The organism is Phenylobacterium sp., assembly GCF_030646615.1.
Taxonomy (GTDB): Bacteria; Pseudomonadota; Alphaproteobacteria; order Caulobacterales; family Caulobacteraceae; genus Phenylobacterium.
Window position 1 is genome coordinate 1 of sequence record NZ_JAUSLG010000037.1, and the last position, 56,875, is coordinate 56,875.

A 56,875-nucleotide genomic window follows, 5' to 3' on the forward strand; every position below is an offset into this window, starting at 1 on the left:
CTGTTGATCGTGACCCTCACCCCGGCGTCGTAGAGCGTGCGGATCGGGTGATCTTCAAGGCGCGCCACCCGTCCGAGCAGAAGGTTCGATGTCGGGCAGATGTTAAGCGTGACGGCATGGTCGGCCAGAAATCGCATCACCCGCGGTGAATCGGCTGCAGCTATGCCGTGCTGGACCTCATCAAGCTCCAGAATTTCGACTGCCCGCCAGACATCGTCGGACGCGCCCCACTCACCTACATGGGCCTTGAGCCGCATGCCTCGCTCCTTGCAGGCGCGATAGAGCGGCTGAAAGATATCGATCGGCTGGGCGAACTCGTCCCCCGAAAGGTCCACGGCCTGCCAACCGCCAGCGTCCAGAAACGGCGTGAGCCAATGCCACAGCCACGACCGTTTGCAATGGCGTGAGAAGCCCAGTTGAGGCGTCCACTCGATGCCAGGACTGATCGCCAAGCGCGCCGCTTCGATATCCGCAAATAGCTCCGCAGCATCCCCGACGCCTTGGGTGATCATCCACACGTCGTCGCCAAACTCGACGCGCGTGAGACCATCCTGACGCGCTCGCACGAACGCCCCTTCCCAGCCCAGCCGCCGGCCAGCCTTGCCCTTGAAAAGGTCGCCGACATGGCTGGCAGTCCAGGCGTGCATCTCGTCCATGGACCCGAGCGGCTTGGTGACTGGAGCGATGTCTCGCCCTGTCTGGTCCCGCAGCCAGACCCGGTCGCCGCCAAACGGGCCATGGGTGTGGGACTCAGCCTTGGGCGCCCGTCTGACCCCTTCGAGGTCGCCGCTTTCCAGAGCGGCGATGAAGGCTTCAGAACTCGCCTGCTCGTTCGCGATCATCCGCCCCCCCGAGAATGCCACCCTGGCAATCTATCAACGTCCTGCGGCGACCGGAATGGACCGGCGTCCCATCTTCAGTGCGTCAGGAGGGGGCGTCGGCATAGGCGCCTAGGGCAGGCTTTGCGGCCTCGGACCAGCCCGATCCAGGACCCAGACCGGCAGGTCGGCGACCAGCTCAAAGCCGAGGCTCGTATAGAGCGGCCGGCCGGCGTCGGTGGCGCCCAGATGGAAGCGAGCCACGCCCCGGCGTCGGTAGTCATTGATCACATGAGTGAGCAGGGCGCGGCCCATGCCCTTGCCCTGGTGCTCAGGCGGCGTGGCCATGAGCGTGACGCCGGCCGTATCCCCCGTCAGGGTTAGCGAGACGGTGCAGACGGGCCTGTCCTCGTCCCAGGCGACATAGGTCTCTACGCCTGAGGTCGGGGTGATGCTGACCTGGATACACCTGGCGATGACATCTCGGGGCTCATCGAATGCGGCGGCGATCAGGTCGCCTGCGACGCCGACCAGCTCCGGGCCGAGCGCGCGAACAACCTTGATCGGCTGGGTCGGTTGAACCGGGACGTTAGGGCGAAGCACCATAAGTGGGGCTGCGCCGACGGCGCTGAGGCCAAGCTGCGTCGCGAGCGGTGTCAGGGCTTCCCCAACCGTCGGCGCCATGAGCGCCACGAGCGGCCGATCTCGTTCCCTTGCCCGCGTGACGGACCGAACGAGGAAGCCTTCGACATCGGTGTCGGCCCCCAGGATCAGGCGATTATGATCGGCAGAGATTTCATCCGTCAGGGCCAGAATGCAGCGCCGGGTCATGTGGAGCTCTGCGCCGGGCGCTGCGCTAATCTGCATGGCGAGCGCGCGCACGCAGAGTTCAAGCAGCTCGTCGGTCTCGTTCATCCGCGTGGTCCCCGCGTATCCTCCCCTGAGCAAGGGCGGTCCAGGCTAGCGGCCGCTGCTGATGCTTTCCACTTCCTGTGGTCCTCGCCGCAGCCGGCAGGTGGCGGCTCGTTCTCTCTCGTGTAGCGTCGCGCCAAGAGGACCGCCGCCGGGGAGCCGCCGTGCCTGATCAGCGAGACACGTTCAACGCGGTGGCCGCAGAGTACGACGCGGTGCGGCCGCCCTATCCGAGGGCGCTCTACGACGATCTGGCGAGCGTCGTCGGCGGGGATGGCGCGCGGGTTCTCGAAATCGGTTGTGGCAGCGGCCAAGCCACCCAGGGGTTCCTCGATCTCGGGTGGAAGGTCGTCGCCGTGGATCCTGGTGATGAGCTCGTCGCCCTGGCGAAAGCGAACCTGACTGGAGAGGTGACCTTCCACGTTTCCCCGTTTGAAACCTTCGATGCCGAACCCGGCGCCTTCGGCCTCGTGGCGTCAGCCCAGGCGTGGCACTGGATTGACCCGACCCTCAGCTTCCCACGCGCCGCCCGGGCGTTGCAGGCCGGCGGCGTTTTGGCCGTCTTCGGTCACGTACCTATGTCGCCGCCTGCAGATATTCTGCAGCGACTGGAGCCGATCTATCAGGATATCGCGCCGGACCTCTGGCGACCGCCGCCCCAGGCCTGGTACCTGCCGAGTGGACCTGTTCGCGAGCTCTTTAGCGCCTCGGGCTTGTTTGGCCCCGTCACGCACCGGGCCTTCACCTGGACCGAGCAGGTGACGCCGGCCGCCTTCGTTCGCCAACTCCGGACGCGCTCGGACTACAACATGGTTGACCCGGATCTCTCCGCTCTGCTAGGCTGTGGCGCGTTGCGATGCTACCGCCATTCACAGGTTTTGCCCTATGCAGCCGAATTCACCCCTTAAAGTGCTGCGTGATTGGCGTGCCCTGAATTCTGAAGATCAGGGTGTCGTTATTGCCTTTGGCAAGTTCGACGGTGTCCATATCGGCCATCAGCGTGTGATCGACGACGCGGCGCAAGTAGCCCGAAGGCTCGGGGTTCCACTTGGCGTGGTTAGCTTGGAGCCTTGTCCGCATGAATTGTTTCAACCCGAGGCGCCACCTTCCCGCTTGATGAGCGCCAGCCAACGCTCCCGCGCCGTTGAGCGTTTAGGTGTGGAGCGGCTTTATCTCTTGCCTTTCGACGCAGCGATGGCGGCCCGTTCTGACCGCGATTTCATCGAGGAAGTCTTGGTTGGAGGGCTCAGTGTCCGGCATGTGGCTGTTGGCGCCAATACGAGCTTTGGCAAGAACCGTGCGGGGAATCCAGAGGCCCTTACACGATATGGGGCTGAGTACGGGTTTTCCGTCTCAATCGCTGATCTAGTGGTGCGTGGGGCCGGCAATGTGATCTCTTCCACCGTGGTGCGGAGACATTTGCGCGAAGGTCGACCCGACCTCGCAACAGCGATCCTCGGCAGACCGTTCGCCATCGAAGGGCCTGTACAGAAAGGCAGCCAACTTGGCCGTGGGCGCGGCTTTCCTACGGCTAATATTGCTCTTGGCCGCTACGTGGCGCCACGTAGCGGCGTCTACGCCACCTACACCAACCTGAGCGATGGGCGCAGGTACCCCGGAGTGGTGAGCATCGGATCGAACCGGGATGCCAATTCCGTCGAGGCAATGTTGCAGGTGACGCTCTTTGACTCTGACCAGGACCTCTGCGGCGAGGTTATCGAGATCGAGCTGATTGCGTTTCTCCGTGAAGAGGAGAGCTACGTCGACGAGCATGGTCACTTCAGCAATTCACAGGCAGTCGACCAGATGCACCGCGACATAGCGACAGCACGAGCCATGCTATGTTCCACGCCATAGCGCTCGCAGCCGTACCAGCCTGTTAGACGTCGCGGAGGGGGCGCTCTTGGGCCCACTGGTCGGCTAGCTCCGTCGGACCGACTTCCTACCGGACTTCGGCTAACCACCCACCGTAGACAGTTTCGACGACCGCTTAGCGGCAGCTGACCGGCGGGCTGAGGTGCTGGAGGGGATTCTGCGGGTGGCGCTTGATCCGGTCGGCGAGCCAAACGCCAAAAACCGAGGACGCCGCCCTGGTGACGTCAGCGTGGAATGAGTTGCATCCAAATGTCTCGCATAACCAAGTGCTGAGCCGGCGGGTTGTTAAGGTCGATGCCCTCCAAGAACCGCACGCCCGTATCATCGCTCCCGCGCCAGACGGTTTGAGTGTTCATCGCCAGGCCCGATCTCACCAAGATCAAATGAAAACCTTCAGGACCGGGGTGACCCTGGATCTTAATCTTCGCCCCGCCGTCGCTGAGGTTGTGGATGGTGCAGCCCAGAGTAAGACCTGAGCCGTAGTATATCTTTCCCCCCAACAGACCGCGAACTCTGTGCTGCCGCCGGCGATCACCCGAACGTGTCGAATTGTTACGCCGATCTCTGGTCCACGGTCCCTGAATGATCATACGGCCCGTCCGTGTCATTATTGCACAACTGACAAGGGACTCCGCAAACGGCAGGCCAAGCGGCGTTCAGTGCCCAGCCTTCGGCGAGCAGCTCCAGGTCCGCTTCTCGTTTCCGGCCCGAGCTCGGTTCGGCAGGTCTGCTTTCCGCGGCGCGAGCGCGAGGCCCGCTTTCGGCTCCGGGCTACCTGACGGGATTCGACCCTGAACGGACTCAGAGAGGGTAGCTCGACGCCGCAACTACAGCGGCTGCCAAATTGCCGTCACGATCTAAGGGTGCTAATCGCCGGGCAGCGAGCCGATGTACGGTTGTGCTTGTGGGAGAGAGTTCATGCTCACCGTCCGCCAGCGCGTGAGTTGGCTTAGGCATCTCGCGACGGCTTGCCTCCAGCAACATCATCAAGAGCTAACGGCGATCTTCCAGCCCCTGATCCGGCCGTCTGCGGTCATTGTGGACGTCGGCGCCCACGCTGGTCAGTTCGCGAAGCTGTTTTCCCAAATGGCGCCGGAAGGTCAAGTGTTCGCCTTTGAGCCCTCCCCATACGCACGTTCCATTCTGGAGCGCGCGTTGACTTGGAACCGCATTCAGAATGTGAAGGTGGTGCCAACCGGCCTCTCCGACGCTGAAGGCGAAGCAACGCTGAGCACTCCAATCAAGAGCCGAGGTGGGATTGGCTTTGGGTTGGCGTCTCTCGCGGGTGCTTCAGGTGACCGGCGAACCACCACACATTCAGTGCCACTCCAGACCCTGGATGGGTTCGCTGAGCGGAGCGGGGTGCAAAGGGTAGACTTCCTCAAGGCGGACGTTGAGGGCTGGGAAGCGCACGTGCTTCGCGGCGGGAAGCGCACTATCGAGCAGCATCGCCCCGCCCTTTATTTAGAAGTTGCGGAAGATGCGCTGGCGCGGGCGGGTTCCTCGCCGGGAGATATCTGGTCCGAACTTGCGCCGCTCGGCTACGAAGCCCTACGGGCACCCGATTTTGAGCCAGTTGCCGCGTTTACCGGAACGGGAGACTACCTCTTCGTGCCGGCCCGCATGGGGAGCGGCTTCCGCTAATCCTCACTGCGGACCTTTCGCCGCCGTCAAATGCGCTCACTCTCAGGCGTTATGCAAACGAGGATAATCCAGGATGCCAAGATTATCAGGCGCATCAGCTGCAGTCTGCGTCGTCATTCTCGCCTGTGCAGGCTGCTCCGACTCCGGAGCTGATGTCCCGTATCACCCAACTGCGCCGGTTTCCCGGCCTGCTCTTGATTGGGAGCTTCTCCGCTATCTCAGCGAAGGAGAGCCCGGCATGTACTTTTGCCGGGACGGACGACTTTGGATAAAAGCCGTAGCGCTTACCGACGGCGGCACATGCCGGGTGGTACGCGATGTCGTTTGCACCCGGCGCGAGGGCGCAACCCACGAGCTGTGCGCGAATCTCTCAATCGGCCCTCAGGGGCCCAAAATGTCAGAATGGCGTGAGGTTCCGATCCCCGAGGACTAATGTCTGCTCACCACCCGCTTCAGACCTTTCGTTGGCGGTCGCTGGGGAGCGCGGCATTTCTGTTCGACGAAATCCGACCTTCTTGAGCCAGTTGGTAGAGGCGCGGGTATCTCTGCGAAGGGGAGCGTCTAACCAATTATTTAAGTGGGAAAAATTCCGAATTCTTCGAGTCCTGCCGGGCCCACCAGCGGGGCTAATGAGGAAGTATCCGCCCCAGAGATATGGGAACTAATCGCCACGTAAAAATATAAAGCGGATCGCTTGGGTAGATTAGATGATCCTTTTCCGGCGTTTGTCAGGCGTTCTGTTTGAGTAGTACATCGCTGATATTTCAGAGCTTATCGCCCATGACGTTGCGGCGGGTATGCATCATCTGGCTTAGCGCGTTCTTCGGCAATCAGCACGGCGATTTTTCTTCGCTCCGCGTGGTCCATCGTTCGCGCAAGAACGCGCTCGAAATGCTCAACGTTCAGCCTTCTGAGCTCAGCCGGCGACATCAGGGCCTCCGTAACGCGGGTCTTTGAATCCGAGTGCAAGGCGCCTCATTGAGCCCAAATAGCAACGCGACAGATGTGCTGCGGCGTCAGAGGCGGCCTGAGGGGGCTTCCGTCTGAGGGTCAGAGCCCGCCGAACTGGATCGGGTCGCCATTGACGTCGAATGCGGCGTACCGGCCAACGCCGCCGACGTGGATCGCGTCGACCATGCCCTGTAGCGCCACCTCGACCTGCGCCTGGGTCGGCGGCTTTCCGTCCTCACCCCCGAGCGCGGCGGCGAAGACGATCTGCCACGGCGGCCCGGCGAGCTTGGCCTCTGCAACCAGATCGGAAAAGCCAGCGAGCTCGGATGGCGCCTTGTCGACGCACATCAGGGGCGCAAGGGCGCCGCCGGCGCCAGCCAAGAAGCGCTCACGCTGGGCTTCGGTCGCGTCGGCGGGCAGTTCTGCGGACGTGAACACAAACAGCAGCTGTTGAGGCTCTGGCTGGCTGGCGGCGGCCTTCAGCAACTGGTCGAAGTGCGAGTCTGCCATTGAGAGCAATCCTAGGTTTGCTGGCGCCCCTGTTCCGGGCGGGGCCTTATACCGTAGCGGGCTGGTGTTTTCTCCCGGTCCAGCGCATGGGCGAAAACTGTTGGGCGATCTGGGCCTTGGCCTCACCGGTGGTTGACGCCTCGACTTTGAAGAAGAGGTCAGCGGCCAGGCGACCGGCGGCGGGCGCTGTTTGGATGCCATATCCGCCAAGGCCGGCGAACCAGAATAGATTCGGCGCTCGTAGGTCCCAGCCGATCACCGGCAAGCGGTCTGGGGCAAAGCTGCGCAGCCCGGCCCACTTGTGCTTGATACGAGGGGGCTTGAATCCCGTGGCTTGCCTAAACCGGGCCACCGCGAGCGCGACGTCCGCCTCCTCAGGTTGGGCATCCACAGGCGGAGAGGGCGTTTCGTCGCAGGGCGATATCAACAGATCCCCGCCAAACGGCCGAAAATAGTATTTCTCACCCATGTCTTTCACGATGGGTCCGCCGAGAACGAGCCCTTCGGGGCTAGGAGGGTCGATGAGTATGGCCGTCCGCCGGTAAGATTTCAGGCCAATTGGAGCCACGCCGCACTCTGCTGCGACCTCATTGGCCCAGGCTCCGGCTGCGTTGACCAGCGACGTGCAGCGAAGCTCTTCGCCATTGATCGTCAACCGCCAATGGGTCCCATCATGGCCAGAGACATGTCCACCTGCGCCCAGCCAGAGGGCGGCGCCTTGGCGTGTCGCCCGCGCCAGCAGGATTTGGTGCAAGCGGCTTACGTCCAGCTCACCAGTTCCGCTTTCAAGCCAGGCCGACTTGATGTGGCGGGTCCTCAGAATAGGGCAGAGCTTCCTGACCTGAACGCCATGGATTGGAATAGCAGTTGCGATCGGCTGGGGGCGCTCCTGGGACGAGATGTGGAGGACGGGGCGTGCGCGCAGCAGCGGGCCGCCGGCATCAGAGGCCTCGTCCTCGAAAAAGGCTCGACTTGCTTCTGCAAGGGCTGCTGTGACCGGCCCGCCGTAGGAGGGAATGAACATGCCCGTCGATCGCCCGCTCGCATGTCGACCGAGGCGGTCTTCCTTCTCCACGATCAAGGTCTTTATCCGGGGCGCCAGCTGCGCAGCCATGCATGCGCCAGCGATACCGCCTCCGAGTATGACGACCTCAAAGACCGGCGGCTTCACAAGGCGACCGCAGGACGCATGCCGGCGGCTCCCCCCAGGTATCCGTCGACAAGAGGGCCGGGAAGATCACAGGCGAGAAGCTGAGCGAGCAGACGTCCACGGTCGCCAGACTCAAAATACCGGCCATAGGCTGCGATCACGCCTGACATGTCGCAGGCGTGCGGCGACAGCCGCACGGCGCGGACGCCGGCCGCCTGCAGCTCACCGGGCGAGGCTGCCACCGTATGAACGCCGTGAGACAGGGTTTGAATGCCGTTGATGCTGAGGAAGGACGCGCCCTCCAGGGTCTGAACCGCCTGGCCGTCGGGGTCGCGATCGCAGACAAATCGGCAGGTGTCCTTCGACAACCCGGCTTGCCGCGCATGGTAACAACGCGCTGAAAGCGCCAGGGGCAGCCGGCCAAAGCCGAATACCTCAATTTCGAGATCAGGGCAGGCGCGGTGGATCTCCCCAATCGCCGCCAGGGACAGCTCGATGTTGGCGCAGAGGCGCTCGCATCCGCGGTCCACAAGAATCTGGGCGGCTGACCCATTGTAGATGTTGAGCAGCGGACCTGCGACGAAGGGGTGGCAATTCGGAAGCAGGCTCAGGGCGGCGAGGTCGTTCAGTTCCAGCAGCCAGCCGTCCTGCTCCGCCACCCCGCGCAGCAGGCGTCGGTCCCTCGGCGTAGAGATCAGGCCAAGGGTGGACCAGACCACCTCCTTGCCTGCGTCTCGCAACAGGTCGGCCGCCCCTAGCAGGGTTGCTGCGGCCAAGGGTTCGCGCTTTCCGCACACCACTTCGCCGAGATAGATGCGACGCACCAAAGGCTCGTGCGCCATGCGCTCATAGAAGCCGGCAATGTCGGCGGCAGGCCAGTTGAAGAGCAGGGGGCCGAGGGTGATCTCGAGCGACATGTCACCGCCACCGCTTGTTGTAGGCGCCTTCGGTCTCCCGACCGCCCTCAGCGAGATCGGTCAGCATGTGCTCATAGGGCGCCGTGCTCTCGCCGCGATCGAGGGCGTCGATCGCCTTGCGAAAGGCGCGGGTCACACGCGCGACATAGGCCTTTCCGCGCTGACGACCCTCAATCTTGACGGCTTTCACGCCTGCGTCCCGCAGGCTGGCCAACAGGCCCATGGCGTTCAGGCTGGTCGGCTCTTCGAACAGGTAGGTGGCGTCCCCATCGGTCGCGAAACGCCCCTTGCACAGGGTTGGATATCCGGCCGTGGCTCCGGTCGGAGTCTTGTCGAGGGCGAGCCCGGCCAGCCGTGAAATCATCCCCTCGGAGGTGCGCTCGAAACTCACTGCTTCAGGCGGCGAGCAGACGCCAGAGAGGTTAGGGGATTGTCCGCTGACATAGGATGAGAGGGCGCAACGCCCTTCGGTCATGACGCACAGCCCGCCGAAGACGAAGGCCTCGATCTCGGCCGACGATTCCTTGATCAGGTCGGCGATCTCCGCAGCGGACATTACCCGAGGGACGACCACGCGCCGAACCCCGAACGTCTCCACATAGAAGCGGATCGCCTCAGGGGTGTTCGCCGCCGCCTGCACCGACAGGTGAAGCCGCACAGCCGAGCTCAGCTGACGAACATGGGCAAGAACGGCGAGGTCGGCGGCGATGATCGCATCGGCGCCGGCGTTGATCGCGGTCTTCACAGAGGCCCGCCAACGATCCTCGCCGCCAGCCCGGGCGAATGTGTTGATGGCTACGAGCACGTTGGAGCCCTTCCGGTGGGCGAAATCGACAGCGCGCGTCAGTTCTGTGGCGTCGAAGTTGAGGCCCGGGAAGTTCCGCGCGTTTGTTTCATCGCGGAGACCACAATAGACGCTGTCGGCGCCCGCCTCGATGGCCGCCTCCAGCATGGCCGGCGAGCCTGCCGGGCAGACGAGTTCAATGGACCCCATGGGGCATGCCTCCTGTGCGCCTGGTCGCGCGACGCCAATCCACCACGCGCTGCAGAACCGGATCGAGGCTTGGGGCCAGGGCGGCCGGAACCAGCAGGTCGGCGAGGCGCAGGTTCGCCGCCTCCAGCGCGTTGTGGAGGGCCAGCACCGCCCCTGTGTCGCCCCGCACGGTCAGCCCGCCGGCGAAGAAGGTTGCGTCGGCATCGGCCGAGCCATCGAAGAGTGCGAGCAGATCCATGAGCTCGCCCGAAATCTCAGCCACATAGCCCATGGGCCGACGCGTGCGGCGAACCACCTTCACGCCGCCGCCGTCCTCGAAAAGGGTCAACTCGAATGCGACCGGCAGATCTTCGGGATCGATCAGATACGGGCGACCTTGAAAGCGGCCCAGGCGACCAAAGGCGTTGGCCGACCGCCGCCAAGCCCGCTTGACGGCGAGATTGAGCATCATCTCCATGGGCGGTCGTAGGACCAGCGCCAAGTCTGTCAGAATGCGCGCAGACAGGCGTTCCTCTGAGAAGTGCATCATCGCCCTTTCCGGGCGAGAACAGGCGCCCGGACGAGGTCTAGGGCGGGGCGGAACGACGACGAATGTCGTCCGTCAACGCGACGTCCGCCTTTGGTCAGCCTGAGGGCTTCAAACCGTCATGCGCTCGGGTTGGTTTGGCCAGGCCTCAAGCCGCGCCTTGCCTCCACCGCGCATAACCTCAGGCGCATGATTGTCGATCAGCGCATCAGGTTTCGCCAGGCGCGTCAGCACCACTGGCCGGCCAATCGTCACGAGCGGACCGTTCACCGCCACCCCATAGTCGGCGAGGCTTGCGAAGGCGCGGGACAGGTTCTCGGGGGTCATGCCCAGCAGCGAGGCCAGAACGCGCTTCTCGTGCGGCAGGGTGATGGTCTCGACATCGCCCTGGCGCACGCGCTGGGTGATCAGATAGTTGGCCAGTCGCTCGATCCCGCCGCGGAGCTTCTGGCTCTTCATTGAGCGAACCAGACCGCGGTAGCAGCCCGCCAATTCCTGGGACACGGCGAAACCGAAGGCGGCGTCCTCCTGCATCGCCCGGCGAAGGGTCTCACCCGAGATCATCAGAATGTCGGACCGATCACGAGTCGTAGCGCTCATCAGGGCGCTCGTGTCTAGGACGACCGCAGCCAGGATGAAGGTCGATAGGGGACCCAGCAGGGCGAGGATCGTCTCCTTGTCATTCCAGGTGCCGGAGAGTTCGACCGTCCCGTCGAGGACAATATAAAGAAAATCAACGCTGTCGCCTTCGGTGAGCAGGGTTGTCCCCGCCGGGAAGCGTTGAAGGAAAGCCCCCTGGATCAGGCGACGGAACGTGTCGTCATTGGCCGTTTTCAGAAACGGCAGCTCCCTGACGCGTTCGAGATCGACCTCTTTGATCGGCATGCATGGTCCTCCACTCAGGCGGACCATGGCGCTCTTGCGCGTTCCATCCTTGATCTATGTCACGGAGAGCCCTGACGGCGCGTGCGGCCATTTGGCCACTTTGGTTAGTCAGGTCTTCCGGCGTGTTCAGGTTCAGGAAGACTTGGCCTCGAGGGTCCTCCCACACGACCTGACGGCCGTTGAGCTCGACAAGCAAGCCGCGGAGCGACCTGCGGCCTGATTGCGCGTAGCACAACAGGGGCTCAAGAGCCTCGATACGCCACAGGGTGCAGGTTGGATGGCCCTGGCGGCTGTCTCCTGCCGAGGCCGCGAGGGCGTCGGGATCCTGAACAAGCGCCTCCTCCAGCCTTGTGTACAGATCATCGGGGAGATGGGGCGCGTCGCACGGGATCGTCAGAACGTGGGCGGCCCCGATCTGCGCGCCGTGGGCCAAGCCGCTGGCCACCCCAGCCAGGGGGCCTTCGATCTTGGGTGAGTCAAATAGCAGCTGAACTGGCGGGAGCTCGTCAGCCTGCCGCCGCTCGCGAACCGACAGGGCCACGTGATTGGCGAAGCTTGCGGCCAGGGACAGGGCGTGTTCGCCGAGGGCGCGGGCCTGATAGAGGCGCTGGGGCTTGTCGCCGCCCATGCGGCGACCCGCCCCGCCGGCCAGCACCACACAAAGTCTCATCGGCGTTTTCCTGTAACGGCGGCGCTGGAACTGTTGGGTTTCGTCTCCCACAGCGCTCGCGCCCGCTCCACCCGCCCGACAGACACCTCCAGATCCCTCAGCAATCCGTCCTGGATGGAGTAGATCCAGCCGTGAACCTCGAGGGGCTGCTTCTTGCGCCAGGCGTCCCGCACGAAGGGATTGGCGGTGATCTGTCGCACCTGTTCGATCACATTGCGCTCGCAGAGATCGTTCACCCGGGCCTCAGGATCGGTGATCAAGGAGAGCTCATGCTCACAACGCCACGAGAGGCTTCTGACCGGGGTCAGCCAGTGGTCGATCAGGCCGTGGCGCTCCTCGGAGAGGGCGGCGCGGACGCCGCCGCAGCCATAGTGGCCACAGACGATGACGTGGCGGACCTTGAGGACCTCCACGGCGAACTGAAGGACCGAGAGGAAATTTGCGTCCTGAGGCGGGGCAAGATTGGCCACGTTTCGGTGAACGAACAGCTCGCCGGGGTCGAGGCCGACGATCTCGTTGGCAGGTACCCGGCTGTCTGAGCAGCCGATCCAAAGGTAGGAAGGCGCCTGCAGGCTCGCCAGGCGGCGGAAATACTCCGGATCGACGCGAGCACGGGTCGCCGCCCAGCGAATGTTGTTGTCAAAGAGCTCGGAGATCATGGCTGGGCGTCGAGGAAGAGGCCCCGCCTGGCGGCCAGTCGTCGGCTTAGCGCCGTCAGGTCGGCGGTGGTCAGTCGCAGCCGCGCGATCGGCAGCACCACGGCGTTTTCGAGCGCCAGGTGGCGAAGCTCGTGCCGGGCGAAGGCGAGAAGTACGGACTTGGCCTCCGGATCGAGCCCCGGCGCACGCTGGGATGTCAGTGCAGACTCCAGTCGGTCCCGGACGACCTGCGACTGGGTGACGTCAGCGCGGTGCTCTGCCGACAGACGCCCAAGGACATTCTCGATTTCGTCCTCAGGCAGGGCCCGACGCCGGAGCAGGGGGAAGAGATCCTCCTCTTCGTCGATGACGTGCAAGGCAAGATCATAGCGGATGAAATCGATGATCTGGCTGATGGGGTCAGCTTTGAAGACAGGGCTGGCCGCCACCTCCTCGATCATCCGGCAGAGTTGCCTGTGCCGATAGTGCTCGGCGAAGAACCAGTCGAGCGGCTCACGGAGCAGTTCGCGCGGAATGACTTCAATATCCGCAGGCGGGGCGCAAGGCATGGCCGGCTCTCCAAGGAGGCTCAATAGCGGTAGTCGAGACTGATCCAGACCTTCGTGCGGTCGCCGTAGCCGGGGCGGTCGCCCTCGAACCAAGCCAGCTTGGTTTCGAGCGAAAGGTGCGGGGTGAGGGGCGCGGCCGCCAGAAGATCAAGCTCCGTGCCGTAGTCGTCGCCGCCATCGGGGACGGTGAACCGGTGGATGGCCGCTGCGAGGCGGACAGGCGGCAAGCCTTCCGGACGCAAGGTGGCGCCGATCTTGGCGTTGAGGTCCTGGACGCCGTCGGGCGGCGTGGTCAGGAAGGCGTCGGCCCATCCCTGAAATGCGTGGAGCGTGGCCAGGGGCGTCGCAAAGCCGCGGCTCCCGTCCCCCTCCAGGCGCTCGAGTGTGAGGCTCGCCCAGCTGTCCTGTTGGCGGAGGCCAAGACTGAGCGAGGCATAGTCCAGGTCGAAGTCGGCAGGGTTCCCCCCGTAGTCGGCCTGCCGGGCATAGCCGGCCTCCAGGCTCCCCTTCAGCCCGCTGTCTGACAGAGGCCGCTCCAGCCGCAGGCTTGCGCCCAATGTGGCGCTGGACTGGGCGGGCGCGTTGGCGAAGTCGAGCCATTCCCCGTGCAGGGTCAGGTGGCCCCAGGCGGGCTTCCAGTCGGCCTGGGCAAGGTGACTGTCTGAACGCCAGTCGCCCTGTGGATGGTCATCGCCGAAGATGCGCTGAACGCGATCCACGTAGACGTAGGTGACCGCGAGGTCTGACCTCGGCCTGTAGTCCACTCGGGCGGCGTCGAAGGTCTGCTCGTTCTGTCGGAAGCCGACATTGCCGACGAAGCGAGCCGAACCGAGGATGATCCGCTGGCGACCGACAACGGCGGCGGCCTTTTCGGCTTTCCACGCGAGCTGCAGACGATTGAGCTCGGTTGTCTCTGGATCGGGGACGACCGGATAGGCGACCTCGCCGTTGGTGGTGGAATTGTACTCCTCCCCGAGGGCCACGACATTCTCGCCCTCAATGAGGAGCTGAACGCCCTTCCAGGGGGCGGTCTCGAAGCCGAGCCGCGTGCGTAGGGTCAGCGCCGCAGCGGTGTTGGAGAAACCGCTTTGATCGACCGCCTCATGCCGCAGGCGGCTTTCCAGGATGATCGTGGGGGTATCGGAGGCGTGCGCGAATCCTGGGGTGGCCAGGGTCGCCAGACCGAGCACGACAGTGGCCAACCGCATGGCTTATCTCCTTTTGATAAGGGTGTAGGTATGCTTGCGCTCGGCCTTGGGGGTGAGCCGCGCCTTCAGCAGAGAAGCCATCGCCGCAAGCGCCGGATCAGCGGCCCCCTGGGTGGCGGAAATGAGCTGGGTCCAAGACTCGTCATTGGCGTGATCGACGAAGTGTCGGACCGCGCGGCGCACGAAGACGGCGACCTGGAGGTTTTCGCTCGCCGCTGCGGCCTTGACCCGGCTGGCCAAGTCTAGGTCCGTCGCATCCATCCAGGCTTCAAGCCGGTCGGCCGAGGCGCCGTCCGAGAGCATTGCGCCGAGGGACGGGGTGCCTTCGGAAAACCGCCCGTCCTGTGTCAGGCTGAAGGCAACGCCTTCGGCTCGGGCGCGGTCGGCGAGCTGGGCGACATAGCGCGCCGCCGCCGCCGTCCAGGCCCGGCTCTCGAGATGCAGCCTGATCTTGTCCTCGACATACTCGAACGGGAGCGCCCTCCCTTCGATCCGACGTTCAAGTTTGAGAACGTGCCAGCCGAAGCGCGAGCGGACGGGAGTCGTCAGAATTTCCCCAGCCTCCAGGCCCGCGAGCGCGCGCTCGACCTCAACCACCAGGTCGCCTGGACCGAGTTGGCCTAAGGAGCCGCCCAACGCCCCGGAGGGACAGTCGGAAGCCGTCTTCGCAAGTCCGCCAAACAGGTCTGGCTTGACCATGAGTTGATCGAGCATGTCCTGGGCGGTCTGCCGTGCGAACTCCCATCCAGCCGCGTCATCGGACTTCGGCTCAATGAGGATGTGCGCGGCTTCGGTCAGCACGGGGGTCGAGAAGCGCTGACGCTGTGCGTCATAGACGCGTCGGCACTCGGCCCCGCTTGGGGACTCCACCTCGACTTCGGCATCGAGGGTGGCGCGGATCAGCGCCTCCTCGGGAGTTTCCTCGCGGCCGTTGTCATCCAGCAGCGGCTGGGCTTCCAGGCCAAGTTCGTCGGCCCTGTGAAGGAGCAGGGCCCTGACCGCCAACGCCTTCCCCGCGGCGATGCGGGCTTCCAACGGACTTGCGCTCGGATGGTGCTGGGCCTCCTCAGCGATGAGGAATTCCGGGATTTCGACGCCTTCGACGACGAGGGTGCTGGTCATGGGGCTACTCGGCGGCCTTGAGGGCTTCGGGGCGAACGGCTTGGATTGGTGCGTTGCGGGCCGCCGGCGACACCGGAACAGTCGGATAGACCGGCGCGGCGGCCACCTTTCGCAGGGGCATGGAGCGCTTGGTGCGCACCAGCTGCCAGCCGCGCCGGTTCAGGTACCAGACCGGGGCCGACAGCATGTGGACAAGGCGGGTGAACGGGAAGACCAGCAGGATGGTCATCCCCAGCACCAGGTGGGCCTTGAAGATCGGATGCACATCGGCCACGTAGGCCGCCACGCCCGGCCGGAAGGTGAAAACCCCCTGCGCCCAGCTCATGAACTTGAGCATCTCATGGCCGTCCAGGTGGCCGGCCGACAAGGGAATGGTCGCCAAGCCCAGGATCAGCTGAGCCAGCAGCAGGATCAGGATGGCGGTGTCGCCGAAGCTGGAAGTGGCCCGAATTCGCGGGTCGAACAGCCGACGATGCAGCAGCAGCAGGCCGCCAACGAGGCAGAGGACGCCTGCGAAGCCGCCGGCGACAATGGCCAGGATCTGCTTGGCGCCATGCGGCACGCCGAGGGCGTCGAACACCCAGATCGGCGTAAGCAGACCCACGAAGTGGCCGCCAAAGATGGTCAGTATTCCGACGTGGAACAGTACGGAGCCCAACACCAGTTGCTTGCGCCGCAGCAGCTGGGAGGAGCCCGTCCGCCAAGTGTATTGTTCACGATCGAAGCGGAGGACCGAACCCAACACAAGAACGGCCAGGGCAATGTAGGGAAAAACCCCGAACAGGAATTGGTTTAGGAGTTGCATGGCGAACCTCAGGCGTTGGCGGCGGCGCGGCGCGGCTGACGGCCGGGCTCGGCCATCATCGCATCGACGAGAGCGGTGGCCTTCGGGCAGCCCACGTCGGAGGGGCCGAAGGTGACGGCGGTTTCCGCCCAGGCCTTATCGATGGCCTCCAGATCGTTGGGATCCTCGTCGGGCTCGCTCAACAGCGCGGCCAGTGCGCCTGGGTCGGCGGCCTGCGAGGCGAGCTTGCCGAGCGCGCCGAAGATGGCGCGATAGGCGCTGCCCCGCGACTTCAGGCGCTCACCCATGGCGTCCAGGACGTGCGTCGCCTCCCCCAGCAGGGAGGCGGCCTGGGCGTCGGGCAGGGTGGAGAGGAATTCAAGGAACACGGGCAGGAAGTCGGGCAGTTCGTTGGCCGACAGGTGCAGGTCGTGGGCGCGATAGAGTTCGGCCAGGGCGACCATGGCTTCGCCGCGGTCCCGGCTTTCGCCATGCACGTGCTCATAGAGGTTGAGCGACAGGGATCGGGTGCGATCGAAGAGCTCGGTATACCCCTCCTGCAGGTCATAGATGTCGCCGCTGGCGATCTGCTCAACGAGGCGTCCCAGGGCCTTGAGGACGGCCTTTGGAACCATCCCCTCGGCCTCGATGAGTGCCAGGACCTGAGGCGCGAGCCGCTGCAGCTCGGGAGTCGGATAGGTGAGCAGGTGCGCAAGCGCCTGATACGTACGGGCCATGGGTCAGGCCTCCATCGGTGTTTTGGCGCGACTGCGCTTGTTGGGCCCAAAAAGGCCGAGTTCCGTGCGCCCGCCGGAGCATCCGTTGCCGAACGAGAAGCCGCAGGATCCGCGCATGTCGTAGGCGTCCTCCGCCACCTCACGGTGCGCGGACGGGATGACGAAGCGGTCCTCGTAGTTGGCGATCGCCAGGTAGCGGTACATCTCGTCGATCTGGGCAGCGGAGAGTTCGACGCTTCCCGCCAGCCTGTGGTCGATGACCCCCTCGACGGTCTTGGCGCGCATGTACCCGCGCATGGCCAGCATGCGCCTCAGGGCCAGTTCGATCGGCGCCTCGCGGCCGGCGGTCAGCAGGTTCGCGAGGTATTTGACCGGGATCCGCAGCGAGTGGACGTCAGGCATTTCGCCGTCCATCTCAATGGCGCCTGCGGCCGCGGCGTTCTGGATCGGCGAGAGCGGCGGCACGTACCAGACCATCGGCAGGGTCCGGTATTCAGGGTGCAGCGGGAAGGCGATCTTCCAGTCGATGGCCATCTTGTAGACGGGGCTCTGTCGCGCTGCGTCGAGCCAGGCTTCCGGAACGCCGTCGGCGCGCGCCTGCGCGATCACCTTCGGATCTTCAGGGTCGAGGAAAATGTCGAGCTGGGCCTGATAGAGGTCCTGATCGTCAGGCGTGCTGGCCGCAGCCTCGATCCGGTCGGCGTCATAGAGCAGGACGCCGAGGTAGCGGATGCGCCCGACGCAGGTTTCCGAGCACACGGTCGGTTGGCCGACCTCGATGCGCGGGAAACAGAAGGTGCACTTCTCCGATTTCCCGGATTCCCAGTTGTAGTAGATCTTCTTGTAAGGGCAGGCGGAGACGCACATGCGCCAGCCTCGGCACTTGTCCTGGTCGATCAGGACGATGCCGTCCTCCTCGCGCTTGTAGATCGCGCCCGAAGGGCACGCCGCCACGCAGGTGGGGTTGAGGCAGTGCTCGCACAGCCTCGGCAGATACATCATGAAGGTGTTCTCGAACTGGCCGTAGATCTCCTTCTCGACGCTGTCGAAGTTGTAGTCGGCCGAACGCGTGGCGAACTCGCCCCCCAGGATCTCCTCCCAGTTCGGGCCCCGCTCGATCTTCTCCATCCGCTGGCCAGTGATCTTCGAGCGCGGCCGCGCGGTCGGGAACGCCTTCATCTCAGGCGCCGTCTGCAGATGGCCGTAATCGAAGTCGAAGGGCTCGTAGTAGTCGTCAATCTCCGGTAGGTCGGGGTTGGCGAAGATCTTCGCCAGGATGCGCCACTTGGCGCCCATCTTGGGCTCAATCTTGCCGTTGGCCTTGCGAGTCCACCCGCCGTTCCAGCGCTTCTGGTTCTCCCAGTCGCGGGGAAAGCCAACGCCTGGCTTGGTCTCTACGTTGTTGAACCAAGCGTATTCAACGCCTTCCCGATTGGTCCACACGTTCTTGCATGTAACTGAGCAGGTGTGACATCCGATGCATTTATCGAGATTCAGCACCATGCCGATCTGGGCGCGGACTTTCATTGGGCGAAATCCTTGGTGTTGAGGGTTTCTTCGAGCCAGTCGACCTTGGTCATCTTGCGAAGCACGACGAATTCGTCGCGGTTTGCGCCGACAGTGCCGTAGTAGTTGAAGCCGTAGGCGAGTTGGGCGTAGCCGCCGATCATGTGCGTCGGCTTCAGCACTGTGCGGGTGACCGAGTTGTGGATGCCGCCGCGCTTGCCGGTGATCTGCGACCCCGGCGTGTTCACGATCTTTTCCTGGGCGTGATACATGAAGGTCGTGCCTTCACGGATGCGCTGAGACACCACGACGCGGGCCGTCAGAGCCCCGTTGGCGTTGAAAGCCTCCACCCAGTCGTTGTCGATCAGACCCGCCTTCTTGGCGTCGACCTCGGAGATCCAGATGACCGGGCCCCCGCGGTTCAAGGTGAGCATCATCAGGTTGTCGGAATAGGTTGAGTGGATGCCCCACTTCTGGTGGGGGGTGATGAAGTTCAGGACGATCTCAGTCTCGCCGTTGGGCTTGGCGCCCTGGACATGGGTGGTCTTCAGGTCGATCGGCGGACGGTAGACGCAGAGCGCCTCGCCGAACGCCCGCATCCACTCATGGTCCTGGTAGAGCTGCTGGCGTCCGGTAAGGGTCCGCCAAGGGATCAGTTCATGGACGTTGGTCCAGCCGGCGGTGTAGCAGACCTTTTCGCTCTCAATGCCGGACCAGGTCGGCGAGGTGATGATCTTGCGCGGCTGGGCCAAGAGATCGCGGAAGCGGATCTTCTCGTCTTCCTTGGGCAGGGCCAGATGGGTGTGCTCGCGGCCCGTCTGCTTTTCGAGCGCCGCCCAGGCCTTGACCGCCACCTCGCCATTGGTCTCTGGCGCCAGCATCAGGATGGTCTCGCAGGCGTCGATATCGGTGTCGATCTTCGGCATGCCCTGGGTCTGGCCCTCTTCGAGGACCTGGCCGTTCAGCTCTGCCAGCAGATCGACCTCGTGTTCGGTCTTCCAGCCGATGCCCTTGCCGCCATTGCCGCTGGCCTTGAGCAATGGCCCCAACGCTGTGAAGCGCTTGAAGGTGTTCGGGTAGTCCCGTTCAACGACGGTGATCTGCGGCATGGTCTTGCCCGGGATCGCCTCGCACTCACCCTTGGACCAGTCGCGGACGTCGAACGGCTGGGCCAGTTCGGCTGCGCTGTCGTGTTGGATGGGGGTGAGAACGACGTCCTGCTCGACGCCCAGGACTTCTGGGGCGACATTAGAAAACTGCTTGGTGATCGCCTTGAAAATTTCCCAGTCCGACTTCGACTCCCAGGCCGGGTCCACAGCCGCCGAAAGCGGGTGGATGAAGGGGTGCATGTCGGAGGTGTTGAGGTCGTTCTTCTCGTACCAGGTGGCCGTCGGCAGCACGATGTCGGAGTAGACGGCCGTGGTCGACATCCGGAAATCGAGGGTGACCAAGAGGTCGAGTTTTCCCTCCGGCGCCTCGTCGTGCCACTTCACGTCATTGGGCTTGCGTCGGCCGTCTTCGCCAAGGTCCTTGCCCTGGACGCCATGGCTGGCGCCCAGTAGGTGCTTCAGGAAGTACTCGTGACCCTTGCCGGATGAACCCAGCAGGTTGGAGCGCCAGATGAACATGTTGCGCGGCCAGTTGGCCGGGTCGTCGGGGTCCATGCAGGACATCTCAAGATCGCCGCTCTTCAGTTGGGCGAGCGCATAAGCCTTGGGGTCCTGGCCAGCCGCGGCCGCCGCGTTTGCGACCTCAAGCGGGTTGGTTTTCAGCGCCGGCGCCGAGGGCAGCCAGCCCATCCGTTCGGCCTTGGCGTTGAAGTCGATCATCGACCCGTCCCAGACGCCTTCGGGGGCGGTGGGCGAGAGAATTTCGCTCATCTCGACGGTCTCGTAGCGCCACTGGTCAGAGTGGGCGTAGAAGAATGAAGTCGAGTTCTGCTGCCGGGGCGGCTTGACCCAGTCAGTGGCGAAGGCCAGCGGCGCCCAGCCCGTCTGCGGCCGCAGCTTCTCCTGACCGACATAGTGCGCCCAACCGCCGCCGGTCTGGCCGACGCAACCGCACATCACCAGCATGTTGATGACAGCGCGGTAGTTCATGTCCATGTGGAACCAGTGGTTCATCGCCGCGCCGATGATCACCATCGACTTGCCGTCGGTCTTTTCAGCGTTGCCGGCGAAGCCACGGGCGACGGCGACAATCTGATCCTTCGGCACCGACGTGATGGCCTCAGCCCAAGCGGGCGAATAGGGCTGCACGTCGTCGTAATCGGCCGGCATATGATCGCCGCCGAAGCCCTGATCGACGCCGTAATTGGCGAGGAACAGGTCATAGACGCAGGCCACCAGGGTCTCGCCCTCCGGCAGCTTCATACGCTTGACCGGCACATTGCGGACCAGGACGTCCGGGTGGTCCGTCATGGCGAAGCCGTTGGTGGCCGCCCCGCCGAAATACGGGAAGCGCACGGCGGCGACCTCGTCATGGACACCTTTCAGGCCCAGGCGCAGCGAGGTCTCGCGGCCAAGGCCGTCCTTCTCCTCAAGGTTCCACTTGCCGTCCTCGCCCCAGCGGAAGCCGATTGAGCCGTTGGGCACGATCACTTCGCCTGTCGCCTCATCGAGCGCGACCGTCTTCCAGTCGGGGTTGTTGGTCTCGCCTAGCGCCTGGTCGAACTCCGCAGCCCGAAGCAAGCGCTCGGGCACATAGGCCCCGTCCTGCGGCACCAGCCGGACCAGCATGGGCAAATCGGAGTACTTGCGCAGGTATTCGCGGAAGTAGGGCACCTGCCGGTCAACGTGGAACTCCTTGAGGATGACGTGGCCGAACGCCATGCCGAGCGCCGCGTCAGTGCCCTGCTTAACAGGCAGCCAGAGGTCGGAGAACTTCGAGGCCTCCGAATAGTCAGGGCAGATCACCACCGACTTGGCCCCCCGATAGCGGGCCTCGGTGTAGAAGTGGGCGTCAGGCGTCCGCGTCTGCGGGACGTTGGAGCCCCACAGCATGATGAAGCCGGAATTGAACCAATCCGCGCTCTCGGCGACGTCAGTCTGCTCGCCCCAGGTCTGGGGAGAGGCCGGCGGTAGGTCGCAGTACCAGTCGTAAAAGGACCCGCAGACTCCGCCGATCAGCTGCAGGTAGCGCGCGCCGGCTGCGTAGGAGACCATCGACATGGCCGGGATCGGCGAAAAGCCGAAAATCCGATCAGGACCCCAAGCCTTGATGGTGTGCGCATTGGCGGCCGCGATGATCTCCGTCACCTCGTCCCAGGTGGCGCGGATGAAGCCGCCGGCGCCGCGCATGGTCACATAGGAGGCGCGCTGCGCGGGATCGTTCTGGATCGCCGCCCAGGCCGCCACCGGGCTGAGCGTCGCGCGGGCCTTCCGCCACAGCTTCAGCAGGCGCGAACGGATCAGCGGGTACTTCACCCGGTTCGCAGAATAGAGGTACCAGCTATAGCTGGCGCCGCGGGCGCAGCCGCGCGGCTCATGGTTCGGCAGCTCCGGACGGGTCCGGGGATAGTCGGTCTGCTGGGTTTCCCAGGTGACGATCCCGCCTTTGACGTAGATCTTCCAGGAACAGGAGCCGGTGCAGTTCACCCCGTGCGTGGAGCGAACGACCTTGTCGTGCTGCCAGCGGTCCCGATAGGCCTGTTCCCAGGTGCGGTCATCGTCGTTGAGCACGCCATGGCCGTTCGAAAACAGCTCGGTTTTGCGCGTGAAGAACGCCAGGCGGTCGAGCGTATGGCTCATTGGGCGGCTCCGAGAGTTGAAGGTTGTTGGGGCCCGTGCAGCATGGAGGTCTTGCGGCCGTAGAAGGCCCAGTTCACCGCGACGCAGCTGAGATAGAAGGCCAGGAAGATCAGGAGGGCGGTTTCTGGGCCGCCGGTCGCCTTGAGCGACTCTCCAAAGAGCTTGGGGATCACGAAGCCGCCGTAGGCGCCTATGGCGGACGAGAAGCCGACGATAGCCGCAGACTCCATGTCGGAGGCCTTGAGGCGGGCCGAAGCGTCAGCCTTGGGCATCAGCCGCGGCATGTCGCTCCGCATGATCGCGGGGATCATCTGGAAGGTCGAAGCGTTGCCGATGCCGGTCCAGGCGAAGAGCCAGATGAAACTGGCGAAGAAGAGTGGGAACGAAGGTTCCGCGCCCCAGGCGCCAATGCTGTAGAGCACCGCACCCACGCCCGCGGCCATGGCCAGGAAGACCCAGTGGGTGACGTGCTCGCCGCCGAACTTGTCTGAGACCCAGCCCGTCAGGGCGCGCGCCGCGGCGCCCACCAGGGGGCCAAGGAAGGCGTACTGAAGGCTGTTCACCTCAGGGAACAGGGTGTTCATGAGCAGCGGGAACGCTGCAGAGAACCCGATGAATGAGCCGAAGGTGCCCAGATAGAGGTAGCACATGATCCAGTTGTGCTTGCGCTTGAAGACCACGGCCTGGCTGGCGAAGGAGGCCTTGGCCGAAGCGATGTCATTCATCCCGACCCAGGCGGCGACCGCAGCGGCGATGATGAACGGGATCCAGACGAAGCCTGCGTTCTGAAGCCACAACTCGCTGCGGGCTTCGCCCACCATCGCGACTTGCGGCGCGCCAACCACGGGGGCGAAGGCGCCGGCGACAATCACCACAGGCACCAGGAATTGCATGACGCTGACGCCGAGGTTGCCGAAACCGGCGTTGAGGGCCAGGGCATTGCCCTTCTCGGCCTTCGGATAGAAGAACGAGATGTTGGACATGGACGAGGCGAAGTTGCCGCCGCCAAGGCCGCAGGCGAGCGCCAGGGCGACGAACACCCAGTAGGGGGTCTCAGGCTGCTGGACAGCGAGACCAATGCCAACGGCCGGAACCAGGAGCGATAACGTGGAGACAGTGGTCCACAGCCGACCGCCGAGGATCGGCACCAGGAAGCTGTAGAAGATTCGCAGGGTCGCCCCCGACAGCGCCGGCAGAGCCGTGAGCCAGAAGAGCTGGTCGGTGGTGAAGGCGAACCCGATCAGCTTCAGCTTGGCCACCACCATGGACCACACCATCCAGATGGCGAAGGCCAGCAGCAGATTCGGAACGCTGATCCAGAGGTTTCGGCTGGCGATCGAGCGGCCGGTGGAGGTCCAGAACTCGGGGTCTTCCGGGCGCCAGTCGGTCAGGACGTGGCGGGCGGGTGTTGCCGAAGACATGGCTTCTTGCCCTTTCGAGTGTCAGCGCGCAGTCGGCGCGACAGCGCCAGACGCGGAGGGTGGATTGGGGATCATGCCGACCATCTCAGGCAGGGCCGGGAGGTCGCGGAGTTGCGGGGCGGACTTCTGTTCCATCCGGCGGATGGCGAAGTGCATCCAGGTCAGCGCCGTCGTCACCAGGAGGAAGAGCAGCATGAAACAGCTGGTCCAGACGCCGGTGAGGTCATTCAGCGCGCCGAAGACGATGGGCAGGATGAAGCCGCCCAGGCCGCCAACCATGCCCACTAGGCCGCCGACCGCGCCGACGTGGCCGGGATAGTAGACGGGGATGTGCTTGTAGACGGCAGCCTTGCCGAGGCTCATGGCGAAGCCCAGGACGAAGATCAGAACGACGAAGGGAGCTAGGCCGGTCGACAGGCTGAAGCTGATAGGTCCGTTGATGCCGTCGATGACATACTGCGTTGCTGGGTAGGAGAGCAGGAAGGTGCAGATCACACTGACGCTGAAGGTGATGTACATCACGCGCCGTGCGCCGATCTTGTCCGACAGCCAGCCGCCGAAGACTCGGAAGAGTGAGCCGGGGATGGAATAGGCTGCGGCCAGCATGCCAGCGGCCTTGATGTTCAGGCCGTAGACGCCAACCAGGTAGCTCGGCAGCCACAGCGCCAGGGCCACGAAGGCGCCGAAGACGAAGAAGTAATAGAGAGCGAAGCGCCAGACCTGCAGCTTGCGGAGGGGGGTGAGCTGGGCCCCAGCCCGGGCGGGCTTCTCGCCTGAGGCGCGGCGCGCGACGAGTTCCGGATCGTCACGGGTAATCAGGAAGGTCAGGACGGCGATCCCCGCCAGGGCGAGCGCCCAAATCTGCGCTACGGCCTCCCAGCCCAGGGCGACCATGACAAAGGGCGCGGCGAACTTGGTGACTGCGGAGCCGACGTTCCCGGCGCCGAAGATTCCCAGGGCGGTGCCCTGGCGCTCCTTGGGGAAGAACTTCGCGACATAGGTCACGCCGACGGAGAAGGCGCCCCCAGCGATGCCGACACCCAGGGCTGCGATCAGAAATTGCGGATAGGTCTCTGCATAGGACAGCAGGAAGGTCGCTACCGCCGCGGCGAGCATGACCGCCAGGTTGACGATGCGGCCGCCGTACTGCTCGGCCCAGATGCCCAGGATCAGGCGGATCAACGACCCGGTCAGGATAGGGGTGCCGATCAGCAGTCCAAATTGCGCGCCAGACAGGCCGAGATCCGTCCGGATCTGCACGCCTATGATCGAAAAGATGGTCCAGACGGCGAAGCAGGCCGTGAATGAGAACGTGCTCATCCACAATGCTGTCTGGGCGCCTTGCTGATGACCTGTCGGTGCGCTCACCGATCGTCCCCCCTGTCGTGACCGAGCCAAATCTCGGTGAAGCAGGGATAGGACGAACTATCGTCTAGTCTGATTGATGCGGATCAATTGCTGCAGTGCGCAACGGCAATTCAGTCTAATTGTCGCGGCAATACATGATCTCGCAGTAATATGATCAATGATATATTTGATATATAGGGCGTCGTCGCTTGATAGTTATCAAGCTGCGTTGGCAGTGGGGTCACCCTCCCAGCTGAGATAGGTTGCGGGTATCCCCCGAGCGCCCTTCCGCCAGCCTGTGACTGCGCGGCTTGATTCTCAGGGCAGACTCAATGAGCGCTTCCAGAGGGGCGGGCTCATCACTCGCCAGAAGGTGACGCAAGTCCACGCCATCGTCTCCAAAGAGACAGAGCCGGAGCTTCCCGGTGGCGGTGATCCTCAGCCGGTTGCAGCTATCGCAGAAGCCTGGGGAATAGGGCGCTATGAGCCCTAGCCGCCCGATGTAGTCTGGATGACTGTATTCGATTGCGGGTCCGTCGTCGGAGCCGCGAGGGCGGGGGTTCCAGCCACGAGCGGCCAACCACTCTCGCAAATGGCTCCCCGGCACATGCTGGTCTTGGAAAAAGGCGACGTTGTCGCCAGTGCGCATCAGTTCGATGAACCGCACGGCCACCGGCCGTGTCCGGACATAGTCTGCGAAGCGATCAAAGCCCTCGCCGACCGCGCTGCGCTGCAGGACAGCATTCAGCTTTACGCTGGGCAGGGCGAGATCCAGGGCGCGGTCCACACCTTCCAGCACCGCATTCAGACGATCATGTCCGGTGATCCGATGGAAGACGTCGGGCTCCAGGCTGTCGACGCTGACATTCAGATTGGTCAGGCCAGCCGCCGCCCATTGGTCGACGTGCCGGGCGAGATTCCACCCGTTGGTGGTCATGGCCACCTTGTTGACGCCCGGAAGGGCGGCAAGGCGGCTTATGATCTCGCTCAGGTCGCGACGCACGGTAGGCTCGCCGCCGGTCAGTCTGAATTTCGCGACCCCGCGCTGGCTGAAGACCCGGCCCAGACGCTCGATCTCCAGCGGCGTCATCAGGGTCGGGCCAGCGACCTTCTGGTAGCCGTTCGGCAGGCAGTAGACGCAACGGAAGTTGCACACCTCGGTCAGCGAGATGCGCAGATAGCGGAATCGACGGCCGAAGCCGTCTGCGAAGGTTTCCACGTGAGCCCCTTTCCAAGCACGGGAGACGAGGCCGTTTCCAACCTCACCCTTGCCGCCCTGGGCGGCTCGGCGGGGCGCCCATGGCCAAACGGCTTTAGGGCGACGCGCTCGGAGCGTAGCGACGGACGAATGCGCCGCCGATAGAGACAACCCTAGAGCAGGCGAGCCCTCGTTCGATTGACCCCCATCAAGCCTGCCGCGCGACCATCGGACGCAGGCGGGTCAGCATCGGGAGGTGGGTGACGGCGAACAGTCCGAAGGCCAGCGACCAGGCGATGACGGAGGCGCTGAGGAGGGCTGGATTGAGCGATCCTGCCGCTGCGCTGACGCGCAGGAGCGCCGCCAGATTGATCAGCAGGTAGATCGCTTGCACGCTGCGGTCAGCGGCGAGCTCGCGCCCCGTATGTCCCCGGCTGGCGCGCGTCATTACTGCAAGGGTCATCACGCCCACCGCGCCGACCGTGAGCGCGTGGACGCCGAGCGTCGGAGGCACGCTTGGCACGAAAACGCCCAGACCAAGCAGGCCGAGGGCCAGGGCAAGCCAGCCGTACCCGACATGCAGAATCCAGACGAGCGGCTCCTTCAGGGTTCGCCAACCACGCCAGCGGGCGAGGCGGATGAGGTTGAGTGCGCCCGCTGCCGCCATGGCGCTTCCAGCCATCGGGCTCGAAGGTGAGGCGAGCCAGGCCGCCAGCGCTCCCGCCGTCGCCAGCAGGGCCAGATGATCGAACCGCGCCTCAGGGCGCGCTGAGGGCGCCTGGCCCTGAGCCTTCAACCAGTTGTTGGTGAAGCTCGGTACGATGCGTCCGCCTATCAGTGCGATGAGCAGCGCGACCGCAGCGATTCCCACCCGCCAGGCGACGTCGGTGTCCCAGAAAACCGGACGCAGATGAAACACGACATTGCCCAGGGCCATCAGGCTGATCAGCACGCAGACCGGGAGGTTGCGCCAGTTGCGGCCTGCCAGAACCTCGCGCCAGATCACCGCGGCGAAGACGATCAGGAACGCGCTATCGACGGCGCCGATGACTATGGGCGATAAACCCGGCGCGAGCATCACGATCCGACCTGCCGCCCATAGGCCAAACAGGCCGGCGAGAGGGGCGCCGACGACCGGCATGCGGCCCGTCCAGTTCGGAACCGCGGTCGTGAGGAAGCCGGCGACAATGGCCGCCAGGGCGCCGAACAACATCTCATGGATGTGCCATTCCCGGCTCAGCCAACCGTCCCCAGCCAGATAGCTCCAGACCCAGAGCGGGGCGGTGATCGCCGCCCAGATGGCGCCGCCCAGGAAGAAGGGCCTGAAGCCGTAGCTGAAGACAATTGGGCCGGTGTAGGCGCGGCGGCGCGATGCGGTGCTCATGGAATGAGAATGCGCCGCATTTCCGCGGGGCGCCTTAACCCCCATCAAGCAGCGGGCGCCTCATCCGCACTTCGAATAGCCGCAATCCACGCAGGTCTCGCAGCCCTCGCGCTTGACCAGCTCAAAGCCGCCGCACCTGGGACAGGCGCAGGCTCGCCCCGCAGGCGATTGAGACGGCTCGATCGACTCGGCCTCGGCCATCGGGGCGACGGCGACATCGCCGACGCCGTGCCGCAGCGCCAGATGCTGTTCAATGACCGCGCCAATGGCGGCGAGCAGTGAAGGCACATAGCGGCCCTCCATCCAGGCTCCGCCGCGCGGGTCGAAAACCGCCTTTAACTCCTCCACGACAAACGCGATGTCACCGCCTCGACGAAACACGGCCGAGATCATCCGCGTCAGACCCAGGGTCCAGGCGTAGTGCTCCATGTTCTTGGAGTTGATGAAGATCTCGAAGGGGCGACGACCTGCTTCATCAACGACATCATTGATCGTCACGTAGACCGCGTGGGCGCTCTCCGGCCATTTCAGCTTGTAGGTCGCTCCCTCCAGGGCGGGCGGGCGGGCGGGGAGGTCATTGGCGGCGACTGCGGGGGCGCTCCTTGCAGCCCCATCTGCAGGGGGCGTCACCGAGAGCACCGAGCCTGTCACGGCGTTGGGTCGGTAGGTGGTCAGGCCTTTGCAGCCGAGCCGGTAGCCCTCCAGATAGACATCTCCAAAGGCGTCGAAATCGATGGTCTCGGGGCAGTTGACCGTCTTGGAGATGGACGAGTCGATCTGCGCCTGGGCTGCAGCCTGCATGCGCAGATGGTCGGCGGGGTTGAGCGTCTGTGCGGTGACAAAGATGTCGGCCGGAGGTTCTGCGTCGCCGTGCAGACGTTTCCAGAGCGCCAGAGCATAGTCCTCGACCGCCTCCTCGCGCGTGCCGCCGTCCGGCTGGCGCACTTTGCGCGTATAGGCGAAGGCGAACACGGGCTCGATGCCGGAGGAGACGTTGCCGGCCAACAGCGATGTGGTGCCGGTGGGGGCGATCGAGGTCAGGCATCCATTGCGCAGGCCATGGCGGGCGATGCGCGCACGCGTCTCCTCATCCAGGTCGCGAAGGTTCGGACGGTCCAGGATGGCGGGATCATAGAGCGGAAAGGCGCCTTTTTCGGCCGCCAGATCGGCTGAGGCGCGGTAGGCCTCGCGTTTGATGTGGCCCAGCCACTCACGGGTTAGCGCGACGGCCTCGTCTGAACCGTAGGCCGCCCCGCAGAACACCAGCGCATCAGCCAGGCCGGTGACCCCGAGCCCGATGCGCCGCTTGGCCTTGGCCTCGGTTTCCTGGGCTTCGAGCGGGAAGCGCGAAATGTCGATCACATTGTCCAGCATCCGCACGGCCGTGTAGGTCAGGTCGGTGAGCTGAGACAGGTCCAGCCGCGCCCCGGCGCTGAAGGGCGCCTCAATGAGACGGGCCAGGTTGATCGAACCCAGCAGGCAGGCGCCGTAGGGCGGGAGCATCTGCTCGCCGCACGGATTGCTGGCCAGGATGGTTTCGCAATAGCTTAGGTTGTTCTGGGCGTTCACCCGATCAATAAAGATGACCCCTGGCTCGGCGGCGTCGTAGGTCGCCTGCATCAGACGCCGCCAGATGTCCTTGGCGGCGACGGTCCGGACGACCTGTCCCTGATAGACGAGCGGCCATTCGGCATCCGCCTCCAGGGCGCTCATGAAGGCGTCTGTCACCAGGACGGAGAGATTGAAGTTGCGAAGCCGCAGCGGGTCGCGCTTGGCGTCGATGAAGGCCTCGATGTCGGGATGGTCGATGCGAAGGCATCCCATCATCGCCCCGCGGCGCTGCCCTGCCGACATGATGGTGCGACACATGGAGTCCCAGACATCCATGAAGCTGATGGGACCGGAAGCGTCAGCGGCCACGCCGCGGACGGGGGAGCCGGACGGGCGGATGGAGGAGAAGTCCATGCCGACCCCACCGCCCTGCTGCATGGTGATCGCCGCCTCACGAACCTGGCCGAAGATGGCCTCAAGGCTGTCAGGAATCTTGCCCATGACGAAGCAGTTGAAGAGCGTGACCGCGCGCCCTGACCCCGCCCCAGCCAGGATCCGGCCGGCGGGAATGAACTTGTAGTCCTCCATCGCCGACAGGAACCGCTCGGCCGCAGCCTGGCGCATATCGGGCGCCTCGCCCTCGGCGAGGGCGATCGCGACACGGCGCCAGGTGGCCTCAATGGAATCGTCGGCCTCGGCGCCTGACGCGGGTGCGAAGCGATACTTGCTGGACCAGATTTCCTGGGCGAGAGGATTGTCGAACGCCATGAGCCTGCCTCCTGGGTGGGCCTTGGAGGCTGTTCGATTCGCTGCGGCGCGCGACAGGGCCTACGGGGTGTCGCAGGGCTGCGAAAACCTGCGGTCGGCCAGGTGACGGACATCAAGCCCCGGGAGCAGGGGCTTCAATGCGCTCCCCGGCGCATAGGCCCAAGGTGATCTCTCACTCAGGAGATCGCCCAAATGCTTTCCGAGATGCAGATCGTCGAGCGGGAGTTCGCCCGCCGCCCGCCCCTGGTCGACGACGACCGTCTGGCGCAGGCCGCCTCAACGCCCTCGCACACCCCCACGCCGAGCCGGCCTGTGCGTTGGCTCCATGCGATGGCTTGGGTTTTGGAGGCCCCCTCCGCCGCCGTCCTCCTGGGGCGCAGCTGAACCCTAGAGCGCTAGAACCTGCACTTGGCTCCCGGTCGGCAAGCCCGGCGCGTCGGGACCTCGCCGCGCCAACAGGGTCCATTCGCCCATGACCGCCTGAGCGCTGGAGTCCTGGCTTCCGCAAGGGTGTGCGCCGGCTGCATCCATGTGGGCTCGAACGAACACCTCCCGCTCACCCGTGGGCGCAAAGGGTTGGCCGACTGGCGCATAGCGCCAGACCCAGGCTTCAGTCGGTGATCGGCCGCTCAGCGCCGCCAGCAGGGGCGCGAGGAACAGGCGCGCCGTGACCATGGCGGCGGTGGGGTTGCCGGGCAGGCCGACCACCAGCCGCCCCCTCGACCGGCCAACCCAGACCGGCTTTCCCGGCTTCATGGCGACCTTGTCGATGATGAGTTCAAGCGGCTCGAAAGCCGCTCGGGCATAGTCCCTTTCCCCGACCGAGGCTCCTCCGGTCATGACGATGACATCGGCGTTCGTCTGTTCCTCGGCGACAGCGCGGCGCAGCGTGGCCAGATCATCAGGCGCGTGAAGGCGTTTGACGACGCCCGCGCCCCATTGGCGGGCCAGGCTGGCGACTCCATAGGACACGCTGTCGGGAACCCGGCCGGGCCGATCCAGCGCCGTTCCTGGCGCGACGAGTTCATCGCCGGACGAGATGATGGAGACCCGCGGACGGCGGCTCACCGAGACAAACGGCCGGTCGGCCGCCGCCGCGAGCAGGAGGGCGCCAGGGTGCAGAACACATCCTCGTCTGAGGAGAATCTGTTGGGCCCGAAAGTCAGATCCTGCCTGCCGGACATGGGGGCTGGAGAGCTGATGAGGATCTAGGCTCATGCCCTCCGCCGTCGTTCGCACCAGTTCCTGCGGCACCACCCGATCGAAACCGACAGGCAGTGGCGCACCCGTGAAGATGCGCACGCATACCTCCGCGGGCCATTCGCCGGACGGCGCATCGCCGGCATAGATTTCGCCGCTGACAGTCCAGGCGGTTCGCCCCGCCTTCAATTCGGAGTCGCGGATCGCATAGCCGTCCATGGCCGACACCGCCTGGGCGGGACTGTCGCGCGGGGCGAGGATGTCGTGGGCCAGAACCCGGCCATCGGCCTCGTCCAGGGCCACTGACTCGGCGTCCAGGGGCTCGACCAGGTCGGTCAGACGGCGGCAGGCTTCGTCGAAACTGATCACGCGCAGACGCCGCGATAGCGAGGAACCTGGCCGACGAGGGAGCAGGGGCGGAAGCGGCTGTCGAACTCCTGCGCCAGCACCAGATCCCAAGCATCGCGGCAGGCGCCCGTGGAGCCGGGGACGCAGAAGATAAACGTCTCGTCGATCTGCCCCGCCAGGGCCCGCGACTGCAGGGTTGATACCCCCACCGTTCCATAGCTCGCCTGGTGAAAGACGACAGAAAAGCCATCCATCTCGCGGCCTAGCAGCGGACGGACCGCCTCGGGCGTCACATCTCGCGGAGAGAAGCCGGTGCCACCCGTGGTCAGAATGACGTCCACCCGTGGGTCGTCGGCCCAGGCGCGGACCTGACGACCGATGGCCTCGACCTCATCGGGGACGATGGCGCGGCCGGCCAGCTCGTGGCCGGCCTCCGACAGTCGGTCGGCGAGCAGGGCGCCGGACGTGTCGGTGGTTTCGTTCCGGGTGTCGGAGATGGTCAGAACCGCGATGCGAAGGGGGTAGAACGGCAAGCGCTCGTCAAGGCCATGCTTCATGGGGTCAACCTCCAGAAAATGCGGAGAAAAAGGCGACTTCGACCCCAGGGTGGATGTGGGCGACGTCGATGACGAGCACCTGATCGACCGCAGCCCTGATCCCAGTCGCCGCTAGGGCGGCGGCGGCGTCAGGGAGTTGGGCGGCGATCAAAGCCTTCAAGCCAGCGAGCGACACGCCGCCAGCTGGCACATGCACCCGGAGGCTTCGCCCCAAACGGTCGCTGACGGCGCCAAAGAAGAGGATGGTGGTATTGGCGCTGGCTGTCTCGGGCGCCTTCGACGTCACATCTAGCATTGCGGATCCTTGGAGAGCGCGTTCCGACTAGTCAGGCGAGTTGCAGCGGCCCATGCGCCGCACCAGACCGAAGCGACGAGCTCTGATGCTGGGGGCGTCAAATCTGCCTGCGTCACAGGTTAGCCTGCGACCGCGGAATTGGGATCGTCCAATATCATCTGACGTCTAGACGAATATCAATCCGACGATTGAATCGCGGCAATGTCATCCAAGCAGACGCATAGTACGGGTGTGGTAATTCCAAGGAGCGATGTCATGCGTCTGAATGTTCGACTCGAGTCTCTTGCTAATGCCGCTGCGGCGACCTCGGCTACGCTCGCCCTGTTGTCCGTCGGGTTAAGCGTCGGCGTCGCCCGAGCTGAAGTAGTCGCTGACCTCGCCGTGATTGGGCGAGCGCCTACGGTCATGACCATTCCCTATGTCGGACGCACAGTTCAGGCTGTACGCCTGGATGTTCGAGAGGCCGCCGGCGTCGTCTGCGACGCCGCCCTGAGCAACGGCGAACTGGAGCCCCTGGATCGGCAATGGTGCCGCGACAAGGCGACGGCGCGGACCTTGCGCACCTATGCGAAGTTGCGAGCTCAGAACCTCGCGCAAGCCGCTCCGCTGCAAGTCCAGGTCCTAGCGTCGCGCTGACCAGGCGTGACTGACACGATCGGGAAGCAGGACGGAGATAAGATGACGCTTCCCCTGGGCGCTCGCGTCCTCAGGCGCGCCGACGGTGAGATCGAGGGGGTCCTGGTTCGGGACCTTCCCCACGCGGTCGAAAAAGTGTGGGCATATCTCACCGAACCTGAGTTTCTGCCGCTTTGGCTTGCCGAGGGGCAGGTCCAGGCGAGTCCAGGCGGCTTTGCCCGCCTGGACTTCGGCCAAAGCGGGTCGGCGATCGACAGCCCCGTGACGCAAGCCATCCCGTTGCAGGCGCTTGACTACTCCTGGAGCGGTCCCGGTGAGCCGCAACGGCCCCTGCGCTGGCGTCTTCGAGCGCTTGGCCCTGCAGACAGCCGTCTTCTTCTATCTTTGACGACGTCCGAGGCCGATGATCCGGCCCGCGGGCTTGCCGGCTGGGACGCCCATCTGGAGATGCTCGCCGCGGCGCTGGAGGGCGTGCCGATCAAGTTCCCCTTCGACCACTTCCAAGCTTTGCGGGCGGCGCTTTCGACTGAACTTCTCGGTGGTGAGTTCGAGCCGCTGGGTGACGAACATCAAGGCTGACTGTGGCGCATGCCAAGGTGGGCGCCAGCGCAGCGCTTTATAGAGAACCCAATGGAGGTTCTCATGATTTCCCAAGACACCACTGTTCGCGATATCGCTGTAGAGCGCCCAGGGGCGACGGCCGTTTTCCGGCGACACAAGATCGACTTCTGTAGCGACGGGGGGGCCTCGCTCTCACAAGCAGCTATCCAGCGAGGTCTGTCAGTCTCCGATCTTCAGGCCGAACTTGATGGACTTGCGGCCGATCAAGGCGATCTGCCGGCTGACGCGAGCGGCCTGATCACTCACATCCTCAGCCGGTATCATGAAGTCCATATGGCTGAGTTGCCCGAAGCGGTACGTCTGGCTCGCCGTGTCGAGGCGGTCCACCGGGCCAAGCCCGACTGTCCCCACGGCTTGGCCGATCATCTGGCGCTGATCCTTGATGACCTTCAGGGGCATCAACACAAGGAAGAGGCCGTCCTGTTCCCGATGATGCTCCAGGGCGGGGGAGCGATGATCCGTTTCCCGATCGAGCGCATGCTCGCCGAGCATGTGGACGTCGGCGAACAGTTGGACGAACTGGGCCGGCTTACGACAGATTTTACGCCGCCGGCTGGCGCATGCACCACCTGGCGCGCGCTCTACGAGATGTGCCGCAAGGTCGACGAAGACCTGCGTGAACATATGCACATCGAGAACAACATCCTTTTCCCCAAGTTCATCTGAACCCCAGTCCATCTGGGGGTGGTTCAGTCAAGGAAGGCTGTCATGACGCGGGCAAAGGTCGCTTCCATCCCTGAGGGTGTAATAGATAGGGTGCTCAAGCACGACGGTCGCGCCCCGCGGTATACGAGCTATCCCACCGCCGTGCAGTTTTCCACCGACGTTGGCCCAGCCGAATATTGTGACTGGCTCGTCGCCCTTCCGCAGGACAAGGCGGTCAGCCTGTATGTCCATGTGCCCTTCTGCACCCGTCTCTGCTGGTACTGCGGCTGCAACACACGGGTGGTCAATCGGCCCGAACCGATCGGCGAGTATGTCCGCTATCTCCTTCGGGAGGTGGAGCTGGTCGCCCGAAAGCTCGACGGCCGACGGCCTGCAAGCGGGCTCCATCTGGGGGGAGGCACCCCCAATACCCTCACGGTCGAAGAACTCCAGGCGGTCTTCGGCGCCCTGGGTCGCGAGTTCGCATTTACCGACGACATGGAGATCGCCGCCGAACTGGATCCGGCCAGCCTGACCAAGTCCTGGGTCGACGCCGCGGGAGCGCTCGGCCTGAACCGGGCGAGCCTCGGGGTGCAGACCCTGGATCCGAAGGTTCAGGCCGCAGTCAATCGCAACGAGACCTTCGAGCAGATCGACGAATGCGTGGCGGCGTTGCGCTCGATCAGGGTGCGTTCTCTCAATCTCGACCTGATGTACGGCTTGCCCCACCAGACGACGCAGAGCGTCCTCGACACCATCGACGCTATCCTGGCCTTTCGGCCCGAGCGGCTCGCCCTGTTCGGCTATGCCCACGTTCCCTGGATGAAGTCACATCAGAAACTGATCGCAGAGTCGGCGCTGCCTGGCCCGGCCGAACGTCTCGAACAGGCGCTGATGGCCGAAGAGAAGCTGATCGGAGAGGGCTATGTCTCCATCGGGCTGGATCATTTCGCCTTGCCCCATGACGAGCTTGCCCGCGCCAAGGCCGACCATCGACTGCGGCGCAACTTCCAAGGATACACGACCGATTCCGCGGGAACGCTGATCGGCTTTGGCGCCTCGGCCATCGGCGCTCTGCCAGGGGGCTATGTCCAGAATCACACCCAGGAACTGCCCTGGCGGCAAGCCATAGACCGTGGCGAGGCGCCCATCGCCCGTGGGGTGGCCATATCTGAAGACGACAGGTTCCGAGCTGAAATCATCGAGCGGTTGATGTGTGACTTCGCCGTTGATCTGGAGGCGGTGTGCGGACGCCACCAGACTCGGAGCCCCGCCGAACTGAGCGGCGCCATAGAAAAGCTGCAGCCCTTTCTAGACGACCGGTTGGTCGGTATCGACGGGAGCTACATTCAAGTGCTACCCGCGGGCCGCCCCCTGGTGCGGTCGATCAGCGCATGCTTCGACACCTATTTTCAGCCGGAGGCCCTGCGGCATTCCCGCGCCGTCTAGGCGGACCTCGAGCGGGCGAGGCTCTGCCGTCACGGGACCGACGGGGATTGCGCTAGGGTGAACAGCAGGAGCCCGTCGCGCTGGACATCGATTGTTGTTGCGGCCTGGGCGGCCGGCAGGCGTCTCAGCCGGGTGATAATCTCAGTGTCAGCGCAGTAGAGGTGGACGATTTCGTATCTGCCTTCGGCCCCTTTGAAGTGAAGCTCAAACATGGAGGCGCAGGACATCGCGTGAGATCGCCGCTGACTACTTGTGCCGCAGAATGAGTCGGGCTGCGTCCAGCTGTCGCCTTTCGATCGTCGTCAGGCTCTGCAAGGCCGCCAGCTGGGCCGCGCGACGCTTAACTTCATGGCGCCTGACGGCGCCCAGGATCGCCCTGGCCTCTTGCAGGTTCATGCTGGCCTCCACATAGGTCATTCATGCCTCACCCTGAGGACGAGCGCCTTGAAGCTGTTCAAGCCGGCAGCCCAACATTCCTAGGGAGACCCGTCGTCGTCCGCCTGGCCGTGCTTGCCGCTGTCACGAGTGTGTTCCGCACAGGTCAAGCTCCTGATTGAGAACAGGCAATCGGTCCTGGCTGCGTAGCGGCTACCCTCTCCTGACTTGGCGCTTGGGTGCTGTTTCCCAGTCAAAGGAGTTGCGCCAATTGGCACTCCCACGCTTCTCACTTGGCCCCCGGCACGCCGTGGGGCCGCCTTTGTTTCTAGGAGCGGACCGGCTTGGCGCTGGGTCGCTAAGGTGGAACGTGGCGCCCAACGCGTCACCGACCGCAGCCCCGATAGCGTTCTAAGGAGACTGCGCTCCGGAACCTCGATCCAGTTGTTCGCCGAGCCTGCCGCTTCCAAGAGCGGCAATGCCGCGGGCCTCACATCGACATCGGAGAGGTCCGAGGACCCGTCGGTGGGGGAGCGCTGCCTTTGCTAAGATCGGCAAAGCGGTCCTGCTGGTACCCTTGCTGGCGCCATTCGTGTTTCCAACTCATAAGTAGCGAAAAATGTTGGAGAAACCAGCTCACCTTCGAGTCCTGCCGGGCCCACCAGCGCCGCTTGTGCGGGACGGGCTACAGGTTCGGTGGGCTGGGGAGGTGAGCGCCTCATCACCCACGCCGCACCTGGGCAAAGGTTCTTCCGGTCCAGCGCTTGACCGCTCGCCTCAAGTTGGAACTGTCGCTGAAGCCGACCTGCCAGGCGATGTCATCGGCGCTGATGCGCGTGGTCGTGACGTACTCCAGCGTCAGAGTGCGCCGCACGTCATCGACGACCCCGGCATAAGTGTAGCCCGCCTCGCTCAAGCGGCGGCGCAGCGTTCGCTCGGTCATGCCCAGGCGCTCAGCCGCGGCCTGCACGGATGGAAGCCGGTTCGGTGAGAGCATCAGGAGTTGATAGACGTCGCCAGCGACGCTGGTCGTCATCTTCGCCTCGCCTACCAACCGGTCGCAGGTCTCCTCCAGCATGGCGCGAGTCAGGCGATTGGCCAGTTCAGGCGCCTGGTCGAGCACGCTCGCCGGATAGTGGAGTTCGTGAGCCGGTTGTCCGAACAGGCAGGGGCAGCCGAGCGACGCCTCGTCAGCCGCCGTCGTGCCGCCATCGACCAGGCCGAAGACCGCCCGGATGGGGCGAATCTCGGCGCCCAGGACGTCGCGCATGTGGGTCGAGGTCATCATCATCTGCTGACGCAGCAGGAAGTTGCGCAGGTCCTGGCTCATGAGATCGTCGTAGATCTCCGTGAAGGTCCAGACCGCCACATCGCCCTCCTGTCGCCATCCGAGCTGCTGCACGGGCGTGGCGAGGGGGTGATAGCGAATGGCGAAGTCGAAGAAGTCCCGCATGGTCGGCGAACACATCAGCGCATAGCCGTACATCCCGTACGCTGAGAGATGGAGGCGGGCCCCGACCTCATAGGCGACGGCGGGGTCCACCGGGGCCCGTACGACATTCTCGCACGCCGTCAGGTACTGCCGGATCGAGGTGAGGGTGCGCGGGTCGCGGACATCCGCCAGGCTGAGCCCGGTTCCCGCGAGGACGGCTTCGGCGGTCAGGCCCCCCGCCATCGTCGCCTCGATCAGAGTCGCGATCTTGTACGGCGCGAACGTCTTCTGGTTGGGGAGGGGGCGGCGGAGGGGGCGTCCGGCCGGAGGAAGCTCCCCGGCGGTGGATCCCGGCCGCGCGCCGCCCAGTCTGGTCTTTGCCAAGCTGTGCTCCTGATTGTCCGATAAAGACATATATGTGGCCGCCAAAGACCTCAAACTCTATAGCCGCTCTTTCCTATCCTCCCGCCACAGCCGGCGTAGATCGGCCCGTCGAGGGAGGCACTACAGATGACCGACGCCACCACCACGCCCGCGCGCGGATCCACCGCCAGGCTGGCCCTGACCTCCGCCGTCGCCGCGGGCGTCGAATGGTACGACTTCTTCGTCTACGGGACGGCGGCGGCGCTGGTGTTCCCGTACATCTTCTTCTCGCCGGATCTGTCGCCGCTCGTGGCCCAGCTGGCCGCCTTCAGCACCTTCGCCGTCGGGTTCATCGCCCGCCCGCTGGGGGGCGTTGTGTTCGGCCATTTCGGAGACCTCTACGGCCGCAAGGCGACCCTGGTGGCGGCGCTCATGATCATGGGCGTCTCGACCGTCTTCGTCGGCCTGCTGCCGACCTATGCCAGCATCGGAATGTGGGCGCCCCTGATGCTGATCGCCTTGCGCTTCGCCCAGGGGTTCGCCGTAGGGGGACAGTGGGGCGCCGCGGCGCTGATCGCGATCGAGAACGCGCCAGAGGGGCGTAAGGGTCTGTTCGGCAGCTTCGTGCAGATCGGCGTGCCGGCCGGCGTGATCCTGGCCAATGTCGCCTTTATCGTCTCGTTCCGACTGATGGATCAGGCGGCGTTCGAGGCTTGGGGCTGGCGAATTCCCTTCCTGCTCAGCGTCGTGGTGGTCGGCCTTGCGCTCTACGTCCATACACGGATGCAGGAATCGCGCGAGTTCGTGGCGGCGGCCGCAAGGCGGGCCCTGGCCGCCCCCTCCCAGACGCCGCGACGCTCTCCCATTCTGGAGGTGATCGTCACGAGCTGGCGGCGGATCCTGCTGGCGGGCGGGGCCTTCATCGCCAGCAACGCCTGCTTCTACGTGATCATCACCTGGGTGATCTCCTATGGGACGACGGAGCTGGGGCTGTCGCGCGAGCTGATGCTCATGGGCGTGATGTTCGGCAGCCTCTGCATGATCCCCGCGCTGCTTCTCGTCGCCGCCGCGTCCGACCGGTTCGGCCGATATGGTCTGTTCAGGCTCGGCTGCGTGACGACGGGCCTGTGGTCCTTCGCCTTCTTCCCGCTTCTGGAGACGGGCGGACCCATTGCGATCGGTGCGGCTATCGCGATCGCCCTGTGCTTTGTCGCGATGATGTACGGCCCGCAGGCGGCCCTGTTCGCCGAACTCTTCTCCACCGAGGTCCGGTACTCGGGCGCGTCCCTGGGGTACCAGGTGGGTGTGCTGCTCGGCGGCGGCTTCGCGCCGATGATCGCCACAGCGCTGTTCGCGGCGTCGCAGAACAGCATGGCGGTGGCCGGATACATGGCGACGACCTGTGTTGTGTCGCTCATCTGCGTGTCCTGGCTGCACGCCCATCGGCAGGCGAGCGACGTCGCCCTCGGCGCTGTCGCCGAAGCCGAACGCGGGTGAGGGCGTCCGTTCATGTGCGGCGTGACATCACCGGTGCTTGGGCCGGACGGTGCTGCGGTCCAGGCCCTGCTGCAGGGCGCGGTTCGTCGCGGAAAGGATCCGGTCGGAATCCTCCGCGACGCCGGGATCGATCCCCGGGTCTACGGCGATAGGGCGACTGCGATCGATGGCCCAGCGCTGGTCCGGCTGGTGCGTCAGATCCAGCTCAGTCTCGACGACGTCTATCTCGGCTTCTTCGCGAATGGGTGCCGCCTGGCGCTTGAGACCGAGCGGCTGATCTCGCTGATGAGTTGCCCCACCCTCGGCGAGGCGCTCAGGGTGAGTGTCCGGTTCACCAACGCCATGCTGGCCGACGCCGGGCCGGCGGTGACCGACGATCACGGCGGCGGCCTGCGGCACACCTGCGAGTATCATACGGCCAGGGGACTCGACCGGCAGATCCTGGTCTGGATCCGGTTTCTCTGGATCTACCACTTCTTCAGCTGGCTGATCGGCCGTCCCCTGGCGCTCCGCGGCCTGTCGATCCAGGGGCCGCGGCCAATGCAGGACAGCGGCTTCGACCGCTTCGCCGTCTTTCGCTGCCCCGTGCGGTTCGACGCCCCGGCCGACGCCCTGTCCTACGGTTGGAACGACCTGTCGGCGCCCCTGATCCACCGCGCGATCCAGGACTACGAAGCCTATTACGCCAGCGAGCCGGACTGGTTGGAGCCCCCCGGGGAGGGTGTGAGCTGGCGGGAGCGCACACGGCAGGCGCTCCTGGAGTTTCACAGGGCCGGCGACTGGTCGCCCAGCGTCGTGGACGTCGCGGCGCGGCTCAGGACCGTCGCCCGACGGCTTCGCCGCGACCTTTCCAGGGAAGGCGCTTGCTTCCAGGAGATCAGGACCAGGCTGCGCGGCGAACTCGCCGGGGCCTACCTGATCGCCAGCGACCGCCCCATCACGCAGATCGGTCTGATCCTGGGGTTCAGCGACCCCGGCAGCTTCTCGCGCCAGTTCGCCGCCTGGGCAGGCGCCAGTCCTTCGGCCTACCGCGCCCGATACGGCGCAGATCCAGCCAGGCTCGCGACCGCGACGGCGATTCTGAGCGAACGAAGAGCCGCCTGATGCCTCGCCGCCAGGGCTGGTCACATACGCCAAATCACGCTGTCAGCCCGGCAATTGAGCGCCGCGCCCCCTTGCCGCCAAAGGTCAGGGACCGGAGCTCCAGACTTCGGGTGCAACGATCTTGGAATCGAGGGAGGGAACAATGAAAAGCAAAATGAACCGCAAGACGACCCGCCGCATCGGCGCGCTGCCCATTGGCGTGGCCGCTCTGCTGGGGAGCGTGGCCTTGCCTGGCTACGCCCTGGCGCAGACAGCGGCGAGCTCGGACGAAGCCATGCTCGAGGAGGTCGTCGTCACCGCTGAGAAGCGCGCTGAAGGCCTGCAGAACATTCCCATCGCCATCACGGCGATATCGAGCGCGACCCTGGAGCGGGCCGGCGCCAAGGAGGTTGGCGATCTGGTCCAGCTGACGCCGAGCCTGCAGTTCGGCACCCGGTCCACGAACGTCTTTATCGCCATGCGGGGCATTGGCCAGGCCGGCCAGGACATCGGCAGCCAGTCGGGGGTCACCGTGGCGCTCGACGGCGTGCCGCTGCTCAACCACTTCATGATGAACCCCGCCTTCATGGACATCGAGCGGGTCGAGGTCCTTCGGGGACCACAGGGCACCATCGCCGGCCGCAACGCCACCGGCGGCGCCATCAACATCTACAGCAAGGCGCCTGCGAACACGAATGACGGAAGCCTCAGCGCAACCCTGGGCGATCGCGACCGGAAGGGCCTCAAGGGCCACATCAACAGGGCCTTTTCGGGTCAACTCCTGGGGCGGCTGTCGTTCCAGCGCGAAGAATCCGAAGGCTGGCTGAAGAACGATTTCATCGGCAAGCGCAACAACGACACCGATGTCTTCGAGGTGCGCGGCCAGCTCCTGTACATGCCGACCGCAACCCTCAGCTTCAAGGCCCTGGTCGACTATACCCGCGACCGGAGCGACCCCGGCTTCGCCCAGATCCTCGGCCGGGCCGATCCTGCGCGGCCGACGGTTCCGGAGCTGCCCACTTACGCCTACCCGCAGAACGACCCCGAGAACCTCACCTTCTACTTCAACGAACCGAACCGCCGCGACGTAGAAAGCGTCCGGGCGACGGCCGTCGCCACCTGGGAGCTGTCTCCCGATGTCACCCTGACCTCCACGACGGGGTTCATCGACCACGAGATCGATCTCACCGACCTGGATGTTGACGCCACGCCAAACAACACCTCGCGGTTCGATCTGATCGGCATCTACGCCCAGCAGGCGACGCAGGAGTTCACCCTGACGGCGAACCTTGGCGAGCGTGCCGACATCGTGGCCGGCGCCTTCTATATGCGCGGCGAGTCCAGCGAGCCGCTCTATCTGAGCCTGCCCACCTTCCAGAACTATCTCGTCTATCTGCCGGAGGAGACGCTGGATTCCTACGCCGCCTATGCGCAGTTCCGCTACCAGCTAACCGACCAGCTGCGCGCTACGGTGGGAGGGAGATACACCACCGACGACAAGTCCTACGAGATGGTGTCATCGGTCGCAGGCACGCCGCGTATCAGCTCGGACTCGGGCAAGTTCAGCGCCTTTACGCCGCGCTTTGTGCTCGACTACACGCCAACCGATGAGACGTTGATCTATGCCAGCGTCTCGCGCGGCTTCAAATCCGGCGGCTTCAACACGCTGGGCGATGTCTCGATGCCCGTGAACCGGTTCAACCCGGAATACGTCTGGAACTACGAGGCCGGGCTCAAGGCGATGATGTTCGACCGCAGGGTGCGCATGGGCCTTACCGGCTTCTATGCGGACTACTCGAACCTCCAGCAGACGGTGTTCCGGTTGAACGACCAGACCCAGGTTCGTTTCCCGCGGGTCGAGAACTCGACCTCCGCGACCATCAAGGGCGTGGAGCTCGAGGCCGAGGCGAACCCGATCCGGGGGCTGCGGCTCACCGGCGCGGCGACCTATCTGGACGCCACGTTCGGCTTCTTTTGCAACAACGACCCCCTGTACCCGACGGCGCAGACCTCGCCCTCCTGCGTCGGAGCGAGCCGCGACGGGGAGCTGTTGCCCCCCGGGGCGGTCCAGCTGGAGGGCAACGCGCTCACCCAGGCGCCAAGCTGGCAGTACAACCTCTCCGCCCAGTACGGCTTCCCGGTCACCGCCAGTCTGAACCTCACGGCCCGGGTGGACTACAAGTGGCAGAGCCGTACCTACTTCGACATCTACAACAATCGGCAGAACTCGCAGGCCGCCTACGGGCTTCTGAACGGCTCGCTCGAACTGGCCTCTCAGGATCGGGCCTGGGCCCTGCTGGCATGGGTCCGCAACGCCGCGGACGAGCGCTACGTCAGCCAGGGTTCGGCGGGATCAGGCGCCAACGCAGCCGTCACGGGGTCCCTCGGGCTGCCCCGAATGTACGGCGTCACCCTCACCCGTCAGTTCTGATCCCTTCGGTGCGGAAGCTCAGCCTCTCCCCGGCTGGGCTTCCTCCTTCGCCATGCGCCCCCACTTCACAGGACCTCACCATGCACAGCCGCGACAGGGTCGCACCCATCCCCCAGCTCGCCCTCTATCGAACCTGGCTGGGCGAGGCCCACGGGCTGCAATTTCGCGACTATGCCGATCTGTGGAGATGGTCGACGACCGACCTTGAGCGCTTCTGGGAGAGCGTCTGGGACTATGGCGGCCTGGAGTCGCCCACGCCGCACAGCGCCGTCGTCCGCGGCGACATGCCCGGGGCCGCATGGTTCGAGGGGGCCCGGGTGAACTACGCGCGGCAGGTGATGCGGCATGCAGAGGCCGCGGAAGCCGCCGGACAGCCGGCGATTATCGCCGAAGACGAGACCGGCCGCGTCACCCATATGGGCTGGGCCGATCTGCGGCGGCGAGCTGCGTCGCTGGCCCTCGAACTGCGGCGCGCTGGGGTGGGGCGCGGCGACCGCGTCGCGGCTTACCTGCCCAACGTGCCCGAGGCGGTCGTCGCCATGCTGGCCTGCGCCAGCCTGGGGGCTGTCTGGACGCTCTGCTCGCCGGACATGGGCACGCCCGCCGTCCTTGACCGCTTCCGTCAGGTGACGCCCAAGGCGCTCATCGCTGTGGACGGCGTCTATTACGGCGGCCGGGCCAGGGACCGAAGCGCCGTGGTGCAGGAAATCCGGCGCGGGCTTGCGAGCCTGGAGGCCGTCTTCGTTCTTCGGACAGGCCATGGTGAGGGCGAGATCGACGGCGCCGCTGACCTCGCTCTCGCCCAGTCAAGGGAGGACGCGGAGGTGGCGGGGTTCGAGCCGGAGTGGCTGCCGTTCGATCATCCGCTTTGGATCCTCTATTCCAGCGGAACCACCGGCCTCCCCAAGGCCATCGTGCATGGGCACGGCGGCGTAGCCCTGACCAGCATCGTCGGCAACATGCATCTGGATGTGGGGCCGAGCTACGCGACCAACACCTTCGGCGAGCGGTTCCACTGGTACAGCGCCACGGGCTGGGTGATGTGGAACGTCCAGGTCGGCGGGCTCCTGAGCGGAACCACGATCTGCCTGTTCGACGGCTCGCCGAGCGGCGCGAGGGACCAGGTCGACTGGGGGCGGCTGTGGCGGTTCGCAGCGCGTCACGGCGTGACGTGGTTCGGCGCCGGCGCAGCCTTCTTCAGCAGCTGCCGCAAGGTCGGCCTGCGGCTGAGCGAGGCAGGCGATCTTGGCGCTGTGCGGGCCCTGGGCAGCACCGGCTCGCCGCTTCCGGCGGAGGTGCAGGCCTGGGGCAGCGAAGCGTTCGCCGCACTCGGCCAGCCGGACATCTGGTGGTGCAACATTTCCGGCGGAACGGACATCGCCGCCGCCTTCCTCTCTGGAAACCGAGAGCTGCCGCCGGCGCCCGGGCGGCTGCAGTGCCGCCAATTGGGCGCGGCCGTCGAGGCCTGGGATGAGGATGGCCGGCCCGTCGTCGGCCGCGTCGGTGAACTGGTCTGCACGCGTCCCTTCCCGAGCATGCCGTTGTTCTTCTGGGGTGACGCGGACGGCGAGCGGTACAGGAGCTCATATTTCAATGAATGGCCCGGCGTCTGGCGGCACGGCGACTGGCTGCAGGTCGAGGCGGATGGCAGCTGCTCGATCAGCGGGCGGAGCGATGCGACGATAAATCGGAACGGGCTGCGTATGGGGACGGCGGAAATCTATTCCGCAGTCGAGCGTCTCGCCGATGTCGCCGACAGCCTGGTCGTCGACCTGGAGGACGGCGAGGGCGGTAGCCAGCTTGTGATGTTCGTCGTTCCTCGCGCCGGCGAGGCGTTGGACGGCGACCTGGAGGCAGCGATGGCCGGCGCCATCCGTGAGGCGCTGTCGCCGAGATTCGTCCCCGACCGGTTCGTCCAGGCTCCGGGAATCCCCCGCACCCTCTCGGGCAAGAAGCAGGAACTCCCCGTCAAGCGCCTGTTTCAGGGCTGGCCGTTGAAAAAGGTCATCAACCTGGACGGGGTCGAAAACCCCGAAGTGATCCCCTGGTATCAGGCCCAGGCGGAGACCTGGCTGAAAGGCGCCCGGACATCGAGTCCCGCATGATCAACCGCAGGGACCTGGCAGGGCTGGCCGCCGCCGCAGCCATTCCGACGAACGCCTCGGCCATGGCCCATGCCAAGGGGAGGCTGACCGCGCACAGTCTTCGCTCGATCCATGTCCCGGGTGACATCCCGCTGAACATCTATCTGCCGCCCGGCTTCGAGATAACGCCGATCCGCGCCTATCCCCTTCTGCTCCTTCTGCATGGCGGCGGCGGAAGTGAGAAGGATCTCGCCCGCTTCGCCGATGTCATCGACCGCGCTATCGCCGAAGGCCAGATCGCCCCCCTGGTGATCGCCATGCCGGGTGCGCGTCGGTCGCTCTACATGGACTACCGGGATCGCTCCGAGCAGTGGGAGACCTTCATCCTACAGGAGCTCGTTCCGCATCTGCGGGCCACCTTGCCGGTTGCGGCGACCCGGCCGCGCACCTTCCTCGGCGGCTGGTCGATGGGCGGCCTCGGCGCCCTGCGGCTCGCCTTTAAGCACCCCGAGACATTCGGCGCTGTGGCTGCGGTGGAGCCGGCCCTCGAGCCGACCCTGGCTTGGAGCGAAGTTGGCCCCGAGGTCAAGTTCTGGCGATCGGACGAGGTCTACGCGCAAATCTTCGGCTCGCCCGTAGACGCCGAATACTGGGCCGCCAACAATCCGGCGACGATCGCCCGGCGCGAGCCGCGCCGGCTCGTCGATCTTGGCGTGTATGTTGAGGTGGGCGATCAGGACATGCTCTATCTCGCCCAAGGGGTCGAGTTCCTCCACCGCGTCCTCTTCGATGCCGGCGTGGCCCATGAATATCGCCTTGTCCGCGGGGCCGACCATGTCGGTCCCTCGCTGGGGCCTCGGCTGGCGGACGCCCTCGGCTTCCTTGGCCGGCAGATCGAACCGCCAGCCTGGATCGACCGGCAGGTGATGGAGACGCGCGCCGTCATGGACGAGCAGAAGCGCGCCGCGGGCCTGCCGGTGGCGGCCCACGATTCGCGCCGGATTCGGCGCTGGTGAACGGCGCACGGCATATCAAGCAGAGGGTGCAGCCAATGGTCTTGGGGCATATTCAACGGACCCGCCGGCGTGTGTCGATTCGCGGTCTCCTGGCTTCGGCGGCGGGCCTTATGGCCCTGGCCATCGCCGCCCCGAGCGCGGCGGCCACCCAGTGCGAGGCGCTCCACAAGCTCGACCTGCCGGACACCGTGATCAGGAGCGCCGAGGTTGTGCCCGCGGGCGGCTTCGCCACAATGGGTCCGATCCGGGCCCAGGACCTGCCGGCCTTCTGCCGCGTGGTGGCCTCGGTCCGAACCGAGCCGGGTTCTGATATCGGGGTGGAGATCTGGCTGCCGCTTTCGGGCTGGCGGGGCGTCTTCCATGGCAACGGCAACGGCGGCTTCGGCGGCATCCTGGCCGCAGGCTACGGACCCATGACCACGGGACTGCGGCGCGGCTACGCCACCGCCGTCACCGACACCGGCACGGCCCCGGCGACGCCGCTCGACGGCGAGGCCCTGATCGGCCAGCCGCAGAAGTGGCGGGATTGGGCTCGGCGCTCGACCCACGCCATGACGGTTACGGGCAAGGCGATCACCAAGGCCTTCTACGGCGCGCCGGCTCGGCGCGCCTATTACACGGGATGTTCGACGGGCGGTCAGGAGGGCCTGATCGAGGCGCTCTACTATCCCCACGACTACGACGGCATTCTTGTGGGCGCGCCGGTCATCAACCGCACCTGGGGCCACGGGGCGGTGTTGTGGAACGATCTCGCCGCAAACCTGGAGCCCGATCGCCGCCTCTCGGAGACGAAGCTTCGCCTGCTCAGCATGGCCGCGCTGCAGCGCTGCGGCGCAAGCGGAAGCGGTCTGAGCGGCGACCCCTTCATCGGCGACCCCAAGGCCTGCCGTTTCGATCCCGGGGAACTGGCGTGTGGCGACCAGGATCGGGACGACTGCCTGACCGCAGGGGAGGTGGCCACGGCCCGCGCCTTCTACTCGGGGCCGACCGATCGGAGCGGACGGCCGCTATTCTACGGCTGGCTGCCCGGAAGCGAGACGACCGGTCACTTCGACTGGCGCTTTCTGCAGTCGCGTCCGAATGGCCAGCCGCCATTCGTGAGCCTCTTTAAGTGGGTGTTCGGCGCCGATTGGGACTGGTCCGCCTTCCAGGTCGAGCGCGACATGGCAAAGGTCGACGCCGCCCTCGGCCCCATCGTGAACGACGCCACGCGCGGCAGTCTGCGCGATTTTCAAGCCAGGGGCGGCAAACTGATCATCTATCACGGCTGGGCCGACAGCCTCGTGCCGCCCGATCAGAGCGTCGCTTTCTATGAGCGGGCCGTGCAGGAGGCCGGCGGCCTTGAGGAGGCCCAGGACTTCGCCCGGCTTTTCATGGCGCCGGGATTCTCCCACTGCGCAGGCGGCCCAGGTCCAGATGTGTTCAACGCTGCGGGCGCCTCGGCCATCCCGCCGCCCACCGCGACGCCGCGACACGACCTCTTTGCGGCCCTTGTGGACTGGGTCGAAGGCGCGCCTGCGCCGGATCAGGTGATCAGCACACGCTATGTGGACGGATCACCAGCCAAGGGCGTGGCGATGCAGCGCCCGCTATGCGCCTATCCCGCCAAGGCCTGGCGACGCGGCTCTGGTGACCCGAACGATGCGGCCAGCTTCGTGTGCTCGGTCTCGCCGCCGACCTGATCGCGCGCAGAGTACGCCCTGCCGTTGTAGGCCCTTGCTTTCGCGGCGCCGGCTATACCTCCTCCATGCCGATAGCGCGGCGCTCCGAAGTCCCCTCCGGCGGCTCTCTGCGGGCTCGGGAAGAAGCGCCGCCTGCATGCGGCGGGGCGGCCGCCTGGGAACGTACGCCCACGCAGTTATGAATGCGCGCGCGGAATGCGCGGTTCATACTCGACCTATTGGGTGGGTTTTTAGGTTTGGAAGTGCGTCGGCGTCCACTACGCCCCGCACACCAGAAGTGAGGCGAGATATGAACCCTCAGTCGCCGCGCCCGGATCGCGTGCCGGTCAACGTCCGGCGGAGTGCATTCCTGGACCTCTGCGCAGACTATGACCCCCTGCTGAAGCCTGGAGCCGAAGGCAATGACGCCGCCCTCGCCGTACTGACTGACTTCGCCAGGATTTTTGATCTTGCGGTCGACCCTGACGCCACTGCGGGCGGCCTGTGGCGGCAAGTGCGTCCGCTTCTTGTCGCCCAGATGGGCGACCTCGTGGGGACGTCGGAGGGCGCGGGGGCCGCGGTGGGCCGCGTGTTCCTGCCCGCCACAGCGGCGCTTGATAGCGGGCCGTTCCTCGATGGGGCTGCGGCCCTGTCGCTGCTGGTGGTTGAGGATGATCCTGAGCTGGCTGCGGCAGTGGTCGAGACCCTCACAGACGCCGGGCACCAGGTGGTCGCCATGGCCGCGACAGCCGAACAGGCCGCGACTTTGGCCGCCTTGCTTGCCATCGATTTCGCCATCGTGGACGTCGAGCTGGAGGGGCCGGCGACCGGCGTGGAGCTTGCTTGCCAGCTCCATGAGCGTTGGGGCGTAAGCGCCCTATTTGTCTCCGGGGGGCCCAATGAGCATCTCGTGGACCACCACGCCGCGCTCGGCTTTGTTGGCAAGCCGTTCAACAGCGCCGAACTGCTCGCCGCCGTCACCATGGCGGCGGCCTTGCTGAGGCGTACGCGACGCTAGCCCGCCCGCCCGCCGGGGCCGGCGCCGCTTGGCCCCTCTGTGGTTGTTTGGCGGGCCGAGCTACCCTACGCACTCAGATCGAAGCCTGCAGCCAGGTTGACCTGCCCCATTGCAGAGAGGCGCCCTAACAATGCTCGTCGTGTCGGGGTTCATCGAACAGCACAGCGCCGTGATCGGGCTCGTGCTGCTCGCCGCCATATTCGCCGCATTCGTCGCCGAGCGCTTTCCGCCGGTTGTGGTCGGTGTCGTCGGCGCGGCGGCCGTCCTGCTGCTCGGCTTCGTGTCCGTGAGCGAATTGCGCTCGGTCTTCTCCAACTCGGCGCCGGTCGCCATCGGCGCGCTGTTCATTCTGTCGGGTGCGCTGGTGCGGACGGGCGCGATCGATGCGGTGCTCGGCTTTCTGTTGAGCCGGGCGAAGGCGAAGCCGAAACACGTGCTTGCCGAGGTGCTGGGCGGAGCCCTGGTCACCGCGAGCGTGGTGAACAACACGCCGGTCGTCATCATCATGATCCCCATCGTGAAGCGGCTTGCACGCTCGCTGGGGGTGGCGGCCACACGACTTCTGATCCCGCTGTCCTATCTCGCCATCATGGGCGGAACACTCACGCTTGTGGGGACGTCCACCAACCTCCTGGTCGATGGGGTCGCCCGCGAGGCCGGCGAGCCCGCCTTCGGGATCTTTGAGATCACCGGCGTGGGCTTCATCGCCGCGATCAGTGGCGCGCTCGCCCTGCTTCTGCTCGGCCCGAGGCTGCTGCCCGACCGTGCCGAGAGCGAGGTGGAGGACGAGGCCGGTCACGACTGCCTTTCTGAGCTGCGAATCCTTCGGGACGCCGAGGTCATCGGGCGCCCGATCGGAGAGGTGAGGGCGCTGAAGTCCGATCGCGCCCGCGTTCTGGCCGTGAAGCGCAACAGCGAGATCGTTCGGTCAGGTCTGGCCGACCACGTCCTTGAGGCCGGGGACAGGCTTGTCATATCGGCCTCGCCCCGAGAACTGGCCGCCTTTGCGCTTACCGAGGATTATGAGGTGGGGATCAGCGGCCTCAGCGGCGGTGTCAGCCTGGCTTCGGCCCGGCGAGATCCGGATCTGCAGCTCTATGAGGCGACGGTCGCCCCGACCCACCCGAACATCGGCGGCCAGCTGAATGAAATCGCGATGCTGTCGCGCCTCAATATCCGCATCCTCGGCATTTCCCGCGCGCGACATCTGCCGGGGCCGGATCTCCGCTCGGCGCGACTGAGGGCGGCCGACACCCTGCTGATCGCCGCACGGCCGCCGGAGATCGAGGCGCTCCAGCAGAATATCCACCTGGCCGGGTTCTCGAAATCGGAGGCCACGCCCTATCGCCGGGCCAAGGCGCCGATCGCCATCCTCACCCTGCTGGCCACGGTGCTGCTGGCGGCGGCGGGCGTCATGCCCATTGAGGGTCTGGCGATCATCGGCGTGGCCGTCGTCCTGCTCACGCGAACGATCGATCCGGGGGAGGCTTGGGCCTCCGTCGACGGCAGCCTGCTGGTCCTGATCTTCTCGATGCTGGCCATCGGCATCGGCTTTCAGAACGCCGGCAGCGTTGATCTGATCGTGGGCTGGGTCGCGCCCTGGCTCGGGCTGGCGCCGATGCTGCTGCTCATCCTGACGGTGTACGCCCTGACCTCCCTGCTGACCGAGGCCGTGACCAATAACGCGGTGGCCGTCCTCATGACTCCGATCGTCATTGGCCTGGGCCACGAACTCGGGCTCGACCCGCGGCCCTTGATTGTGGCGGTGATGATGGCGGCCTCGGCCAGCTTCGCGACGCCGATCGGCTACCAGACCAACACGCTTGTCTATGCCGCGGCGGATTACCGGTTCACCGACTTCTTGAAGATCGGCATCCCCATGAACATCGTGGTCGGGGTGGCGACGAGCGTGGCGATCTACTGGCTCATCTAGGCGCTCAACCTTTGGGCCAAGGGCGCGCCTCGAGCCTCGGCTGAAGGCCGCATACCAGCCTAGTGCAGGCGCGCATTCGCCGGCGATGGGCTGAAGTCAGGATCGCCGCCCGCATCCCTAGGCGCCGTCTCTCGCAAGGCGGTGATCAGGCTGAACGCCGTCGCCGCGGCCTGGACGCGGATGTCTGGCACCGAGGTAATTTCCCAGCGGGCCGCCCGACTGAGAGCCCCCACGACGCGGAGACTGTCGAGGGGGGCATCGGTCAGATCCAGGACCCGGGCTTCCGGGTCGACATCGATTCCGACGTGGTTCGGGTCGGGGCGGATGATCCCCTGCGCCAGAAGGCTCTGGACCAGTGGGGAGCCGCTGAGCTGGAGATCCGCGCCGGGGCCGGTGCAGTTGACCAAGGCGTCAAACGCCCGCGTGCGGGTCGCCTTCTCGCCCTTTGGTCGCCAGGTGACATGCACCTGCCTGAAGCCTGGATCGACGGCGACGGTGCGACCGGCCTGGATGGTCAGTTGGCCCCGCGCGATCATCTGGTTGATCCGGCGGGCGATGGAGGGCGCCATCCGATGTCGCCCGGCTTCCCACCAGGGCCGCAGATGGCGCAGGAACTGACGCCGCTCGGCTAGGTCCCATTGCCGCCACAACCCGGATACATGCGGCCTGAGACCGTCGATCACGTCGCGCCATTCGGTCCCGTCGCGACGGCGCCGCGCCTGTTGAAGCACCTGAGCGGGAGATCCGGCGTAACGCCCTGTGAGCGGGGTGATCTCGTCCTCGGCATGCGACAGGGGCAACAGTCCGCGGCGGGACAGGGCCACCATGCGCCGTCCCGTATCCTCCAGGCTTAGCGCCACATCGATCATGGTCAGGCCAGACCCCAGCAGCAGGACGGGACCAACGCCTTCGGGCACGGCGTCTGCGGCGCGCCAGGGGTCGGCGATGTAGAGGGGGGACTGCCCCAGGGCTGCGCTGGCCCCGGTCGGTGGGGCAGGGGACATCACGCCCAAGGCGAGGACGACGGCGTCGACGCTGAACTCTCGACCCATGGCCATGGTCAGCCGCCATCCTGCGCCTTCGCGGCGCAGGTGGGTGACTTCATCAGCCTCGAGCAGCAGCCGTCCCGCCGCGGCGGGGGACTCCGCGCAGCGCCACAACATGTCCTGCAGATAGTCGCCATAGCAGCCGCGGGTCACAAAGCCGGCCCGGGCCTGCCAGCCCGGACGGCGGTCCAGCCAGTGCTGGAAGTGCTGCGGATCGGCGGGAAACGCGCTCATATTGGCCACGCGCACATTCAGGATGTGGCGCGGGTTGCCGGTGGCGTAAGCCGCGCCACGGGCGAAGGCGCCCGCCCGTTCGATCAGCCGAACCTGGGGGCCGTCAGGATCGGCAAGCAGGTGCAGCGCCGTGAGCAGGCCGCTGAAGCCCGCGCCGATGACGGCGACCGTGGGGCGCGAAGTCATGATGTGATCCTCTGCGGGGTATGCAATAGGCGGGACGGTCGGCGCGAGGGCCCACCGTCCCTGGTCGCTAGAAGCTCCCGCGAAGGGTCACGCCGAACGTACGTCCGTCTCCCGGCAGCCCGACGAAGAGCCCGGATCCGCCAGGCGCGGCGGACAGAAGCTCGTAGTAATTCTCGTCGAAGAGATTGCGAGCCCACACGAAGGCCGTCCATCCATCCTCGGCGCGGAACCCCAGGCGGGCGTTCGTCAGGCTGTAGCCGTCGATGTTCAGGTACTGGGACGGCGATGGGCTCGACGAGAAGGATGAGCGGTAGCTGACGTCGACCCCGGCAAAGGCTTCGCCCTCCCGTCCGGCGAGGCCGACGGGCGCCGCATACTCGCCGCCGATCGAGCCCGCCCACTTGGAGACGCCGGGCAGGCGCGAACCGGAAATGTCGACCACCTGGGGACCGCCGGTGAGCTCCAGCGGCGGCGGGGCGTCGGTGAATGAGGCATAGATGGCGTCGGTATAGGCCACGGCGGTGTAGAGGCTGAGGCCATCCCCGATCCTGGCCTGGCCATCAAACTCGACCCCCCGGACCCGAACCTTCTCGGCGTTGGCGAGGTAGCCCCGCAAGACGCCGACGGAGGCGTTGACGACCTGGGCCTGAAAGTCGTCGATCTCGGTCTGATAGGCGCTGAAGTTGGCGGTGCCCCCCCGGAACGGCTGGGTTTTCAAACCCACCTCATAGTGCGTGACCTCCTCGGGGCGTACGGTGGCGGCGTCCAGCGCCGGGGCGCCGCTGGCGTCGTTGGGCACCCCGCCGAGGTTCAAGCCCACGGACTTGAAGCTGGTGGCGTAGGTCGCATAGGCGTTCACCCGATCAGAGACCTCATAGGCGACCGTCAGCTGACCCGAGAGGTTGGTGTCGTCGGTCTTCGCCGCATAGGTCTGCGGCGCGAGGATGGAGCGTTGAAGGGCGATCAACGCCGCATCGGTCGTCTGCAGGCCACCATAGACGGTGCTCTGATAATCGACTTCCTTCTGGTCGTAGTTGATGCGCAGGCCTGGAAGCAGACGAAGCCGCTCGGTCACCGCCCACTCCACCTGACCGAACAGCGCCGCGCTCAGGAAGGTGGATGAGATATCGGAGGTCTGGCCGTAGCCGTCCAGCAGGCCCGGCGTCGCTGCGGCGGCGCTGGGCGCCAGGAGGAAGCGGGCGGCGGCTGAGCCTTGCTCCTGCTTGCCGGTGGAATCGATCGTCTGCCGGAAGAGAAAGGCGCCCACGACGAAGTTGAGGTTTTCCGACAAATCGCCGGAATAGCGCAACTCCTGCGAAATCTGCCGCTGTTCCGATGGGTTGGCGGAGATTGTCGTGATCGGCAGGCCGAGGAAGTCACGGTCGTTCGACGGATTCCAGTCCCAATAGCGCCACGCCGTGATCGAGGTCAGAGAGCCAGGCCCGACGTCCCAGTCTACGGTCAGGGCGGCGCCGCCCACATCCTGATAGGAACGGTGCGGGGTGTCGGCGTCCGTGACGCGGTCGAACGCATCGAAGCTGGGTGGCGCATAGCCGAGATCAGCTGCGATGCCTTCATATCGACGGTTGGCGGCCCGCAGGGTCGGCGCGACGCCAGCGACCACTTGAGCATAACCCTCGGGCCGCTGCCGGGTGTAGTCGACGGCCAGGGTCGCCTCCAGGGAGTCGGAGACGACGAGGAGCAGTTGCCCCTTCACACCCAGATTGTTCAGGTCGTTCAGATCATCCTGGGTGGCGGTGTTGTAGAGCACGCCATCGCGCCGGGTGCCGGAGAACGAAAGACGGCCGGCCAGACGCTCTGTGATGGGGCCGGTGACGGAGGCCTTGGCCTGCTGATAGTTCAAGTCCCCGAAGCTCAGTTCAACGTCGGTGCGCGGCGTGAACTGCGGGCGCTTGCTGGTGACGTTGATGGCGCCGGCGGTGGTGTTCTTGCCGTAGAGCGTGCCCTGGGGACCTCGCAGAATCTCGATCTGATCAATGTCCACAAAGTCGAGCGTCGCGGCCGCGGGACGCGCATGGAAGACGCCGTCGATGTAGAGCCCCACGCCCGGCTCGATACCGTCATTTATCAGGCCGTAAGGCGATCCAAGGCCGCGGATGTTGATCGCCGAGTTCCGCGGGTTCGTGGAATAGAACTGCACCGACGGCACGATCTCCTTGAGGCGCGTGACATTGTAGGTGCCGGTGTCGGCCGCCAAATTTGAGCTGAGCACCGTGACGGGGATGGGCACATCCTGCAGAAGCTCAACCCGGCGGCGCGCCGTGACGGTGATCTCATCGACATCAACCGTCGGCGCAACGGGGCCTTGGGCGTAGGCCGCGGGCCCGCCGCCAAGGGCGGCGGCGGCGGCAAAAGCAAACATTGAAACGCGATATGGGTTCGACATAAATCCCTCCAGCCATTTAATCCTACTAATCCTACAAAGCCGATCGAGAAAGGATATATAGTTTTTCTGCCTCAGCTTCGGGAAAAGCTCAGGCGCCGCCGGCGTAGCGTGCTGGGGCGCCCGCCGTCGCCAGGTCGAGCAGCGATTGGGTCGCGAGGAGGGCTTCCACCTCGGAACGGCTCCGCCGCAGGAGGTCGCGGACCGGACAGACCGTCTCTGCGGCGCAGCCGTGACAAGCTGGATTATCCACCGAACAATCCGGTCCGCCCACCCTGACCCCGATTGCCGACAAGACCTCGAGGACCGTGATCGCGCCGGCCGGACTGGCGAGTTTGTAGCCGCCATATCGGCCGCGGCGGCTTTGCAGCAGGCCCCGCTGCGCCAGGTCGGTCAGGATCGATTCGATGAACTTGGGCGAGGCGTCGAGGGCGGCCGCCACGAGATGAGAACTTCGGGCGGCAGGCGCCTGATGGGCGAGATAGACCAGCGATCTCAGCGCATAACGCGCGCGGCTCCCGAACACTTTCGCCTCCGCGATCGATAGTATGTTACTCCAATAGGAATTAAAGGGTAACGATGATCAATCCCTTTTTTGGGCGCCTAGGTTCCGGCGGCTCCGCGGGAGCGTGTGGCAATCCTACTAAATCTACTAGACAGATAGGTTTAAATCGTCTTGGCTTCGGGCGTCACGAGGGAGAGCCACACCATGAGCTTCGCCATTGATCGCCGCGCCCTACTGCTCGGGGGCAGCGCCCTGGCCCTTTCGGCCTGCGGCAGCCAAGCCAGCGCCCAAACCCTTCTCAACGTCAGCTACGATCCGACGCGAGAATTCTACAAAGAATACAACGAGATGTTCTCCAGCGATTGGGCTGGGGCCGGCAACCCGCCTCTGGCGCTGGAACAGTCACACGGCGGGTCCGGCAAGCAGGCGCGTTCAGTGATCGACGGCCTTGCCGCGGATGTCGTCACGCTGGCGCTGGCGGCGGACATTGACGCAATCGCCGAGCGCGGTCTGATCCAGTCCGGCTGGGAAAGCCGCCTGCCGGATAACAGCTGCCCCTATACCTCCACCATCGTCTTCCTCGTCCGGAAGGGGAACCCCAAGGCGATCCGTGACTGGGCCGACTTGGTTCGCCCGGGCGTTGAGGTCATCACCCCCAATCCCAAGACCTCTGGCGGCGCCCGCTGGAATTATCTGGCGGCCTGGGCCTATGCCTTGAAGGCGCAGGGGGATGAGGCGGCGGCGGAACGCTTTGTCGGCGCGCTGTTCCGGAACGTGCCCGTGCTGGATACCGGCGCCCGCGGTTCGACCACCACCTTTGTCCAGCGCGGCATCGGCGATGTCCTGCTGGCCTGGGAGAACGAAGCCTTCCTGGCCATCGAGGAGCTGGGTGAGGGCATGGTGGAGATCGTCACCCCGAGTCTCTCGGTGCTGGCCGAGCCCCCGGTCGCGGTTGTGGACGCCGTTGTCGACCGCCGCGGGACCCGCGCCATGGCCGAGGCCTATCTTGAGGGCCTGTATGCGCCAAAGGCGCAGGAACTGGCGGCCAAGCATCACTATCGGCCGCGCAGCCCAGAGGTCGCCGCCCGGCACGCCGAGAAGTTCAGGCAACTGGAACTGGTGACGATCGCCGACTTCGGCGGCTGGCCCGCGACCCAGGCCAAGCACTTCGCCGAGGGCGGGGTGTTCGACAAGATCTACCAGCCGGCCGCCCGATGAGCCTCGCCGTCACCTCGGCGCCGCGACGACGCAACGCCAGACTGCTCCCGGGCTTTCAGCTCTCCCTGGGCTTCACGGTCATCTATCTGAGCCTGATTGTCCTGATCCCGCTTACGGCGCTCATCCTGCGGCCCTGGGAACTGGGCGTGGCCGGGGTCTGGGACGTGGTCACCTCCCCACGCGTCCTGGCGGCTCTGAAGCTGAGCTTTGGGGCCTCGGCGATCGCCGCAGCGATCAATGCCGTGATGGGACTGATCGTCGCCTGGGTCTTGGTCCGCATGCAGTTTCCTGGCCGCCGGCTTCTCGACGCCCTAATCGATCTGCCCTTCGCCCTGCCGACCGCCGTCGCCGGCATCGCCCTGACGGCCCTCTACGCCCCCAATGGTCCGATTGGTCTCTGGTTGGCGGAGTTCGGCATTCGGGCGGCCTATTCGCCTCTTGGGGTCGTCATCGCTCTGACCTTCGTCGGTTTTCCCTTCGTCGTGCGGGCGGTACAGCCGGTGCTTGAGGACCTGGACTCCGGCTTGGAAGAGGCGGCGTTCACGCTGGGCGCCAACAGCTGGCAGCGAACCTGGATGGTGGTCCTCCCGGCGATCCGACCCGCCCTGATCACCGGGGTTTCCCTGGCCTTCGCCCGGGCTGTCGGCGAGTACGGTTCGGTCATCTTCATCGCCGGCAACCTGCCCCTTCGGACGGAAATCGCACCCCTCCTGATCGTCGTGCGCCTGGAGGAATACGACTATGCGGGCGCCGCAGCCGTCGGGCTGGCGATGCTCAGTCTTTCTTTCCTGATCCTGCTGGCGG

General features: G+C 65.4%; 48 protein-coding genes, 1 pseudogene and 1 riboswitch (1 of these 50 cut by a window edge). Of the genes and pseudogenes, 18 read left to right on the forward strand and 31 right to left on the reverse strand.

All coding sequences use genetic code 11. From position 1 onward, the window contains the following. Both Q7S93_RS05575 and Q7S93_RS05580 read right to left on the reverse strand, forming a co-directional pair. Window positions 1-842: pseudogene (locus Q7S93_RS05575) on the reverse strand (hypothetical protein); the annotation flags it as partial. A 108-nt stretch (window positions 843-950) separates the two neighbouring features. Then, window positions 951-1,733, reverse strand: a complete 783-nt coding sequence (locus Q7S93_RS05580; protein WP_304712749.1) for a GNAT family N-acetyltransferase — start codon at window positions 1,731-1,733, stop codon at window positions 951-953. 161 nt (window positions 1,734-1,894) lie between these two features. Here Q7S93_RS05580 and Q7S93_RS05585 point away from each other — a divergent pair, with 161 nt between their 5' ends. Then, complete coding sequence (locus Q7S93_RS05585; RefSeq protein WP_304712750.1) at window positions 1,895-2,638, forward strand: class I SAM-dependent methyltransferase; 744 nt, start codon at window positions 1,895-1,897, stop codon at window positions 2,636-2,638. Beyond that, window positions 2,616-3,587 (forward strand): riboflavin biosynthesis protein RibF, encoded by a 972-nt coding sequence (gene ribF, locus Q7S93_RS05590; RefSeq protein ID WP_304712751.1) that lies wholly within the window; start codon window positions 2,616-2,618, stop codon window positions 3,585-3,587. Before Q7S93_RS05585 ends, ribF begins: the two co-directional genes overlap by 23 nt. A gap of 242 nt (window positions 3,588-3,829) precedes the next feature. On the opposite strand, the gene Q7S93_RS19025 is transcribed toward ribF, so the two are convergent. Then, the gene (locus Q7S93_RS19025; RefSeq protein ID WP_370652080.1) at window positions 3,830-4,213 is read right to left on the reverse strand and encodes a PilZ domain-containing protein; all 384 of its coding nucleotides are present in this window, start codon (window positions 4,211-4,213) and stop codon (window positions 3,830-3,832) included. 310 nt (window positions 4,214-4,523) lie between these two features. Here Q7S93_RS19025 and Q7S93_RS05595 point away from each other — a divergent pair, with 310 nt between their 5' ends. Next, window positions 4,524-5,249, forward strand: a complete 726-nt coding sequence (locus tag Q7S93_RS05595; RefSeq protein ID WP_304712752.1) for an FkbM family methyltransferase — start codon at window positions 4,524-4,526, stop codon at window positions 5,247-5,249. 1,050 nt (window positions 5,250-6,299) lie between these two features. Here the strand turns inward: Q7S93_RS05595 and Q7S93_RS05600 are convergent. The 20 genes from Q7S93_RS05600 to Q7S93_RS05695 all read right to left on the reverse strand — a co-directional run bounded on the left by Q7S93_RS05600 (window position 6,300) and on the right by Q7S93_RS05695 (window position 29,834). Then, window positions 6,300-6,710 (reverse strand): ribonucleotide reductase subunit alpha, encoded by a 411-nt coding sequence (locus Q7S93_RS05600; RefSeq protein WP_304712753.1) that lies wholly within the window; start codon window positions 6,708-6,710, stop codon window positions 6,300-6,302. Window positions 6,711-6,756: 46 nt separating this feature from the next. Then, window positions 6,757-7,881, reverse strand: coding sequence for an NAD(P)/FAD-dependent oxidoreductase (locus Q7S93_RS05605; RefSeq protein WP_304712754.1), 1,125 nt, complete (start codon window positions 7,879-7,881; stop codon window positions 6,757-6,759). Beyond that, complete coding sequence (gene ubiV, locus Q7S93_RS05610) at window positions 7,878-8,777, reverse strand: ubiquinone anaerobic biosynthesis protein UbiV (RefSeq protein WP_304712755.1); 900 nt, start codon at window positions 8,775-8,777, stop codon at window positions 7,878-7,880. Before ubiV ends, Q7S93_RS05605 begins: the two co-directional genes overlap by 4 nt. Before the next feature lies 1 nt (window position 8,778). Next, on the reverse strand, window positions 8,779-9,771 hold the full coding sequence (gene ubiU, locus Q7S93_RS05615) for a ubiquinone anaerobic biosynthesis protein UbiU (RefSeq protein ID WP_304712756.1): 993 nt from the start codon (window positions 9,769-9,771) through the stop codon (window positions 8,779-8,781). Then, window positions 9,758-10,300 (reverse strand): ubiquinone anaerobic biosynthesis accessory factor UbiT, encoded by a 543-nt coding sequence (gene ubiT / locus Q7S93_RS05620; protein ID WP_304712757.1) that lies wholly within the window; start codon window positions 10,298-10,300, stop codon window positions 9,758-9,760. Before ubiT ends, ubiU begins: the two co-directional genes overlap by 14 nt. Before the next feature lie 108 nt (window positions 10,301-10,408). Beyond that, on the reverse strand, window positions 10,409-11,182 hold the full coding sequence (gene ftrB / locus Q7S93_RS05625; protein ID WP_304712758.1) for a transcriptional activator FtrB: 774 nt from the start codon (window positions 11,180-11,182) through the stop codon (window positions 10,409-10,411). Beyond that, window positions 11,118-11,852: a molybdenum cofactor guanylyltransferase gene (locus tag Q7S93_RS05630; RefSeq protein ID WP_304712811.1), complete on the reverse strand. Its 735-nt coding sequence runs from the start codon at window positions 11,850-11,852 to the stop codon at window positions 11,118-11,120. The genes ftrB and Q7S93_RS05630 overlap by 65 nt, the downstream gene beginning before the upstream one ends. Further along, the gene (locus Q7S93_RS05635) at window positions 11,849-12,511 is read right to left on the reverse strand and encodes a carbonic anhydrase (protein ID WP_304712759.1); all 663 of its coding nucleotides are present in this window, start codon (window positions 12,509-12,511) and stop codon (window positions 11,849-11,851) included. Before Q7S93_RS05635 ends, Q7S93_RS05630 begins: the two co-directional genes overlap by 4 nt. Then, on the reverse strand, window positions 12,508-13,059 hold the full coding sequence (locus Q7S93_RS05640) for a hemerythrin domain-containing protein (protein WP_304712760.1): 552 nt from the start codon (window positions 13,057-13,059) through the stop codon (window positions 12,508-12,510). The genes Q7S93_RS05635 and Q7S93_RS05640 overlap by 4 nt, the downstream gene beginning before the upstream one ends. 20 nt (window positions 13,060-13,079) lie before the next feature. After that, window positions 13,080-14,267: a hypothetical protein gene (locus Q7S93_RS05645; protein WP_304712761.1), complete on the reverse strand. Its 1,188-nt coding sequence runs from the start codon at window positions 14,265-14,267 to the stop codon at window positions 13,080-13,082. A 3-nt stretch (window positions 14,268-14,270) separates the two neighbouring features. Further along, window positions 14,271-15,389 (reverse strand): peptidylprolyl isomerase, encoded by a 1,119-nt coding sequence (locus tag Q7S93_RS05650; RefSeq protein WP_304712762.1) that lies wholly within the window; start codon window positions 15,387-15,389, stop codon window positions 14,271-14,273. A gap of 4 nt (window positions 15,390-15,393) precedes the next feature. Further along, a complete protein-coding gene (gene narI / locus Q7S93_RS05655; protein ID WP_304712763.1) occupies window positions 15,394-16,194 on the reverse strand; it encodes a respiratory nitrate reductase subunit gamma in 801 nt (266 codons plus the stop codon). Window positions 16,195-16,202: 8 nt separating this feature from the next. Continuing rightward, window positions 16,203-16,910: a nitrate reductase molybdenum cofactor assembly chaperone gene (narJ, locus tag Q7S93_RS05660; RefSeq protein WP_304712764.1), complete on the reverse strand. Its 708-nt coding sequence runs from the start codon at window positions 16,908-16,910 to the stop codon at window positions 16,203-16,205. 3 nt (window positions 16,911-16,913) lie between these two features. Further along, complete coding sequence (gene narH / locus Q7S93_RS05665) at window positions 16,914-18,437, reverse strand: nitrate reductase subunit beta (RefSeq protein WP_304712765.1); 1,524 nt, start codon at window positions 18,435-18,437, stop codon at window positions 16,914-16,916. Beyond that, a complete protein-coding gene (locus Q7S93_RS05670; RefSeq protein WP_304712766.1) occupies window positions 18,434-22,165 on the reverse strand; it encodes a nitrate reductase subunit alpha in 3,732 nt (1,243 codons plus the stop codon). The genes narH and Q7S93_RS05670 overlap by 4 nt, the downstream gene beginning before the upstream one ends. Next, window positions 22,162-23,586, reverse strand: coding sequence for an MFS transporter (locus Q7S93_RS05675; RefSeq protein WP_304712767.1), 1,425 nt, complete (start codon window positions 23,584-23,586; stop codon window positions 22,162-22,164). Before Q7S93_RS05675 ends, Q7S93_RS05670 begins: the two co-directional genes overlap by 4 nt. A gap of 21 nt (window positions 23,587-23,607) precedes the next feature. Next, the gene (locus tag Q7S93_RS05680) at window positions 23,608-24,906 is read right to left on the reverse strand and encodes an MFS transporter (RefSeq protein ID WP_304712768.1); all 1,299 of its coding nucleotides are present in this window, start codon (window positions 24,904-24,906) and stop codon (window positions 23,608-23,610) included. A gap of 268 nt (window positions 24,907-25,174) precedes the next feature. After that, entirely contained in the window at window positions 25,175-26,152 is a 978-nt protein-coding gene (moaA, locus tag Q7S93_RS05685; RefSeq protein WP_304712769.1) for a GTP 3',8-cyclase MoaA, read from the reverse strand. Next, a riboswitch (molybdenum cofactor riboswitch) is annotated at window positions 26,142-26,278 on the reverse strand. Its footprint overlaps the gene before it by 11 nt. 61 nt (window positions 26,279-26,339) lie before the next feature. Then, the gene (locus Q7S93_RS05690) at window positions 26,340-27,515 is read right to left on the reverse strand and encodes an NnrS family protein (protein ID WP_304712770.1); all 1,176 of its coding nucleotides are present in this window, start codon (window positions 27,513-27,515) and stop codon (window positions 26,340-26,342) included. Window positions 27,516-27,575: 60 nt separating this feature from the next. Beyond that, the gene (locus Q7S93_RS05695) at window positions 27,576-29,834 is read right to left on the reverse strand and encodes an adenosylcobalamin-dependent ribonucleoside-diphosphate reductase (protein WP_304712771.1); all 2,259 of its coding nucleotides are present in this window, start codon (window positions 29,832-29,834) and stop codon (window positions 27,576-27,578) included. Window positions 29,835-30,026: 192 nt separating this feature from the next. On the opposite strand from Q7S93_RS05695, the gene Q7S93_RS05700 reads away from it, so the two are divergent. After that, window positions 30,027-30,218: a hypothetical protein gene (locus Q7S93_RS05700; RefSeq protein ID WP_304712772.1), complete on the forward strand. Its 192-nt coding sequence runs from the start codon at window positions 30,027-30,029 to the stop codon at window positions 30,216-30,218. Window positions 30,219-30,221: 3 nt separating this feature from the next. On the opposite strand, the gene Q7S93_RS05705 is transcribed toward Q7S93_RS05700, so the two are convergent. The 3 genes from Q7S93_RS05705 to Q7S93_RS05715 are packed head-to-tail and all read right to left on the reverse strand — an operon-like array spanning window position 30,222 to window position 32,234. After that, window positions 30,222-31,403, reverse strand: a complete 1,182-nt coding sequence (locus tag Q7S93_RS05705) for a molybdopterin molybdotransferase MoeA (RefSeq protein ID WP_304712773.1) — start codon at window positions 31,401-31,403, stop codon at window positions 30,222-30,224. Beyond that, complete coding sequence (moaB, locus tag Q7S93_RS05710) at window positions 31,400-31,939, reverse strand: molybdenum cofactor biosynthesis protein B (RefSeq protein ID WP_304712774.1); 540 nt, start codon at window positions 31,937-31,939, stop codon at window positions 31,400-31,402. Before moaB ends, Q7S93_RS05705 begins: the two co-directional genes overlap by 4 nt. A 4-nt stretch (window positions 31,940-31,943) precedes the next feature. Then, window positions 31,944-32,234, reverse strand: coding sequence for a MoaD/ThiS family protein (locus tag Q7S93_RS05715; protein WP_304712775.1), 291 nt, complete (start codon window positions 32,232-32,234; stop codon window positions 31,944-31,946). Window positions 32,235-32,489: 255 nt separating this feature from the next. Here Q7S93_RS05715 and Q7S93_RS05720 point away from each other — a divergent pair, with 255 nt between their 5' ends. From Q7S93_RS05720 to hemN, 4 genes are all read left to right on the forward strand, one after another. Further along, window positions 32,490-32,870 (forward strand): hypothetical protein, encoded by a 381-nt coding sequence (locus Q7S93_RS05720; protein WP_304712776.1) that lies wholly within the window; start codon window positions 32,490-32,492, stop codon window positions 32,868-32,870. 42 nt (window positions 32,871-32,912) lie between these two features. Continuing rightward, window positions 32,913-33,449, forward strand: a complete 537-nt coding sequence (locus tag Q7S93_RS05725; protein WP_304712777.1) for an SRPBCC domain-containing protein — start codon at window positions 32,913-32,915, stop codon at window positions 33,447-33,449. A 63-nt stretch (window positions 33,450-33,512) separates the two neighbouring features. Further along, entirely contained in the window at window positions 33,513-34,157 is a 645-nt protein-coding gene (locus Q7S93_RS05730; RefSeq protein ID WP_304712778.1) for a DUF542 domain-containing protein, read from the forward strand. A gap of 90 nt (window positions 34,158-34,247) precedes the next feature. Beyond that, on the forward strand, window positions 34,248-35,585 hold the full coding sequence (hemN, locus tag Q7S93_RS05735; protein ID WP_304712779.1) for an oxygen-independent coproporphyrinogen III oxidase: 1,338 nt from the start codon (window positions 34,248-34,250) through the stop codon (window positions 35,583-35,585). 246 nt (window positions 35,586-35,831) lie between these two features. Here the strand turns inward: hemN and Q7S93_RS05740 are convergent, their stop codons facing one another. Together Q7S93_RS05740 and Q7S93_RS05745 are read right to left on the reverse strand one after the other, a co-directional pair. Further along, the gene (locus Q7S93_RS05740) at window positions 35,832-36,002 is read right to left on the reverse strand and encodes a hypothetical protein (protein ID WP_304712780.1); all 171 of its coding nucleotides are present in this window, start codon (window positions 36,000-36,002) and stop codon (window positions 35,832-35,834) included. A 679-nt stretch (window positions 36,003-36,681) separates the two neighbouring features. Then, window positions 36,682-37,776, reverse strand: coding sequence for an AraC family transcriptional regulator (locus Q7S93_RS05745; RefSeq protein ID WP_304712781.1), 1,095 nt, complete (start codon window positions 37,774-37,776; stop codon window positions 36,682-36,684). 126 nt (window positions 37,777-37,902) lie between these two features. Between Q7S93_RS05745 and Q7S93_RS05750 the strand changes: the two genes are divergently transcribed. The 8 genes from Q7S93_RS05750 (at window position 37,903) to Q7S93_RS05785 (ending at window position 50,478) form a co-directional block, all read left to right on the forward strand. After that, window positions 37,903-39,252, forward strand: a complete 1,350-nt coding sequence (locus tag Q7S93_RS05750) for an MFS transporter (protein WP_304712782.1) — start codon at window positions 37,903-37,905, stop codon at window positions 39,250-39,252. Between the two features lie 12 nt (window positions 39,253-39,264). Next, window positions 39,265-40,356 (forward strand): AraC family transcriptional regulator, encoded by a 1,092-nt coding sequence (locus Q7S93_RS05755; protein ID WP_304712783.1) that lies wholly within the window; start codon window positions 39,265-39,267, stop codon window positions 40,354-40,356. A 142-nt stretch (window positions 40,357-40,498) separates the two neighbouring features. After that, window positions 40,499-42,766 (forward strand): TonB-dependent receptor, encoded by a 2,268-nt coding sequence (locus Q7S93_RS05760; RefSeq protein ID WP_304712784.1) that lies wholly within the window; start codon window positions 40,499-40,501, stop codon window positions 42,764-42,766. Window positions 42,767-42,846: 80 nt separating this feature from the next. Beyond that, window positions 42,847-44,871 carry an acetoacetate--CoA ligase gene (locus tag Q7S93_RS05765; protein WP_304712785.1) on the forward strand — a complete coding sequence of 675 codons (2,025 nt, stop codon included), beginning with the start codon at window positions 42,847-42,849 and terminating at the stop codon, window positions 44,869-44,871. Beyond that, on the forward strand, window positions 44,868-45,866 hold the full coding sequence (locus tag Q7S93_RS05770; RefSeq protein WP_304712786.1) for an alpha/beta hydrolase: 999 nt from the start codon (window positions 44,868-44,870) through the stop codon (window positions 45,864-45,866). The genes Q7S93_RS05765 and Q7S93_RS05770 overlap by 4 nt, the downstream gene beginning before the upstream one ends. A gap of 71 nt (window positions 45,867-45,937) precedes the next feature. Next, complete coding sequence (locus tag Q7S93_RS05775) at window positions 45,938-47,548, forward strand: tannase/feruloyl esterase family alpha/beta hydrolase (RefSeq protein ID WP_304712787.1); 1,611 nt, start codon at window positions 45,938-45,940, stop codon at window positions 47,546-47,548. Window positions 47,549-47,867: 319 nt separating this feature from the next. Continuing rightward, window positions 47,868-48,545: a response regulator gene (locus Q7S93_RS05780; RefSeq protein WP_304712788.1), complete on the forward strand. Its 678-nt coding sequence runs from the start codon at window positions 47,868-47,870 to the stop codon at window positions 48,543-48,545. Between the two features lie 130 nt (window positions 48,546-48,675). Then, window positions 48,676-50,478: an SLC13 family permease gene (locus tag Q7S93_RS05785; RefSeq protein ID WP_304712789.1), complete on the forward strand. Its 1,803-nt coding sequence runs from the start codon at window positions 48,676-48,678 to the stop codon at window positions 50,476-50,478. A gap of 59 nt (window positions 50,479-50,537) precedes the next feature. Here Q7S93_RS05785 and Q7S93_RS05790 read toward each other — a convergent pair whose 3' ends face one another. From Q7S93_RS05790 to Q7S93_RS05800, 3 genes are all read right to left on the reverse strand, one after another. Further along, window positions 50,538-51,944, reverse strand: a complete 1,407-nt coding sequence (locus tag Q7S93_RS05790) for an FAD/NAD(P)-binding protein (RefSeq protein WP_304712790.1) — start codon at window positions 51,942-51,944, stop codon at window positions 50,538-50,540. Window positions 51,945-52,011: 67 nt separating this feature from the next. Continuing rightward, window positions 52,012-54,327 (reverse strand): TonB-dependent receptor, encoded by a 2,316-nt coding sequence (locus Q7S93_RS05795; protein WP_304712791.1) that lies wholly within the window; start codon window positions 54,325-54,327, stop codon window positions 52,012-52,014. Between the two features lie 112 nt (window positions 54,328-54,439). Continuing rightward, window positions 54,440-54,874: an RrF2 family transcriptional regulator gene (locus tag Q7S93_RS05800; protein ID WP_304712792.1), complete on the reverse strand. Its 435-nt coding sequence runs from the start codon at window positions 54,872-54,874 to the stop codon at window positions 54,440-54,442. 183 nt (window positions 54,875-55,057) lie between these two features. Between Q7S93_RS05800 and Q7S93_RS05805 the strand changes: the two genes are divergently transcribed. After that, window positions 55,058-56,071: a sulfate ABC transporter substrate-binding protein gene (locus Q7S93_RS05805; protein ID WP_304712793.1), complete on the forward strand. Its 1,014-nt coding sequence runs from the start codon at window positions 55,058-55,060 to the stop codon at window positions 56,069-56,071. Further along, a protein-coding gene (gene cysT / locus Q7S93_RS05810; RefSeq protein ID WP_304712794.1) for a sulfate ABC transporter permease subunit CysT crosses the window boundary here: on the forward strand, window positions 56,068-56,875 show its 5' portion. It continues 47 nt past the right edge of the window; only the first 808 of its 855 coding nucleotides appear in the window; the start codon lies at window positions 56,068-56,070; its stop codon lies off the right edge, out of view. Before Q7S93_RS05805 ends, cysT begins: the two co-directional genes overlap by 4 nt.

Excerpts from the sequence above, each read along its gene's own strand:
- Q7S93_RS05580 (WP_304712749.1), bottom strand. The coding sequence starts at position 1,733 with ATGAACGAGACCGACGAGCTGCTTGAACTCTGCGTGCGCGCGCTCGCC.
- ribF (WP_304712751.1), top strand. The coding sequence starts at position 2,616 with ATGCAGCCGAATTCACCCCTTAAAGTGCTGCGTGATTGGCGTGCCCTG.
- Q7S93_RS19025 (WP_370652080.1), bottom strand. The coding sequence starts at position 4,213 with ATGACACGGACGGGCCGTATGATCATTCAGGGACCGTGGACCAGAGAT.
- Q7S93_RS05595 (WP_304712752.1), top strand. The coding sequence starts at position 4,524 with ATGCTCACCGTCCGCCAGCGCGTGAGTTGGCTTAGGCATCTCGCGACG.
- Q7S93_RS05600 (WP_304712753.1), bottom strand. The coding sequence starts at position 6,710 with ATGGCAGACTCGCACTTCGACCAGTTGCTGAAGGCCGCCGCCAGCCAG.
- ubiV (WP_304712755.1), bottom strand. The coding sequence starts at position 8,777 with ATGTCGCTCGAGATCACCCTCGGCCCCCTGCTCTTCAACTGGCCTGCC.
- ubiU (WP_304712756.1), bottom strand. The coding sequence starts at position 9,771 with ATGGGGTCCATTGAACTCGTCTGCCCGGCAGGCTCGCCGGCCATGCTG.
- ubiT (WP_304712757.1), bottom strand. The coding sequence starts at position 10,300 with ATGATGCACTTCTCAGAGGAACGCCTGTCTGCGCGCATTCTGACAGAC.
- ftrB (WP_304712758.1), bottom strand. The coding sequence starts at position 11,182 with ATGCCGATCAAAGAGGTCGATCTCGAACGCGTCAGGGAGCTGCCGTTT.
- Q7S93_RS05630 (WP_304712811.1), bottom strand. The coding sequence starts at position 11,852 with ATGAGACTTTGTGTGGTGCTGGCCGGCGGGGCGGGTCGCCGCATGGGC.
- Q7S93_RS05635 (WP_304712759.1), bottom strand. The coding sequence starts at position 12,511 with ATGATCTCCGAGCTCTTTGACAACAACATTCGCTGGGCGGCGACCCGT.
- Q7S93_RS05640 (WP_304712760.1), bottom strand. The coding sequence starts at position 13,059 with ATGCCTTGCGCCCCGCCTGCGGATATTGAAGTCATTCCGCGCGAACTG.
- Q7S93_RS05645 (WP_304712761.1), bottom strand. The coding sequence starts at position 14,267 with ATGCGGTTGGCCACTGTCGTGCTCGGTCTGGCGACCCTGGCCACCCCA.
- Q7S93_RS05650 (WP_304712762.1), bottom strand. The coding sequence starts at position 15,389 with ATGACCAGCACCCTCGTCGTCGAAGGCGTCGAAATCCCGGAATTCCTC.
- narI (WP_304712763.1), bottom strand. The coding sequence starts at position 16,194 with ATGCAACTCCTAAACCAATTCCTGTTCGGGGTTTTTCCCTACATTGCC.
- narJ (WP_304712764.1), bottom strand. The coding sequence starts at position 16,910 with ATGGCCCGTACGTATCAGGCGCTTGCGCACCTGCTCACCTATCCGACT.
- narH (WP_304712765.1), bottom strand. The coding sequence starts at position 18,437 with ATGAAAGTCCGCGCCCAGATCGGCATGGTGCTGAATCTCGATAAATGC.
- Q7S93_RS05670 (WP_304712766.1), bottom strand. The coding sequence starts at position 22,165 with ATGAGCCATACGCTCGACCGCCTGGCGTTCTTCACGCGCAAAACCGAG.
- Q7S93_RS05675 (WP_304712767.1), bottom strand. The coding sequence starts at position 23,586 with ATGTCTTCGGCAACACCCGCCCGCCACGTCCTGACCGACTGGCGCCCG.
- Q7S93_RS05680 (WP_304712768.1), bottom strand. The coding sequence starts at position 24,906 with ATGAGCACGTTCTCATTCACGGCCTGCTTCGCCGTCTGGACCATCTTT.
- Q7S93_RS05690 (WP_304712770.1), bottom strand. The coding sequence starts at position 27,515 with ATGAGCACCGCATCGCGCCGCCGCGCCTACACCGGCCCAATTGTCTTC.
- Q7S93_RS05695 (WP_304712771.1), bottom strand. The coding sequence starts at position 29,834 with ATGGCGTTCGACAATCCTCTCGCCCAGGAAATCTGGTCCAGCAAGTAT.
- Q7S93_RS05700 (WP_304712772.1), top strand. The coding sequence starts at position 30,027 with ATGCTTTCCGAGATGCAGATCGTCGAGCGGGAGTTCGCCCGCCGCCCG.
- moaB (WP_304712774.1), bottom strand. The coding sequence starts at position 31,939 with ATGAAGCATGGCCTTGACGAGCGCTTGCCGTTCTACCCCCTTCGCATC.
- Q7S93_RS05715 (WP_304712775.1), bottom strand. The coding sequence starts at position 32,234 with ATGCTAGATGTGACGTCGAAGGCGCCCGAGACAGCCAGCGCCAATACC.
- Q7S93_RS05720 (WP_304712776.1), top strand. The coding sequence starts at position 32,490 with ATGCGTCTGAATGTTCGACTCGAGTCTCTTGCTAATGCCGCTGCGGCG.
- Q7S93_RS05725 (WP_304712777.1), top strand. The coding sequence starts at position 32,913 with ATGACGCTTCCCCTGGGCGCTCGCGTCCTCAGGCGCGCCGACGGTGAG.
- Q7S93_RS05730 (WP_304712778.1), top strand. The coding sequence starts at position 33,513 with ATGATTTCCCAAGACACCACTGTTCGCGATATCGCTGTAGAGCGCCCA.
- Q7S93_RS05740 (WP_304712780.1), bottom strand. The coding sequence starts at position 36,002 with ATGACCTATGTGGAGGCCAGCATGAACCTGCAAGAGGCCAGGGCGATC.
- Q7S93_RS05750 (WP_304712782.1), top strand. The coding sequence starts at position 37,903 with ATGACCGACGCCACCACCACGCCCGCGCGCGGATCCACCGCCAGGCTG.
- Q7S93_RS05755 (WP_304712783.1), top strand. The coding sequence starts at position 39,265 with ATGTGCGGCGTGACATCACCGGTGCTTGGGCCGGACGGTGCTGCGGTC.
- Q7S93_RS05760 (WP_304712784.1), top strand. The coding sequence starts at position 40,499 with ATGAAAAGCAAAATGAACCGCAAGACGACCCGCCGCATCGGCGCGCTG.
- Q7S93_RS05765 (WP_304712785.1), top strand. The coding sequence starts at position 42,847 with ATGCACAGCCGCGACAGGGTCGCACCCATCCCCCAGCTCGCCCTCTAT.
- Q7S93_RS05770 (WP_304712786.1), top strand. The coding sequence starts at position 44,868 with ATGATCAACCGCAGGGACCTGGCAGGGCTGGCCGCCGCCGCAGCCATT.
- Q7S93_RS05785 (WP_304712789.1), top strand. The coding sequence starts at position 48,676 with ATGCTCGTCGTGTCGGGGTTCATCGAACAGCACAGCGCCGTGATCGGG.
- Q7S93_RS05790 (WP_304712790.1), bottom strand. The coding sequence starts at position 51,944 with ATGACTTCGCGCCCCACGGTCGCCGTCATCGGCGCGGGCTTCAGCGGC.
- Q7S93_RS05795 (WP_304712791.1), bottom strand. The coding sequence starts at position 54,327 with ATGTTTGCTTTTGCCGCCGCCGCCGCCCTTGGCGGCGGGCCCGCGGCC.
- Q7S93_RS05805 (WP_304712793.1), top strand. The coding sequence starts at position 55,058 with ATGAGCTTCGCCATTGATCGCCGCGCCCTACTGCTCGGGGGCAGCGCC.